Origin of the sequence: Nitratireductor sp. ZSWI3 (genome assembly GCF_024655565.1) — a bacterium.
Taxonomy (GTDB): Bacteria; Pseudomonadota; Alphaproteobacteria; order Rhizobiales; family Rhizobiaceae; genus Nitratireductor.
Genome location: NZ_JANKOF010000012.1, coordinates 1 through 57671, shown reverse-complemented (window position 1 = coordinate 57671; position 57671 = coordinate 1). Strand labels below are relative to the sequence as shown.

The 57671-nt window shown below is 58.6% G+C and carries 52 protein-coding genes (1 of these 52 running past the window's edge); 21 read left to right on the top strand and 31 right to left on the bottom strand.

The features are described from left to right. The 5 genes from NUU27_RS06525 to NUU27_RS06505 form a co-directional block, all read right to left on the bottom strand. A protein-coding gene (locus NUU27_RS06525; protein WP_257761275.1) for a dihydrodipicolinate synthase family protein crosses the window boundary here: on the bottom strand, window positions 1–21 show its start. It extends 930 nt beyond the left edge of the window; 21 of the gene's 951 nt are visible here — the first part of the coding sequence; its start codon is at window positions 19–21; its stop codon lies off the left edge, out of view. Window positions 22–113: 92 nt separating this feature from the next. Beyond that, window positions 114–1628, bottom strand: coding sequence for an FAD-dependent oxidoreductase (locus tag NUU27_RS06520; protein ID WP_257761274.1), 1515 nt, complete (start codon window positions 1626–1628; stop codon window positions 114–116). Then, window positions 1625–2737, bottom strand: a complete 1113-nt coding sequence (locus tag NUU27_RS06515) for an ABC transporter ATP-binding protein (protein ID WP_257761273.1) — start codon at window positions 2735–2737, stop codon at window positions 1625–1627. Before NUU27_RS06515 ends, NUU27_RS06520 begins: the two co-directional genes overlap by 4 nt. Window positions 2738–2741: 4 nt before the next feature. Further along, window positions 2742–3635, bottom strand: a complete 894-nt coding sequence (locus NUU27_RS06510; protein ID WP_257761272.1) for a carbohydrate ABC transporter permease — start codon at window positions 3633–3635, stop codon at window positions 2742–2744. Further along, entirely contained in the window at window positions 3625–4494 is an 870-nt protein-coding gene (locus NUU27_RS06505; protein ID WP_257761292.1) for a carbohydrate ABC transporter permease, read from the bottom strand. The genes NUU27_RS06510 and NUU27_RS06505 overlap by 11 nt, the downstream gene beginning before the upstream one ends. Window positions 4495–4890: 396 nt before the next feature. Here NUU27_RS06505 and NUU27_RS06500 point away from each other — a divergent pair, with 396 nt between their 5' ends. Beyond that, window positions 4891–5682, top strand: coding sequence for a helix-turn-helix transcriptional regulator (locus NUU27_RS06500; RefSeq protein WP_257761271.1), 792 nt, complete (start codon window positions 4891–4893; stop codon window positions 5680–5682). Window positions 5683–5758: 76 nt separating this feature from the next. Continuing rightward, window positions 5759–6934 carry an MFS transporter gene (locus NUU27_RS06495; protein WP_257761270.1) on the top strand — a complete coding sequence of 392 codons (1176 nt, stop codon included), beginning with the start codon at window positions 5759–5761 and terminating at the stop codon, window positions 6932–6934. 17 nt (window positions 6935–6951) lie between these two features. Here NUU27_RS06495 and NUU27_RS06490 read toward each other — a convergent pair whose 3' ends face one another. The 4 genes from NUU27_RS06490 to NUU27_RS06475 all read right to left on the bottom strand — a co-directional run bounded on the left by NUU27_RS06490 (window position 6952) and on the right by NUU27_RS06475 (window position 12583). Beyond that, window positions 6952–7962 carry a Gfo/Idh/MocA family protein gene (locus NUU27_RS06490; protein WP_257761269.1) on the bottom strand — a complete coding sequence of 337 codons (1011 nt, stop codon included), beginning with the start codon at window positions 7960–7962 and terminating at the stop codon, window positions 6952–6954. A 13-nt stretch (window positions 7963–7975) separates the two neighbouring features. Next, entirely contained in the window at window positions 7976–9289 is a 1314-nt protein-coding gene (gene hisD, locus NUU27_RS06485) for a histidinol dehydrogenase (protein WP_257761268.1), read from the bottom strand. Between the two features lie 81 nt (window positions 9290–9370). Continuing rightward, window positions 9371–11176 (bottom strand): thiamine pyrophosphate-binding protein, encoded by a 1806-nt coding sequence (locus NUU27_RS06480; protein ID WP_257761267.1) that lies wholly within the window; start codon window positions 11174–11176, stop codon window positions 9371–9373. 357 nt (window positions 11177–11533) lie between these two features. Next, window positions 11534–12583, bottom strand: coding sequence for a LacI family DNA-binding transcriptional regulator (locus NUU27_RS06475; protein WP_257761266.1), 1050 nt, complete (start codon window positions 12581–12583; stop codon window positions 11534–11536). Between the two features lie 139 nt (window positions 12584–12722). Here NUU27_RS06475 and NUU27_RS06470 point away from each other — a divergent pair, with 139 nt between their 5' ends. From NUU27_RS06470 to NUU27_RS06460, 3 genes are read left to right on the top strand one after another with little or no spacing between them, the layout of a single operon-like run. Further along, window positions 12723–14843, top strand: coding sequence for a hydantoinase/oxoprolinase family protein (locus tag NUU27_RS06470; RefSeq protein WP_257761265.1), 2121 nt, complete (start codon window positions 12723–12725; stop codon window positions 14841–14843). Next, the gene (locus NUU27_RS06465; protein ID WP_257761264.1) at window positions 14836–16479 is read left to right on the top strand and encodes a hydantoinase B/oxoprolinase family protein; all 1644 of its coding nucleotides are present in this window, start codon (window positions 14836–14838) and stop codon (window positions 16477–16479) included. The genes NUU27_RS06470 and NUU27_RS06465 overlap by 8 nt, the downstream gene beginning before the upstream one ends. 42 nt (window positions 16480–16521) lie before the next feature. Further along, window positions 16522–17541 carry a glycoside hydrolase family 3 N-terminal domain-containing protein gene (locus tag NUU27_RS06460; protein WP_257761263.1) on the top strand — a complete coding sequence of 340 codons (1020 nt, stop codon included), beginning with the start codon at window positions 16522–16524 and terminating at the stop codon, window positions 17539–17541. Window positions 17542–17610: 69 nt separating this feature from the next. Here the strand turns inward: NUU27_RS06460 and NUU27_RS06455 are convergent, their stop codons facing one another. The 4 genes from NUU27_RS06455 to NUU27_RS06440 all read right to left on the bottom strand — a co-directional run bounded on the left by NUU27_RS06455 (window position 17611) and on the right by NUU27_RS06440 (window position 21062). Next, window positions 17611–18096: a RidA family protein gene (locus NUU27_RS06455; protein WP_257761262.1), complete on the bottom strand. Its 486-nt coding sequence runs from the start codon at window positions 18094–18096 to the stop codon at window positions 17611–17613. Between the two features lie 13 nt (window positions 18097–18109). Then, window positions 18110–19327, bottom strand: coding sequence for an amino acid aldolase (locus NUU27_RS06450; protein ID WP_257761261.1), 1218 nt, complete (start codon window positions 19325–19327; stop codon window positions 18110–18112). 37 nt (window positions 19328–19364) lie between these two features. Continuing rightward, window positions 19365–20399: a Gfo/Idh/MocA family protein gene (locus NUU27_RS06445; protein WP_257761260.1), complete on the bottom strand. Its 1035-nt coding sequence runs from the start codon at window positions 20397–20399 to the stop codon at window positions 19365–19367. A gap of 63 nt (window positions 20400–20462) precedes the next feature. After that, on the bottom strand, window positions 20463–21062 hold the full coding sequence (locus tag NUU27_RS06440) for an HAD family phosphatase (RefSeq protein WP_257761259.1): 600 nt from the start codon (window positions 21060–21062) through the stop codon (window positions 20463–20465). 120 nt (window positions 21063–21182) lie between these two features. Here NUU27_RS06440 and NUU27_RS06435 point away from each other — a divergent pair, with 120 nt between their 5' ends. Together NUU27_RS06435 and NUU27_RS06430 are read left to right on the top strand one after the other, a co-directional pair. Next, window positions 21183–22841: a GMC family oxidoreductase gene (locus tag NUU27_RS06435; protein ID WP_257761258.1), complete on the top strand. Its 1659-nt coding sequence runs from the start codon at window positions 21183–21185 to the stop codon at window positions 22839–22841. An 85-nt stretch (window positions 22842–22926) separates the two neighbouring features. Further along, window positions 22927–24438: an aldehyde dehydrogenase (NADP(+)) gene (locus tag NUU27_RS06430; protein WP_257761257.1), complete on the top strand. Its 1512-nt coding sequence runs from the start codon at window positions 22927–22929 to the stop codon at window positions 24436–24438. Between the two features lie 198 nt (window positions 24439–24636). Here NUU27_RS06430 and NUU27_RS06425 read toward each other — a convergent pair whose 3' ends face one another. The 7 genes from NUU27_RS06425 to NUU27_RS06395 all read right to left on the bottom strand — a co-directional run bounded on the left by NUU27_RS06425 (window position 24637) and on the right by NUU27_RS06395 (window position 33126). Continuing rightward, entirely contained in the window at window positions 24637–25512 is an 876-nt protein-coding gene (locus NUU27_RS06425; protein ID WP_257761256.1) for a glycoside hydrolase family 3 N-terminal domain-containing protein, read from the bottom strand. A gap of 270 nt (window positions 25513–25782) precedes the next feature. Continuing rightward, window positions 25783–27231, bottom strand: a complete 1449-nt coding sequence (locus tag NUU27_RS06420) for an amidase (RefSeq protein WP_257761255.1) — start codon at window positions 27229–27231, stop codon at window positions 25783–25785. A gap of 38 nt (window positions 27232–27269) precedes the next feature. Further along, complete coding sequence (locus NUU27_RS06415; RefSeq protein WP_257761254.1) at window positions 27270–28658, bottom strand: aspartate aminotransferase family protein; 1389 nt, start codon at window positions 28656–28658, stop codon at window positions 27270–27272. 167 nt (window positions 28659–28825) lie between these two features. Beyond that, entirely contained in the window at window positions 28826–29956 is a 1131-nt protein-coding gene (locus tag NUU27_RS06410) for an ABC transporter ATP-binding protein (RefSeq protein WP_257761253.1), read from the bottom strand. A 175-nt stretch (window positions 29957–30131) separates the two neighbouring features. Further along, window positions 30132–31355, bottom strand: coding sequence for a sugar ABC transporter substrate-binding protein (locus NUU27_RS06405; RefSeq protein ID WP_257761252.1), 1224 nt, complete (start codon window positions 31353–31355; stop codon window positions 30132–30134). 29 nt (window positions 31356–31384) lie between these two features. Further along, window positions 31385–32227: a carbohydrate ABC transporter permease gene (locus NUU27_RS06400; RefSeq protein ID WP_257761251.1), complete on the bottom strand. Its 843-nt coding sequence runs from the start codon at window positions 32225–32227 to the stop codon at window positions 31385–31387. After that, window positions 32224–33126, bottom strand: a complete 903-nt coding sequence (locus NUU27_RS06395) for a carbohydrate ABC transporter permease (RefSeq protein WP_257761250.1) — start codon at window positions 33124–33126, stop codon at window positions 32224–32226. The genes NUU27_RS06400 and NUU27_RS06395 overlap by 4 nt, the downstream gene beginning before the upstream one ends. Before the next feature lie 217 nt (window positions 33127–33343). On the opposite strand from NUU27_RS06395, the gene NUU27_RS06390 reads away from it, so the two are divergent. From NUU27_RS06390 to NUU27_RS06380, 3 genes are all read left to right on the top strand, one after another. Further along, complete coding sequence (locus NUU27_RS06390; RefSeq protein WP_257761249.1) at window positions 33344–34864, top strand: PLP-dependent aminotransferase family protein; 1521 nt, start codon at window positions 33344–33346, stop codon at window positions 34862–34864. A gap of 361 nt (window positions 34865–35225) precedes the next feature. Next, window positions 35226–35711 carry a DUF1772 domain-containing protein gene (locus tag NUU27_RS06385; RefSeq protein WP_257761248.1) on the top strand — a complete coding sequence of 162 codons (486 nt, stop codon included), beginning with the start codon at window positions 35226–35228 and terminating at the stop codon, window positions 35709–35711. 95 nt (window positions 35712–35806) lie between these two features. Next, on the top strand, window positions 35807–36394 hold the full coding sequence (locus NUU27_RS06380; RefSeq protein ID WP_257761247.1) for a TetR/AcrR family transcriptional regulator: 588 nt from the start codon (window positions 35807–35809) through the stop codon (window positions 36392–36394). 368 nt (window positions 36395–36762) lie between these two features. Here NUU27_RS06380 and NUU27_RS06375 read toward each other — a convergent pair whose 3' ends face one another. The 4 genes from NUU27_RS06375 to NUU27_RS06360 form a co-directional block, all read right to left on the bottom strand. Then, on the bottom strand, window positions 36763–37269 hold the full coding sequence (locus tag NUU27_RS06375) for a GNAT family N-acetyltransferase (protein ID WP_257761246.1): 507 nt from the start codon (window positions 37267–37269) through the stop codon (window positions 36763–36765). A 3-nt stretch (window positions 37270–37272) separates the two neighbouring features. Continuing rightward, window positions 37273–37911 carry a hypothetical protein gene (locus NUU27_RS06370; protein ID WP_257761245.1) on the bottom strand — a complete coding sequence of 213 codons (639 nt, stop codon included), beginning with the start codon at window positions 37909–37911 and terminating at the stop codon, window positions 37273–37275. A 183-nt stretch (window positions 37912–38094) separates the two neighbouring features. Continuing rightward, window positions 38095–38697: a glutathione S-transferase C-terminal domain-containing protein gene (locus NUU27_RS06365; protein WP_257761244.1), complete on the bottom strand. Its 603-nt coding sequence runs from the start codon at window positions 38695–38697 to the stop codon at window positions 38095–38097. Window positions 38698–38807: 110 nt separating this feature from the next. Then, window positions 38808–39749: a GlxA family transcriptional regulator gene (locus NUU27_RS06360; protein WP_257761243.1), complete on the bottom strand. Its 942-nt coding sequence runs from the start codon at window positions 39747–39749 to the stop codon at window positions 38808–38810. Window positions 39750–39931: 182 nt separating this feature from the next. Here NUU27_RS06360 and NUU27_RS06355 point away from each other — a divergent pair, with 182 nt between their 5' ends. Continuing rightward, the gene (locus NUU27_RS06355) at window positions 39932–40399 is read left to right on the top strand and encodes an SRPBCC domain-containing protein (protein ID WP_257761242.1); all 468 of its coding nucleotides are present in this window, start codon (window positions 39932–39934) and stop codon (window positions 40397–40399) included. A 489-nt stretch (window positions 40400–40888) separates the two neighbouring features. Here the strand turns inward: NUU27_RS06355 and NUU27_RS06350 are convergent, their stop codons facing one another. Further along, window positions 40889–41365, bottom strand: coding sequence for an Lrp/AsnC family transcriptional regulator (locus tag NUU27_RS06350; RefSeq protein ID WP_257761241.1), 477 nt, complete (start codon window positions 41363–41365; stop codon window positions 40889–40891). Window positions 41366–41467: 102 nt separating this feature from the next. On the opposite strand from NUU27_RS06350, the gene NUU27_RS06345 reads away from it, so the two are divergent. Then, window positions 41468–42343 carry a DMT family transporter gene (locus tag NUU27_RS06345; protein ID WP_257761240.1) on the top strand — a complete coding sequence of 292 codons (876 nt, stop codon included), beginning with the start codon at window positions 41468–41470 and terminating at the stop codon, window positions 42341–42343. A gap of 354 nt (window positions 42344–42697) precedes the next feature. On the opposite strand, the gene NUU27_RS06340 is transcribed toward NUU27_RS06345, so the two are convergent. After that, window positions 42698–44125, bottom strand: coding sequence for an SMI1/KNR4 family protein (locus NUU27_RS06340; RefSeq protein ID WP_257761239.1), 1428 nt, complete (start codon window positions 44123–44125; stop codon window positions 42698–42700). A gap of 300 nt (window positions 44126–44425) precedes the next feature. Further along, entirely contained in the window at window positions 44426–44935 is a 510-nt protein-coding gene (locus NUU27_RS06335) for a hypothetical protein (RefSeq protein WP_257761291.1), read from the bottom strand. Window positions 44936–45470: 535 nt separating this feature from the next. Here NUU27_RS06335 and NUU27_RS06330 point away from each other — a divergent pair. Genes NUU27_RS06330 through NUU27_RS06290 form a run of 9 tightly spaced genes read left to right on the top strand, consistent with a single transcriptional unit; the run spans window position 45471 to window position 53001 of the window. Next, entirely contained in the window at window positions 45471–46508 is a 1038-nt protein-coding gene (locus tag NUU27_RS06330; protein ID WP_257761238.1) for a PilN domain-containing protein, read from the top strand. After that, entirely contained in the window at window positions 46505–47137 is a 633-nt protein-coding gene (gspM, locus tag NUU27_RS06325; RefSeq protein WP_257761237.1) for a type II secretion system protein GspM, read from the top strand. Before NUU27_RS06330 ends, gspM begins: the two co-directional genes overlap by 4 nt. Then, the gene (locus NUU27_RS06320) at window positions 47137–47709 is read left to right on the top strand and encodes a hypothetical protein (protein WP_257761236.1); all 573 of its coding nucleotides are present in this window, start codon (window positions 47137–47139) and stop codon (window positions 47707–47709) included. The genes gspM and NUU27_RS06320 overlap by 1 nt, the downstream gene beginning before the upstream one ends. After that, window positions 47706–48602, top strand: a complete 897-nt coding sequence (locus NUU27_RS06315; RefSeq protein WP_257761235.1) for a hypothetical protein — start codon at window positions 47706–47708, stop codon at window positions 48600–48602. Before NUU27_RS06320 ends, NUU27_RS06315 begins: the two co-directional genes overlap by 4 nt. Further along, window positions 48599–50233, top strand: coding sequence for a GspE/PulE family protein (locus tag NUU27_RS06310; RefSeq protein WP_257761234.1), 1635 nt, complete (start codon window positions 48599–48601; stop codon window positions 50231–50233). Before NUU27_RS06315 ends, NUU27_RS06310 begins: the two co-directional genes overlap by 4 nt. A 2-nt stretch (window positions 50234–50235) precedes the next feature. Further along, window positions 50236–51456 (top strand): type II secretion system F family protein, encoded by a 1221-nt coding sequence (locus tag NUU27_RS06305; protein ID WP_257761233.1) that lies wholly within the window; start codon window positions 50236–50238, stop codon window positions 51454–51456. 14 nt (window positions 51457–51470) lie between these two features. Beyond that, window positions 51471–51932 (top strand): prepilin-type N-terminal cleavage/methylation domain-containing protein, encoded by a 462-nt coding sequence (locus tag NUU27_RS06300; protein WP_257761232.1) that lies wholly within the window; start codon window positions 51471–51473, stop codon window positions 51930–51932. After that, window positions 51929–52309, top strand: a complete 381-nt coding sequence (locus NUU27_RS06295; RefSeq protein ID WP_257761231.1) for a type II secretion system protein J — start codon at window positions 51929–51931, stop codon at window positions 52307–52309. Before NUU27_RS06300 ends, NUU27_RS06295 begins: the two co-directional genes overlap by 4 nt. After that, window positions 52309–53001 carry a hypothetical protein gene (locus NUU27_RS06290; protein WP_257761230.1) on the top strand — a complete coding sequence of 231 codons (693 nt, stop codon included), beginning with the start codon at window positions 52309–52311 and terminating at the stop codon, window positions 52999–53001. The genes NUU27_RS06295 and NUU27_RS06290 overlap by 1 nt, the downstream gene beginning before the upstream one ends. A 9-nt stretch (window positions 53002–53010) precedes the next feature. On the opposite strand, the gene gspG is transcribed toward NUU27_RS06290, so the two are convergent. From gspG to NUU27_RS06270, 4 genes are all read right to left on the bottom strand, one after another. Then, the gene (gspG, locus tag NUU27_RS06285; RefSeq protein WP_257761229.1) at window positions 53011–53460 is read right to left on the bottom strand and encodes a type II secretion system major pseudopilin GspG; all 450 of its coding nucleotides are present in this window, start codon (window positions 53458–53460) and stop codon (window positions 53011–53013) included. Window positions 53461–53476: 16 nt separating this feature from the next. Beyond that, a complete protein-coding gene (locus tag NUU27_RS06280; RefSeq protein ID WP_257761228.1) occupies window positions 53477–53938 on the bottom strand; it encodes an A24 family peptidase in 462 nt (153 codons plus the stop codon). Between the two features lie 17 nt (window positions 53939–53955). After that, complete coding sequence (gene gspD, locus NUU27_RS06275) at window positions 53956–56064, bottom strand: type II secretion system secretin GspD (RefSeq protein WP_257761227.1); 2109 nt, start codon at window positions 56062–56064, stop codon at window positions 53956–53958. Window positions 56065–56869: 805 nt separating this feature from the next. After that, on the bottom strand, window positions 56870–57671 hold an 802-nt coding region (locus NUU27_RS06270), incomplete at its 5' end, for an RHS repeat-associated core domain-containing protein (protein WP_257761226.1).

Below are 57671 nucleotides of genomic sequence, written 5' to 3'. Positions count from 1 at the left end.
GGTAATTGGGGTGGTTTTCACTCCAGTTCTCCTTTGTCATGACGCTAACAGTGTTATTAGATCGTTGCAATGGAATTTTGCGGCTGTTCCGCTCAAGTCAATCCGGCCACGATCTAGCGAATTCCGAACTCGGACGCGAGAATATGATCGCCGGCCCTGAAGGCCTGCGCCGCGATTGTCAGCGACGGGTTCATTCCACTTGACGACGGGAAAAACGACGCGTCGATGACGAACAGATTGGGATGGTCAAAGGTACGACAATATGGGTCAAGCACGTCATGAGCCGGATCCGTGCCAAAACGTGCGGTCCCGCATTGGTGCGATGTGGTGCGGATGCCGAACTCCCGACTGACAACGATCGGATAGCCCTGATCGCGCATGATCTGTGACACGCGCTTGACGATTTCACGATGGGGACGCCGGTTCGTCGGCACTTTTGCAAGCTGAAGAGTCCCGTCATTCGCAATGCGCACACCGCTATCCGCGCACGGCAGGTCTTCGGTCTGAACATACCAGTCGACGCTTCGTGCGCTTATGGCATCACCGATCGAACGCGGCATCAATGGCGTCTGGCTGGCGAGTACAGCGCCGCTCACCTTGCCGATAAGCTGGGCATTTCCCATGGGGAAGGGGTAGTCGGCGTCGCCGAAGTAGAAATCGTTCAGTCCCATCGTTTTCTGGAACGTGACACCGGTCTTCTTGCGCCCGATCGCCATGACTACGGAGGAGTTGTGCGCCATGTAATTGCGTCCGACCAAACCGGAGGAGTTGGCGATTCCCCTGGGGGCGCGCTCGTCGGCGGATCTGAGCAGCAGCGCTGCCGAATTGATCGCCCCTGCCGAAAGCACATAGACATTGCCGCGTACGAAGATCTTCCCGTCTTGGGTGGAGACGATCAGGTGGTCGACCTTCCTGCCGGCTTCATCAAGGACGATGCGCTCGACCTTGCTGTGCGTCTTCAGCGTCACATTCGGGCGCTGAAGAAGTTGCTGGACCAGAATCTGTTCGACATCGTTTTTCGCCCCGAGCTTGCACGGGAACCCATCGCAGGTTGCGCAACGCACGCAAGTGCCGCCAGCGTGCCGCTCGACCGCGAGCGGCAATGAATAAGGGTGATGACCTTTCGCCCGAATCCCGTTGAACAGATTGAGAATGGTCTGCTCGTGGTCCACCGGACCGAAATCATAGCCTGCGGAATGCGGTGGCTCGGTCGGGTCCAGTCCCAGGCGGCCATGCACGCGAAACAATGATTCCGCCTCCGTATAGTAGGCTTCGAGGTCCTGGTAAGTAATCGGCCATGCCGGGGACACACCGTCCTCGAACGAAAGCTCTTCAAGATCGCGCGCACGCAACCGGGCAAGGACCCCGCCAAACATCTTGGTGGCGCCGCCGACATTGTAGTAGCTGGCAGGCCACTCGGGCTTTCCGCCGTTCAGACTCCATTTCTCATCCCGCGCAACGTAGCGCTGGTTGAGGAAGACTTCTTCAGGCGACCAGTTTTCGGGTTCTTTCGGCAAATAGCCTCCTCGCTCGAGAACCAGTACGGACACTCCAGCGCGGGCCAGGCGATACGCGGTGCAGGCGCCGCCGACACCACTTCCAACAATCACAACGTCGAACTCCGTCATCTGACATTGCCGATCCTGTTTCCGGACCTGGCGTCGAAAAGGACCGCCTTGTTCAGGTCCACGGCCAGCGCGATCTGCTCGCCGGCGGTGCCCGATCCCGGCCTCAGTCGCGCCGTGACCTCCTGACCTCCCAGGTCGAAAATCGCGAGGTCGTCCGACCCGGTCGGCTCAATGACGTCGAGCTTGACATCGAAACGGAAGGGCTCGACCTCCGGACCCGTGCGATTTGCTTCGAAAATCGTTTCGGGACGCACGCCCAGAAACACCTCGCGACCCGCATCCGCCGGGCGGCCGAGATCGGACGAGACGGGGATGTGAAGCGCCTCCGATGCGGAAGCGACACGAACGAAGGTTCCACCCTCGCTCCGCTCGAGCGACCCCGGAACGAGGTTCATCGGCGGGGAGCCAATGAACCGGGCCACATATGTGTTTTGAGGTTGATCATAGATCTCCTGCGGCGTGCCGATCTGCTGGATGCGGGCTTCCTTCATGACGACGACCTTGGTCGCCAAGGTCATCGCCTCGATCTGGTCGTGGGTGACATAGACAATGGTCACGCCCAGGATGGAGTGCAGCTTCTTGATTTCCGTGCGCATCTCGACGCGCAATTTGGCGTCAAGATTGGACAGCGGTTCGTCGAAGAGGAAAATCTTCGGATCGCGCACCAGAGCTCGACCCATTGCAACGCGTTGGCGCTGCCCACCGGAGAGTTGGCTCGGCCTACGGTCGAGCATCGATTCCAGCTTGAGCATCTTGGCGACACGCTGCACCGCCTCCTCGCGTTGTGGTTTGGGAACACCCCTGATCTTGAGGCCGAAGGAGATGTTCTCGCGAACGGTCATGCTCGGATAGAGAGCGTAGGACTGGAACACCATGGCGATGTCCCGGTCTTTGGGATCGAGATGGTTCACCAGCTCACCATCGATCAGCACTTCACCGTCGGTAAGCGTTTCAAGTCCGGCGATGATGCTCAACAGGGTGGATTTGCCACATCCCGATGGCCCGAGAAGCACAAGGAACTCTCCCGACTTCGCCTCTATGGTGACATTGTCGAGAGCGGTGTAGCCACCGAATGCCTTGTTGATGTTTTGCGCTACGAGTGAAGCCATACCACTAACCTTTTACCGAGCCCGCAACCAGACCGCGGACGAAATACCTTCCGGCCAGCACATAGATGACGAGCGTGGGCAACGCCGCCATGATCGCCGCGGCCATATGCACGTTGTAGGGACGCTCTCCGGTCGACGTGTTGACGATATTGTTGAGCGCAACCATGATCGGCGCGTTCGCCCCGTAGGTGAACGAGGCGCCGAAAAGAAAATCATTCCAGATATTGGTGAACTGCCAGATCACCGACACGATGATTATCGGCGCCGAGATCGGGAGCATGATGCTCCAGAAGATCCGGAAGAAGCCAGCGCCATCCACACGAGCCGCCTTCACCAGTTCCTGCGGGATGCTGATGTAGTAATTGCGGAAGAACATCGTTGTGAACGGTATGCCGTAAACGGTGTGAACCAGTGCCAGCCCCCAAAGGCTTCCCGACAGGTCCATCATGCCCAGCGCACGAGCCATGGGCAGAATGATCGCCTGATGAGGAATGAAGCAGCCGAACATGAAAAGACCGAATACGAGCCGGTGGCCGGTGAAGCGGTATTTGGTAAGCGCGAATCCGTTAATTGCGCCGAGCAAGGTCGAGACGGTGACGGCCGGGATGACCATCAGAAACGTGTTCTTGTAAAACCCGCGGATGCCGGGACATTCGACGCCGACGCACGCCTCCTGCCAAGCGACGCGCCAGGCCTCGAAACTCGGATCCCGAGGCAAGCTGATGATGTTGCCCGCCCGGATTTCGGGCATCGACTTCAACGACGTCGTGATCATGACGAAAAGCGGCGCGAGGAAATAGAGAACGAACAACGCCAGGGTTCCCAGGACGAGGACGCGCCCAGCAATCCGTCCAAAATTCAGACCAACACCGCTCGAGGCTGAGACGCTATTGCTCATGTCGCGCCTCCTGACGCAGTTCCGAATAGATGTAGGGGATCATCACCGCCGCGATGGTCATCAGGATCATCATCGCGCTCGCAGCGGCGAGACCCATGCGGTTTCGGCTGAAGGCGGTTTGATACATGAAGTTCGCGGGCAGGTCCGAGGAGTAGCCCGGCCCACCGCCGGTCAATGCCACGACAAGATCGAAGGACCGGACGGCCTGGTACATCAGGATCACGACCACCGTCAGGAAGACCGGGCGCAACATTGGCAGGATGATTGACCAGTAGATGCGCACAAGGCCGGCGCCATCGATACGGGCTGCCTTGACCACTTCTCCATCGATGCTGCGCAAGCCGGCCAGAAAGATGGCCATCGCGAAACCGGTGCTTTGCCAGACAGCGGCGATAACCAGGGTGAAAACGGCCATCTGCGGATCGACGATCCAATCGAACCTGGCGCCCTCGAACCCCCAGTCCACAAGGAGTTTCTCCACGCCGAGACCCGGGTTGAGAATCCACTTCCAGGCCGTACCCGTCACGATGAAGGAAATGGCCATCGGATAGAGATAGATCGAGCGGATCACGTTCTCGGCGCGGATTTTCTGGTCAAGAAATATCGCAAGCACGAGCCCGAGCGCCGTGGAAAGGCCGATGAAGAGCGGCGCGAAGATGGCCAGATTGCGCACCGCCACGTGCCACCGATCGGTCGACCAAAGCGTCACGTACTGGTCAAAGCCGATAAAGTCATGGACCGGGATCAACTTGGACGACGTCAGCGAGACCATGCCCGACCAGCCCATGAAACCATAGACCGCCACCGCGAGCACCACGAAGCTGGGCGAAAGCACGATTATGGAGATGCTGTCGCCCAGATATCTCTTGAGGCTGTACGTTCCTGCCCCGCCAGTACGAGTTTTCGATGCATCTGCAGCCAAGTTCACCCTCCCAGACGCCGCCCCTGATGATTTATTATATCGATCTAATTTACGAACCGCCCCGGTGAAAGTCAACTCTTAGATAGCGGTTCGACAAACTACTCGAGCGCTGCTCGGACGGGCAACTACAGGATCACCCCTCAACCCCATCCGGAAGACCGGCGTGCGACCAATGCTCCAACGGAACGCGACGCAATTGCATCGATATAATAACGATAGTAGATTTCCGATACCGTGCCGGTGCAGCAGGAATTCGGTTTCGCCGCGCCAGGGGACGGGGAACAGCCACGCCCGACCGATCCGGCGGCGAACAAGCGATGTGGATGTCATCGAATGGACCCGACGAGACGAGACACGATTTCGGACAATCTGCGGCAATTGGTGGTTGCGCACGGCAACATTTCCGCCGTTTGTCGAAACCTTCACATGAACCGCCAGCAGTTCAACAAGTATCTGAGCGGGCGGCACACGCCCTCGCAGTCCAACATCAACGCGATTTGCAGATACTTCGGTATTTCATCTTCTGATCTGACTGATCCGGACTTCGATCCGGCCGGGACGCATTCCCCTTCCCGTACGCAGGACAGCTTCTCTGCCGCTATCGACTCTCCCATCTTCGCGCATCTGCTGGAGGCGCATGACTCCGGATGGGTCGAGCAGTTTTGCGGCATCTATGAGAAGTATCATTTCTCATCGATCTACAAGGGCGACGTGGTGCGCTCCATTCTCAAAATCTCGCCGGCGCGCGGCGTTTGCACCTATTCCAACTACGAGATCTTCCCGAACAGGCGCGATCCGGAAAAGGTCGAGTTCCTTTTCAGGTATCACGGCATAGTCTTCGGCGTGGAACAGAGGCTGTTCCTAATCGACTTCGAAAAGATCCAGCGCAACGAGCTGACATTCTCGATATTCGCGCCGCTCATCAGGAAGCCGACGCGGTTCTTTTTCGGCGTGACGTCGGGCGTCGCCGCCAATCTCGGCCGTGCCCCCTATTGCTCGAAGGCCGTTCTGGATTTCAGAGGAGACGTCCCGGTGTCAAAATCCCTGGTGCGGCGCGCTACAGTGCTGCCCCCCGACGATCATTCCATTCCGCTTGAGGCAAGCGACTATCTGATGCCGCGCTAGCCCCGGCAGCCCTTACGAAGACATCCCACCTTTCGGCAAGTCCGCCTAAACCCGCCATGTACGGAGATCCAGCAACATGTCGCTCATTCGAGACTTTCAGTCTATCGCCAGACCCATTTCCGGATTCGTGGCGTTGGGCAGCTTTGCCGGGACACTGGGGGCGCTTTTACCGCATTTGCAGGCCGGCTTGGATATCAGCCATACCCAGCTTGGCCATGCGCTGATAGCGATGTCAGTCGGAATGGTTCCTGGCCTCGTCCTGGGGGCGCGGCTGACCAATCGTGCCGGTGCGCTTCACTCCGCCTGGGCGATCGCGAGCTTTGGCGCTGCCGTCGCAGCTTTGGGAATAGCGACGGGTATAGTTCCGCTGATCGCGTTCTTTCTGCTGGCGGGCATGACACACGGTATAGTCGACATCGCGATCAATGCCGAGGTCAGCACCATCGAGGCGAAAACCAAGCGGCAGCTCATGCAACTCGCACACACGTTTTTTGCGCTCCCCTTTGGTGTCTGCGCCCTTCTGGCGGGTATGTTGGCGAGCTTCGACCTCCCCTTCAAGGTCATTTTCCTACTCAACGGTGCCGGTATTCTTGCGTTGGGTGTCCTGACGGCCCGGACGAAGCCGTCCGGCGATCCAGTGTCCAGCACCAGCGAACAACCGTCACTGCCCGTGCGGGCCTTTATCCCGCTTACAATGCTTTTGGGCGGTGTCATCCTGCTCGCCTTTTCGGCTGAACAGACGCTCCAATCCTGGAGTGCCATCCATCTGCTCGCGAGCTATCAAGCAAGTACCTTTCAAGCCTCGCTCGGGCCGGCGACGGTCGGGTTCGGATTGGCTCTCGGCCGATTTGGCGCTCAACTTCTCAGTCAGCGCGTGCGCGAGGACGTGTTGGTCATGTCGAGCACAGTGTGCGCAGCACTCGGTATCGCCGTCTTTTCCTTATCCTGGTCGACGATGGTCGGGCTTGCCTCGCTTCTCCTGGCGACGCTCGGTTATTCGGTGCTTGCGCCTACGGTTTTCGGGGCGGCCGGGCGCGCCGCGCCGGCCCGCCTTCGCGGCAGCATCCTCGGCGCAGTCATCTTCATCGGTGCCGCCGGTATGTATGTTGTTCCTGGAATGGTCGGCTACGCAGCGGACGTATTCAGTCTTAGCACGGCTCTCGCCGCAGTCGCCGTTGTGATGTTGCTGGCTTTGCCACTTTGGATCGGCGTCAACATTCTCACCCGCAAGCTGGCGGCGGCTGCTGCCTGACCGAAAGCCAGAACCTATCAGAGAGGCGGGATCGAGACTCGAGTCTCGCCCCTGCAAGCGGCTTCGGCCGCAAGAGCGATTTCAAGGGACCGGCGGCCATCCCGCCCGCTGACCAATGGCGCGCCGCCATTCTCGATCGCAGCGACGAACATGGCGATCGTGTAGGCGTAAAGCGAATTTCGGTCAGTATCGATCAACTCCACAGCATCGCCCCGGCGAAGCGTAAGCGCTCCCCCTGGCGCCTGGGCCATTGCGCCAGTGGCGACAAGGCTGCCTTCGGTACCCATCACCTCTATGCGAGAAGGTCCGGCATGCTTTTCGACAAAGCTTTCATGCACTATTGCAAGAATGCCCGATTGCATCCGCAGTACGAACATGGCGGTGTCATCAAGCCCCGCTTGAGCCATGCCCCGCCCGGCACTTAACCCGGTCACTTCGACCGGCTCCTCGCCAAGGATGTTGCGTAACGTGTCGGCATCATGCACGCCAAGATCGAGCGCAACGCCGCCTCCTTTTTCAGGATGCGTCAATCGCCATGTCTGGAGGTGCTCAGGCAGATAACCCGCGTGAAACAGGCGTACTGAGTTGACCTTGCCAATCGCTCCAGAACCGATCAGTTCCTTGAGCTTGCGGTGCAACCCGGACCCACGCATGTGGTGATTGGTGGCAAAGACGACGCCCGCCGTATCGGCAGCGGCGATCATCGCATCGACATCGGCCAGTTCCAGGGCAAGCGGCTTCTCACACAAGACGTGCTTGCCGCCATTGGCCGCAGCGATGGCATGCGGCTTGTGAAGCTCATTCGTGGTCGAGATATAGACGCAATCGATATCATCATCGTTGACGATATCGCCGATATCCGTCGACGCCCGTTCGATCCCGCAGTCACGCGCAAAGGCCTTGCCCCGTTCTGCTTCCGAGCTCAGCACGGCAACAAGGTCCTGCCCTTCCGCCTGGAGGGCCGGAATGACCCAATCCCGTGCGATGGCGCTCGCGCCGATGATGCCCCAACGCTTTTTTTCCGTCATGATATGCTCCCGCTTATTCTGGTGAGACGGCAGACCCGTAGGGCACGTTGCGCCCGCCATAGCGGCGAACGCGCACGTTGGCCTGCTCCGCGTGACCGACAAAGCCTTCCATCATGCAAAGACGGGAGCAGTACGCTCCCATGTCTGCGCTGGCCTCGTCGGTCGTGATTTTCTGGTAGGTGCAGGTCTTGAGGAACTTCCCGACCCAAAGGCCACCGCTGTAGCGCGCGGCAAGATTGGTCGGCAGCGTGTGGTTGGTGCCGATCACCTTGTCGCCATAGGCCACGGTGGTGCGCGGACCGATGAACAACGCTCCATAGTTCTTCATATTGTCCACGAAATAGCTGTCATCGCCGGTCATGACCTGTACATGCTCGGATGCGATGCGATCTGCTTCCCGCAGAGCTTCGGCCCTATCTTCGCATACGATAATTTCGCCGAAGTCCTCCCAGGCCTGCCGAGCGACTTCCGCGGTGGGAAGCTTTTCCAGCAACAGCTCGATCTGACCCATAGTCTCCCTGCCCAGCCGCTCAGATGTCGTCAGCAGGATCGCCGGCGAGTTGGGCCCATGCTCGGCCTGACCCAGCAGATCGGTGGCGCACAGCTCCCCGTCCACCGTTTCGTCGGCGATGACAAGAACCTCCGTGGGACCTGCAAACAGGTCTATGCCCACCCGGCCGTAGAGCTGGCGCTTGGCCTCCGCAACAAAGGCGTTGCCCGGACCGACCAGCATATCGATCGGCGCAATCCTCTCGGTTCCCACGGCCATGGCGGCAACGGCCTGCACGCCGCCGAGACAGTAGATCTCGTCAGCGCCATCCAGCGCCTGGGCTGCAACGATGTAGCGTGCGGGTTCGCCCTTGAAGGGCGGCGCGCAGGTGATCACGCGGTCACATCCGGCGATCTTGGCTGTCAGGACGGACATATGGGCGCTGGCAAGAAGCGGATAATTCCCGCCGGGCACATAGCACCCGACATTCTCGATCGGGATATGCCTATGTCCCAGAATGATCCCGGGACGCTGCTCGATTTCCAAGTCCTGGAGTGTCGCCCGTTGCGCCTCGGCGAACATACGCACCTGATCGCGCGCAAACTCAATGTCCTCACGTTCCTGGGAGGTGAGCGAGTTGATACAGGCACCGATCTCTTCGGGGCCCAACCGGTAGTCATCGCGGTCAAGACCGTCGAACCGGCGCGCATATTCCCGTACGGCCGCGTCGCCGCGCTGCTCGACATCGAGGATGATCTTCGAGACCGTCTCACGCAGCTGAGCACTGGCCGCTTCCATGGCCGCTTTCCTGCGTGCAGCCTTCAAGTACCTGACCATTCGTCCGATCCTGACTGTGTATGAAGAGCTCATAGGGCGCCGAGTTCACGGCGTCCTTCTTCCTGTTGCGGCGGGGAGGCCTTATAAATGCTGCTCTCTGGCGCGCATCTCCGCGTAGGCCGCCTGTTCCTTCTTGTAGTATTCGGGTGACGGGAAATCCCACCAGCCGGGGGTGAACGGACCCGCGGCATCGCGTGAGGTCATCACCTCGACAAGGGCGGGGCCGCCGCACGACAGAGCTTTTTCGATGGAAGGCTTGAGATCGTCGTCACTGTCGACCTTCCAGCTCTCGATACCGAAATTCCTGGCGACGCCGCTCAGGTTAGCCGAATATGGCTCGCTATTGCCCTTCGCGTGATGATTGAATTCCGATCCTACGTGGCGGCCCATGAACTTGCGTTGCCCACCGCGGATCGACATGTAGCCGGAATTGTTCTGAACGAAGAACACGACGGGAATGTTGTGCATTGCCGCGACACCGATTTCGGGCAAACACATCATGAAGTCGCCATCCCCGAGGATGGAGACCACCTGCCGATCGGGACAGGCGAGCTTGGCGCCGAGAGCAGCCGGCAGCGCCCAACCCATCGGCGAATAGGATCCTGACGTTATGTGCGTGCGGGGCTCGTAAACCGGGAAGCCCTGCTTCACAGCGCCCTGCGTGTTGCCGGAACCGACCGTCACAATGCCGCTGCGGTCCAGGACTTCCCGAAGCACGGACAAAGGGCGCTGCGAGGTGAAGGGGGCTTCACGAGAGTCCCGGCGCGGCGCCAGAATTTCTTCCCATTCACCCTTGGCCCTGCGGATATCGGCGTGAAAGCTCTCACGGCGCGACCGCACCCTTGAAGACTGCAGATCGGATACCGAGTCTACCATCGCCTCAAGAACGACCCGCGCATCGCCGATAATTCCGACTTCGGTGGGATAATTCTTGCCGATCTCATGATGATCCAGGTCGATGTGGATCAGCTTTCCGGGCGGAATGGAGAAGCTGACGCCCTTGGCGTAGGACGACGCCGACCAATCCGTGAATCGACAGCCAACCGACATCACGACATCGGCACTTGCGGTGATGCTGTTTCCGCAGCTCGTGCCGGTCTGTCCCACCGCGCCTATGCATAATTCATGCTCGTCGCTGATGGCGCCCTTGCCGTTCCAGGTGTAGGAAACGGCCGCACCGATCCGCTCCGCAAAGGCCGTCAGTGCCTGCGATGCGTCGGCCGACACGGCACCGCCGCCAGCGACGATGACCGGGCGCTCGGCTGCCAGCAAGAGCTCAACCGCTTTCTCGACGGCCACCGGATCGGGATAGTTCACCCCCATCGGCATGCGCTTCGACAGGTCATGAATATTCACGTCCGCCGACTCACACTGAAGATCCATCGGCAATTCGACGTGCACGGGGCCAACACGGCCCGATAGCATTGTGTTGAACGCCCGATGCATCACGAACGGGATCTCGTCGACCCTCCCCACCTTGTATGAGCGCTTCACGACGGGCTCAATCACGCGGCAGAACGAATTCTCGTTCTGCCGCTCGATCTCCTGCATGACGCCATGGCCCTTCATGTGGGTGGCCGGGCTACCGTTGATATAGAAAGCGGCGGTAGAGTCGGTGTAGCAAGTGGCCAAGCCGATGACCGTGTTTGTCGCCCCGGGACCGACGGAGGTTGTGCAGGCCATGGGCTTGCCGCTGGCGCGATAATAGCCATCCGCCATATGCACAGCACTCTGCTCATGCATTGTTTGAATGAAGGGGATGTCTCCGCCCTTCTGCAGGAAAGCATCGACCAGCGCCCAGTTTCCGTGGCCAGGCACGCCGGCAATGTACTCGATGCCATACTGCTTGAGCGCGTGGCTGACGATTTCACCACCTGTGAGTTTCATGTTCCACCCTCCTTGGTCGGCCTGCGAACGGCAGCGTGTTCGCTTGGATATGGCCTCCAAGTAAGCGCAATTGCCTCCCTCCAACAATTTCGCAAAACCGGAAATTGCCTACGTCAGGTCGCGACAGACTGCTTCAAAGTGCGTCACCTCTCGTTCGCTCCGGACAGCAAAAAAAGCGCCGCCGAGGAAGCCTCGGCGACGCAACTGCCTGTGGGAGGATATCTGACAGCATTGACGGATCGCTTGACCCGTCGACATGCGACGGCGAACCTTGAAAAAGGTTATTATATCGATATAATAAATGCAAGCACTGTTTTTTCGAGCGAACTTGTCACAAGAAGGCCGAGAGGCTGCCGACTAAGACGATTCGCGCGCGATAAGGGTGGGCTGAACGATGATGCGCTGGCGCTGCCTGTCCGGATCGGAAATGCGCGCAAGAAGCTCTGCGGCGGCGAGCCGCCCGATATTCTGAGCGTCGATCGAAACGGTCGTGAGCGACGGCGTCCAGAGGCTGGATTCCGGAATGTTGTCGAATCCGACCACAGCGACTTCTTTGCCCGGCGTCAGTCCGCACTTTAGCATGGCGAGCATCACGCCGAACGCCATAACATCGTTGTAGCATATGATCGCACTTGGCCGATCTTCGCGCTGCAGAAGCTCAAGAGCCTCGGACATGGCAGCAGCGCGGCTGATCGCGGAGGCCCTGAGGTTGCTATCCTTGACCTCCAGATCATTGCGCTTCATGGCGGAGAGAAACCCCTCGTAGCGCTCCCGGCTGGAAGATTTCCTCGGGGGTCCCCCGATATAGGCGATGTCGCGATGCCCCTTGCCGGCCAGATGGTCGACAAGCATTCGCAAACCCAAATGATTGTCGGGACCGACATAGCTGGCGGAGATGTCCTCCAAGTATCGCATTATCAATACGACAGGGATGCCGGCCTTTTCGAGTGCTTCGAGATTTTTCGCGGAATTTTCACCGGAAGGGCAAAGAAAGGCACCGGCTACATTGTGCTCGATAAGACGTGAGATGATCCTCGATTCCTGCTCTACGCTCTCTGCCGTATCGGCGAAGATCGTCATGAACTTCTTATCGCCGCACTCATTCTCGATCCCGGATGCGAGCACGGCATAGAAGGGGTTGGAAATATCGGCGATCACCATGCCGAGCGTTCGCGTTTTCTGTGTGCGCAAATTGGCGGCGGATTGATTGTAGACATAGCCGAGCGCCTGCATCGACGCCCGAACGCGCTTGTGTGTCTGCTTGGGGATCAACTTGCTGTCGCGCACCACCAGCGATGCTGTCGACCGCGAAACGCCCGCATGTGCTGCTACGTCGTCCAGCGTGACGCTCGTCTTACCCTTACCTTTGCGGCGCTTCTTTACAGGTCTTTCTGTCTGTTCGGTCATCAGGGCCCTCTCGTAGCGATCTACTACACAAAGGTGCACTGAAAGCCAAGGAATCATTGCCATTTTGCATAGCAGAAAAACAAACGATGGACATTTCAATTAGATCGATCTAACATTCTTCAACCTTCTAGGAGCGACCATGACCATTGATACCACACAATCCTCCCCGCGCCTGGCGGCCGATATTGGAGGGACATTCACCGACGTCGTGCTCGAGATCGACGAACGCCGGGTCACCTCAAAGGTCCTCACCACGCCGCAGGCGCCCGAACAAGGCGTGCTGACGGGAATTGAAAATGTACTCAAACAAGCCGGTATGTCGCATACGGACATCAGCCTGTTCATTCATGGCACGACGCTCGCCACCAATGCGTTGATCGAAAAGAAAGGCGCGAAGACAGCCTTCATCACCACCAGAGGCTTTCGCGATACTATAGAGATCGGCAAGGAAAGCCGCTTTGACCAGTACGACATCAACCTCGTCAAACCGGAGGCCATCGTTCCGCGTGAGCTGCGCCTGACGGTGCATGAGCGCATCGCCGTGAACGGCGAGGAAGTGGTGCCGCTAGAACTCGGGGATATCAAGCAGATCGGATCCGCTCTTAGAGACCAGGGCGTCGAAAGCGTCGCCATCGGTCTGATGCACAGCTATGCCAATCCGGCGAATGAGAACGCGATCGAAGCTGCTCTCCGCAGCGAATTGCCCGATCTCTACATCTCGAAATCCTCGGAGATCTGTCCGGAAATCCGCGAGTACGAGCGCTTCGTGACGACCTGCGCGAACGCCTACGTGCAGCCAATCATCGCCAGCTACCTGACGAGGCTCCGCGAGCAACTGGACAGTTTGGGCATGGCCTGTCCCATGCTTCTGATGACATCCGGCGGCGGACTGACAACGCTGGAGGCAGCCCGGCGCATGCCGATCCGGCTGGTGGAGTCGGGCCCCGCGGGGGGGGCGATCCTTGCCGCTCACATCGGCCGCGAATCCGCCAATCCGGATCTTCTATCCTTCGACATGGGCGGCACCACCGCCAAGGTGTGTCTCATCGATGACAACCAACCCATGAAGAGCCGATCGTTCGAGGTCGCACGCACGAAACGGTTCATGAAGGGCTCAGGCATGCCAGTGCGTATCCCCGTTATAGAAATGGTGGAGATCGGCGCCGGTGGCGGATCCATCGCGAGCATCGACACCACAAGACGTATCCAGGTCGGCCCGGAAAGCGCGGCCTCGGAGCCCGGTCCGGCGTGCTATGGGCGTGGGGGGCGGAGACCCACGGTTACCGACGCAGACCTCACGCTGGGCAAGATCGACGCCCGGCTTTTCGCAGGAGGGTCGATCTCACTCGATCCCGGGAAGGCTGCTGAAGCCATAGCATCGAGTATTTCGGAGCAGCTTGGAGTCGACGCCGCGACGGGCGCGCTCGGCATATGCGAGATCGTCGAGGAGAATATGGCGAACGCGGCTCGCGTGCATGCAATTGAGCGCGGGCGTGACATCACCGCCCGCGCCATGATCGCATTTGGCGGGGCGGCGCCGCTTCATGCAGCCCGGTTGGCTGAAAAGCTCAATGTCGGCAAGGTTATAATACCTCCGAGTGCCGGGGTCGGGTCGGCGGTGGGATTTCTCCGCGCTCCGATTTCCTACGAAGTCGTCCGCAGTTTGATGCAAAAGCTCTCGCGTTTCGACGCTGAACTCGTGAACGGGCAATTCGCCGACATGATCGCCGAGGCGACCGCGATCGTTTGCAGCGCGGCACCGAAAAGCGATCTAATAATCCAGCGATCTGCCCATGTGCGCTACTCCGGCCAGGGCCATGAGATCGAGGTGGACCTGCCGAACCGGGATCTCTGTACGGATGATGCGAAACTGATAAAACGTGGCTTCGAAACGCGATATCGCCAGCTTTACGGCCGCGTCATCCCGCATGCGGATGTGGAGATCTTGAGTTGGACCTCGACAGTGACGGCCGCGGGCCCGAACGAGCCCCACAAGATCCGGATCGAGGTCCCTCCCGCCGATGCCCCAATGGAGAAGATCAACACCGCAAGGCTCTTCGACGCCCGGTTGAACACCTTCGTGGACGCACCGATTTTTTGGCGGTTCGCCATGCCGGCCAATCGCACGGTGAGCGGCCCGGCGATCATCGCCGAAAACGAGACGTCGACGATCGTGACATCCAGCTTCAACGCTCATGTCGACACGGCCGGCTGTATCGTGCTCCAAGTCCGCGAGACTGCAGGAGACAACAATGCCTGATCAGACCAGCCCGCTCGTCGAAATCCAAACTCACATCATGTGGAACCGATTGATTTCGCTTGTGGAGGAGCAGGCACAGACCCTCGTGCGCGCAGCATTCAGCCCGATCGTGCGAGAGAGCGGTGACCTCTCGGCAGGCGTGTTCGACGTCAGGGGGCGGATGCTGGCGCAGGCCGTCACCGGGACACCGGGGCACGTCAATTCCATGGCGGAATCAGTGAAGTTCTTCATCGAAGAGTTTCCACCTTCCGAGATGAAACCGGGCGATGTGTATCTCACCAACGATCCCTGGAAGGGGACTGGCCACCTGCACGACATGGTGGTGGTCACACCGGCTTTCTACAAGGAGAAGCTGGTGGCGCTGTTCGCCTGCACCAGCCACCTGATCGACATCGGTGGAATCGGCTTCGGGCCGGACGGCAACGACGTGATCGAGGAAGGGCTCTATCTGCCGTTTCTCAAACTTGCCGATGCGGGAGAGTTGAATCAAACGCTTCTCTCGATCCTGCGCGGCAACTCCCGCTACCCCGTCGAGGCCGAGGGCGACGTGCTTTCGCTGGCAGCCTGCAACGACGTAGGCGCCAGGCGGCTCTTCGACATGATGGACGAGTTCAACCTCGACACACTCGACGCGTTGGGGGAACACATTATCTCGACCTCGCGCGAGGCGGTTCTGTCCGAAATCCGGAATCTGCGAAAGGGGACGTTCAAGGCCGAGATGCGGATCGACGGCTACGACAAGCCCATCGACCTCATGGCCGCACTGACCATATCGGATAGCGGCATCGATATCGATTTTGCCGGGACGTCGGGACCATCGGTCAAGGGGATCAATGTTCCCCTTACATACACTCAGGCCTATGCAACTTATGGCGTGCGAGTGCTCATCGCGCCCGAGGTGCCGAACAACGCTGGTTCTTTGGACGTCATCAGGGTCAGTGCGCCGAAGGATTGCATCCTGCACGCGCAACGCCCAGCTCCCGTATCGTCCCGCCATGTCGTGGGACAGATGCTACCTGACGTGGTGTTCGGTTGTCTCTCGCAGGTGCCGGAGCTTCACGCTCCCGCAGAAGGGACTTCCTGTCTGTGGAACCTTATACTCGAAAACCGCGCCACACAGATCAATGGCGCGATGGAGGGATATACGCGGTTCTCGATACTCGCTGTGCAGACTGGTGGCGCCGGTGCGCGGCAAACCTTGGATGGCCTTTCCGCCACGGCCTTCCCGAGCGGAGTCTCGGGCGTGTCCGTCGAAATCATTGAGTCCATCTCTCCTCTGCTTTTCCAACGCAAGGAGCTTCGCGAAGGCAGTTGCGGGGCTGGAAAATTTCGCGGCGGTCTGGGCCAGATCATTGAAATCCGGAATCGCGAACATATCGAGTTCCAGATCTACGCCGCACTGGATCGAATCGAGCATGCCCCCCGGGGCCGCATGGGCGGCGAGAACGGAGCAACAGGCTTCATTGGTCTCGGGTCGGGCCAGGTGATGAATGGCAAGGGCCGGCAAGTCGTACCGGCAGGCGACACCCTGATCATCCACACACCGGGCGGCGCCGGCTATGGATCCCCCGCCGAAAGATCGGCTGCGGCAATTGAAGCCGATCGGCGGGGGGGATTGGTCCCCACTCGCGACTGACATTCGTTCCAAACCGCGCAACTCTGAAACCGGGAAGAAATCATGACCACCCTCAGGCAAGACGCTTATGCCGTGATGCTGCCAGCCTTCGACACGCTCGAGCTTTCCCCACCGGTCCGGGGCTTCCTCAAAAGCGGCGGTTGCTCAATCTTGCTTGGAGAATCGCGCGAGGAGTACGTTAACCGCTCGATGAGCGCCGATCGCATCGCCCGCGAAACCGGTAGGGACTTCAAGAATGTCACCGACACGGCGCGTGACCTGGCCGGTCAGGACATTCTGGTTGCCATCGATCAGGAAATGGGCGGCATATGCCGGCTCCACAAGCTTGTGCCGCAGTTCCCAGCCTCCACGGATATTTCCAGTACGCCGGCCTCGCAGATCGAAGCGATCACCCGAGAGATCGCCGAGTGTGCGCGCTCGATCGGCATCAATCTTTTTTTGTCTCCGGTTCTCGACATGATCACGGGCACGAATCCGTGGCTTGAAAACCGCACATGGTCGACGGATCCGGCCAAGGTCGGGACATTGTCCGCCGCTTACATCCGTGGTGCTCAAGCCGGTGGGGTCGCCTGCACCGCCAAACATTTCCCCGGCTTTCACAACGTCACCGGAGACCCGGCCATCACGGCCGACGTCGTCGCGCCGGACGCGGCCGGGGCTTACGAGGCCGGGTTCGGTCCTTTTGTCGACGCCGTTGAGGCTGGCGTCGAAGTCATCATGGTCGGCCCGGCACCGGTCGAAGCCTTCGACCCAGGAGAACCGGCATCGGTGTCCCCGCGAATCATGAACATGCTGCGGAGAGATATCGGCTTCAGCGGACTGATCCTCGCGGACGACCTGGATAGCGCGGCAACCATGCAGAACGGCCGACGCAGCGTGCCACAAGTAGCTGTCGACGCGCTCGCCAACGGCTCACAGTTTTTATTGCTCGCGGCCCACAACGACATGAGCGAAATCGCCGACGCCATTCTGAAAGCCGTAGACGACCAGATCATCGCCGAGGCACACCTCCGGGGGGCAGCGCATAGAATTCGTGCATTGGTTGGCAAGTACAGCGCCTAGAGGTCTTTGCGGGCAGGATCGGCAGGCCGGATTCTTTCATCGCGTTCCGGTTCCCGTCCAGTACTGACCTCACCGATGCAAGGCGACGGTGAGTTCGACCTCGACGGGAACGTCACGCGGCAGTTCGGCAACGCCGATTGCCGAACGGGCGTGTCGTCCCTGCTCGCCAAAAATCTCGCCCAGCAATTGTGAGGCGCCGTCGATTACCTTGGGCTGCATATTGAATCCGGCCGCAGAGGCAACGAATCCGGTCAGTTTCAGGAAGCGCGCAATACGTTCAAGATCGCCCAGTTCAAGCCGCAATTGCGCAATGGCGTTCAGAACGCAAAGCCGTGCGGCCGCCTGCCCGTCTTCGAGGGAGGTTTCGGCGCCCAGCTTACCGCGAAATTGCACCTCGCCGCCAATCCACGGAATCTGCCCGGAGACATGCGCAATATCCTCATGCACGAGTACGGGCACGTAGATGAATTGCGGCGGCGTGACGGGCGGCAGCTCGAGTCCCAGTTCCGAAATTCGACGCTCGATCGCCGCGCCTGTCAGTCCATGACCGGACATATTTCTGCGTTCCCTAAAACCAGGTTTGATGTCGCTGGAGGATGTTGAAGTCGTCGTCCACTTCAAGAACGTGGCGCCATTTGTCGAACAGCGTGCAAGGGTGCGAGATGCCCAGCCTCATCAGGTCGCCCACAGCCAGCTGACTGTCTGCAGGCACGCGTACATATCCATGCTGATCATGCAGGGCGAAAATCTCGTGTCTTGACGCGTCGAGCCCAGCGATCTGCCTCCCGTCAGCGTGGAATCCGCCAAGGACGGTGGGGAAACCGGCATCATACGGGCAGTGCCTTTTTCCGGCGTTCAGGATGACGATGCCTTCTTCAGGACGCGAGAGCACCTGTGCCCAGACCTCGAGCGCCGGTTCAAGGCGACCGGCCGCGCGCGCGGCCTCCGAACGGTGGAGCATCAACTGATGTGCTTCCTCGTATATGCCGTGATCGTGAAACAGATAACAGCCACTCCGGATTACCATCCGCTTATCGCGTTTGAGGGCGGCCTTCTTGAAACGATCGACGACGATGTCGTGAAACTTGGTCCCACCGGCGCTGAGGATGACCTCGCCTTCGGCTATCAGATTCCTCTCGTCCGCCAAGCGCGCGATCTCGCAGAGGAAATCCGCGAATGCAGCGACGCGCTGCACGACATCTTCGTCTGTAGGCTTGAGCACACCCTCATAGCCCTCCACTCCCAGAAGGCTGACAGCAGAGCCCGCCGCAGACAGAGCGTCGAATACGGCGGATGCATCCTCGAGCGAACGCACACCGCAGCGACCACCGCGCAAGCCGCCCTCGATCAGGATCGGCACCGGCCTCGACAGACCGGCTACGTAGGCTGCGTCCACGAGCTGTCGCACACCAGCGACCGAGTCGACCAGGGAGATGATTTCGAGATCGTCAGACCCCGCAAGAAGGTTGGCCAGCTTCAGTGTATCGGCATGGCCGACAACCTGGTTGGCAAGCAGTATTCGACTTATCCCGGCGTCAATCGCTACCTGCGCCTGACGTAGATCGGCCACCGTAATCGCCCAGCTGCCCGCCTGCATCTGCCGCTCGAACATCGCCGGTATCATGGGCGTCTTGCCATGTGGCGCGATCTCGACGCCTAGCGCGGCACAATAGGCCGAGATCCATTTCTGGTTGTGCTCTAGACAGCTGCGCCGCATCAAGGCAACGGGAAACACCTGTGACGGCGAGAGCAACGACACTCTTGCATCGGACACCATCTGCTTCATTGTCCGGTTCCTCGTAAACGTCGCTGACCTTGCCAGTCTAGCGGGCGTATTTCGCTGAGGCGGAGATCTCGACCGTTCGGCCGGTGGCGAGCGCTTCCCTTGCCGCGAGGACCAGCCGAAGGGAATCCGCACCGTCGCGCCCCGATGCCGACGGCACGCCCTTTCCACGCACGGCGTTCACGAAATCGCTCACCGTGCGATGATAGGGAATCGCGTGATTGAAATTGATCTCGCGCTTTCCATGCTTCGTGGTGACATAAACCTTGCCCTGCGGCTTCTGCCATAAGATCTGCTCACCGGAGATGGAGCCCTCGGTGCCGTGAATCTCCACTGCCGTACCACCGTATGGCACCAGGAAACTGTCGTGGCAGATGACCAGGACCTTTCCCGGGAATTCCCAGACAGTCGTTGTATTGTCCAGAACGCCCTCGGGCGTATCCGCGCCCGTCGTCAACCCAATGCCGCTGACACGCACGGGATCATGCCCGAAATAGTATCTGAGCGTATCCAGATCGTGCACAGTCAGGTCGAGCAGCACGCCTGCTCCCAGCGAGGGATCATTCAACCGCCAGCGCGCCAGATTGTCGGGAAGATCGACCGTGAAGCTGAACCGAGCAGACGTCACATCGCCGATCTCGCCGCTGTCGATGATCGCCTTGATCGTCCGGTGCGTTTCCATATTGCGCAGGTGATGGTTTGTGGCCAAGACGACGCCCGCGCCGACTGTCGCCGCAACCATCGCCTCGGCATCTTCGTACGTCATCGCTAGAGGCTTTTCGCACAGGATATGCTTGCCGGCCTTGGCGGCCGCCATTACTTCGGCACAGTGCCTGTTGTTTGTCGTTGAAATGTAAACCGCGTCGAGCTCGGGATCCGACAGGAATGCGTCAAGTTCCGTATAGTAGCGCGCGATCCCGAGATCCGCCTTGAACGCTTCGCCACGCTCCTCGCTCGAGGTGAAAACCGAGACGACACGACAGTCGGGATGCTGACTGATCGCCTCGTGCATCCATTCGCGTGCGATGTTGCTTGCGCCGATCAGACCCCAATTCAGACTTGGCTTCTCGCTCATACGTTACTCCCAGCTTGGCTTCTTCCAACGCACTCACGATGTCACGTCTCAACGAGCTGGCGATTACAGCGCGATACCCAGCGCCGCCAGTTCCCGGCGTGTATGAGTTGCCGAGCGGTGGTGAATGGCGTTCCATCCCCTGCCACGCGCAACTTCAATATTCGCAACGTTGTCATCGATGAAAACGGTCTGATCTGGGATCAGGTCGAAGGTCCGCTCGTGGAGCGCGTAGACTTCAGGATCGGGCTTTATCAACCCGACCTTTCCCGAAACGGTGGCGCCATCAAATCGCAGGAGGTCGGGAAACCGGGCCGCGACCTCGTCGAACGTTTCGTCGTTCCAGTTCGACAACGCGGTAACGCGATAATTCGACGCCAATGCATCCGTCAACAATTCGAATCCGCCATCGACGGGCCCTGCTACCATGTCGTGCCAGGACGCTCGATAGGCTCTGATCTCGTCGGCCCATTCCGGATGGCGGGCGATAGCCTCTGATTCCGCTGACGCCCAGCTGCGTCCCTTGTCCTGCTCGGCGTTCCACGAGGGAGAGCAGACGTTCTCCAGGAAAAACGTTCGCCGAACCGGATCCGGTATGAGCCTGGAAAACAAGTAGGTGGGATTCCAGTCAATCAGAACCCCGCCGATATCGAACACCATATGCATCTTTTGGCTCCTGAGCGACGCACGACGCCGACTTGGAAATAGCTTTACGAATGCATTGTATCGATATAATAAGGATTGTACGCCGTCAACACGGAAGCTTGCTGAAGGAGGCTCGCGAGTATGACCTTCCACACGCTCATACACTCATCTGCAAAGGCGATGTCGGAGGTCGCGCAAGCTCCGAGAACTGCCGATTACGTGATCGTTGGCGGCGGCTCCTCCGGTTGCGTCCTGGCCAACCGGCTGAGCGCAGAACGGAATTGCGAGGTTGTGATGCTGGAAGCGGGAGGCCCGGATTCCTCTCCTCTCATCCACCTTCCGGCCGGATATTCCAAACTTGTGGGGCCCAGAGTGAGTTGGGAGTATCGGACAGTCCCGCAGAAGCATGTAAACAACCGCGAACTGCACTACCCCCAAGGCATGACGCTGGGCGGCGGCAGTTCCATCAATGCGATGGTCTACATTCGCGGCAATCGCCATGATTACGATCAGTGGGAAAGGCTGGGAAATGCCGGCTGGGGTTATGCAGACTGCCTGAAATATTTCCGCAAGGCTGAGAATAACCAGCGGATTTCCGATCGGTTCCATGGCAATGACGGTCCGTTGATGGTGTCCGATCAGGTCTCGCCATTGCCTCTGACTGAGCACTTTATTGAAGCAGCCCGGCAGGCCGGCCATCCTCTCAACGATGACTTCAACGGCGAGCGGCAGCATGGCGTCGGCTATTATCAGGTCACGCAGCGCCACCGGAGACGCGGCAGTTCCGCAGTTTCGTATGTGCATCCCGTCCACGATCGGAGAAACCTGAAAGTCGTGACTCGGGCCAGGGTTCAACGCATTGTCATAGAAGGCGGGAAAGCGGTGGCTGTCGACGTCTCGATTGCCGGTAGCCGGCAAGTGACGCGCATACGCGCCGAACGCGAGGTAATAGTCGCAAGCGGCGCCATCGGATCACCGAAATTGCTGATGCTGTCGGGCATCGGACCGGCGGACGAATTGAAGGCCATCGGTGTAGACCCGGTACACGACCTCAAGGGCGTCGGGAAGAATCTTCAGGACCACCTCGATGTCTATGCTGTCGCCACCTTGAAGCAACCGATGAGCTATGACGGCGAGGATCGTCTTCTGCCCATGCTGAAGCATGGCCTGCGGTACCTTCTCACCAAGACCGGGCCGGTCACGTCCAACGTCTGCGAGGGCGGCGCATTCGTGTCGTCGGTCAATGATACAGAATGGCCGGACAATCAGATGCATTTTCTGCCGGCCTATGTCGTCGATCACGGCCGCATGAAGATCGAAGGTCACGGAATGACGCTCAACACGGCGTATCTACGGCCCGAGGCGCGCGGTACGGTTACCCTACGCTCTGCCGATCCCCTGGATGCGCCATTGATCGACCCGAATTTTCTTGGCGTTGAAGAGGACCTCAATCGCTCGATCAATTGTTTCAAGATGGCGCGTGAAATCTTTGCGCAACCTGCGCTCTCCGGTCTGATCAAGCAGGAGTACTTGCCGGGCAACGGGTGCAGAACTGATGATGAGATCGCAGATTATGTCCGAGAATGGAGCAAGACCGACTATCATCCGGTGGGCACATGTAAAATGGGTAGCGACGAGACAGCAGTTGTCGATACGCAGTTGCGTGTTCGTGGCTTAGATGGACTGCGTGTTGTTGACTCATCAATCATGCCGACGCTGGTTAGCGGCAACACGAATGCGCCCTCGATCATGATCGGTGAGAAGGGCGCAGCTACCATTCTGGCCAGAAAGCTCGTTTAGCTGCACATCCAGCAAGAAACCTGACGTGAGCTCTTGCGCCGGGAAGCCAGCCCAGTTTCTAGATTTTCAATGAATCCTCAAGGAGATGTTCTTGATTTTTGGGAAGCACCTCATATCCGGGAAATGGGTCGCCGGCAGAAAGCATTTCCGAAATAATCCAGTCAAAGGAGAAACGCACTCCTTTTCAATGGCGACACCAGAACACATCGACAAAGCAGCGAGCGCAGCTGAGGAAGCTTTCTTGTACTATGGATACTCGGATCGTGAGGGCCGAGCTATCTTCTTGGAACAAATTGCTGACGAGATTGATGCCCGAGGCGAGGAGATCATTCAGGTGGGATCGGCGGAAACCGGTCTGCCAGCCGCGCGGCTAGAGGGCGAGCGAGGCCGGACAACCGCACAGCTAAAGCTCTTTGCTGCCCACATAAGGATGGGTGACTACCTCGACCGCCGCCATGATGAAGCTCTACCAAACCGCTCCCCATTTCCTCGTCCAGACTTGCGTACAATCCAACGTCCAGTCGGCCCAGTTGCCGTTTTCGGCGCTTCGAACTTTCCGCTAGCGTTCTCTACAGCAGGCAGCGATACGGCATCTGCATTGGCTGCTGGGTGCCCGGTGGTTGTCAAAGGTCATCCTGCGCACCCCGGGACCGGAGAACTTGTGGCACAGGCAATCGATTGCGCTGTAAAGAAGCTGAGACTACATCCAGGCACGTTCTCGTTTGTCCAGGACAACACACACGAAGCTGCGCACGCGCTTGTCATGCATCCTCTGATCAAGGCAGTTGGCTTCACGGGATCATTAGCAGGCGGGCGGGCTCTGTTTGATCTGTGTGCATCCCGTCCAAACCCTATACCTTTCTTCGGAGAACTAGGTTCGGTGAATCCGATGTTCGTGCTTCCGAGTGCGTCGGAAAATAGAGCCACCGAGATTGCGGAAGGCTGGTCATCATCACTGACTATGGGAGCCGGTCAATTCTGTACCAAACCCGGCATCGTAATCATGATTGAGGGCAGAGGCGCCGACAAGTTCGCCGCTACAGCAAAAGCGTCCTTGGAATCGACTGATGCACAAACCATGTTGACAGAGGGGATAGCCGAAGCATTCCATTCAGGATGCGACAGGATTGCGAACAGCACCGGTGTCCGTGAAGTTATCACGTCGACGCGAGAACGACGCCATGCGACACCGTGCTTTTGTGAAGTGACCGGATCGGATTGGCTGGGAAATCAACAACTAGCGGAGGAGGTTTTTGGCCCGCTAGGAATACTCGTGCGCGTCGATCATATGAAGCAGATGGTCGAACTGGCGAGACGCTTGAATGGCCAACTCACTGCAGCCATTCATCTTGATGACGCCGACCACGCCATTGCAAGTCGGCTTATCCCGATCCTCGAACGCAAAGCAGGCCGTATTCTGGTCAATGGCTTCCCGACCGGCGTGGAGGTTTGCGACGCTATGGTGCATAGTGGCCCCTATCCAGCATCGACAAATTTTGGGGCCACTTCTGTTGGTACTCTAGCAATCCGCAGGTTCCTGCGTCCCGTTTGCTATCAGAACGTACCCGAACAACTTCTGGACATTGACCTTAGATGATTCCAGCCACCCGATAATCGGGACGATGAAGAGCCCATTATTGTGGTTGCTCACCGGGCTTTCCGCTCATTAATGAGCTCGTAGGAGCTGACTCAATGCACGCATGATTTGGCTCGTTCGAGTACCGTTGCCGGATGTGGCACATCAAACCCCGTCGAACCAACTTGAACTGATGCGGTGGATGCCCATTCCATCCATTCACTGGTGATACGCTCCATATTGCAAACTTAGCGCCCGCACCGCGTCAGCCGCCGCGGCAAGCTTTTCCCGCGCCAATTCGCCACTCATAACAGCCTCGGTGATAGTTGACGCAAGATGCTCCAAAAGCTCATCACCGTGGATTATCAATAACTGCCCACCGGCATTCAACGCATCCACTGCGCACCTTCCAATGCTGCGAGTTTTGAGCAGTGTGGCAGAATCCAGATCGTCTGACACTGTCACCCCATCAAAACCGAAGTCCTCGCGCAACATGTCATAAACTGCAGGCGAGACGCAGGCAGGGCGCTGCTCATCAAATGCATCCAGGAAGGCAGGTCCGACCATCACCATACCGACGCCTGCCGAAATTGCCTTGCGGAAAGGTTCAAATCCCGCTTCGAACATGCTGCGAGCATCCGTTATTCGAGCATCCTCGTGGATAGCCGGATCCCGAGCAATCTGGTGATGTCCTGGAAAATGTTTGGCAACAGCGACAACGCCAGCAGCCTGCACACCGCGTATATAGGCTGCTGAAAGTGCGCCGACCAAATCTTTGTTTGACGACCACGTTCGTCCATCAAGCCATGGCGTCGGTCCGGTGACGATGTCGAGCGTTGGCGAAAGCAGGCAGTTCACGCCGAGATTCTTAGCCGCAATGGCCATTTGAAACGACACTCGCTCAATCTGTTCTGGCGACGAACTTCGTAGCTCCTCTTTATCCGGGAATTCAGGAACCAGGGAATGTAGCCGGTTGGTACCGCCCAGTTCGTGATCAACGGCAATCAGTATGTCCCCACCGGCTAGACCCGTGAGCTGTGCGTGAAGCTTCGTGAAATCAGCCACCCTTTCGGATTGTCTGCGCTGCTCCGACATAACGGTACTCACATACTCCTCTCGCGTTACCCCAAGCAGAAGGCTGCGCCCACCGTTCTGAAAAAAATTCCGAATGGCCGAAGTCGGCTCGATTGTCTCGATCGACGGAAGCAGAACAGCGAAAGCGTCTTGCATGACCGAACATGACATGACTGGATCCCTTGAGTTGAACCTTTAAGAATGAGAGCCGCGACGCGGAGGAGCAGCCGCAGCAAACAGGGCACCGCTTGCAAACGGTGCCAAGCGTGGCCTGCAAACCAGTTGCCTGTACTATGCCGCTAGGTGCCGACTTGCGCAGATGTCGTAGGTATGAGCCCAGGGTTGGGCCGCTTCGAAGGCGGCAGCCGCCGCCAGCACGTCGCAATCGGCAAACCGGCGGCCGGCGATCTGCAGGCCGACGGGCAGATTGTCATGTGCCAGGCCTGCCGGCACGGAAACCGCCGGATGGCCGGTGTAGTTCTGGATATAGGTGCAGCACCAGCCGATCAGTGGATCGACCTCGATCCCGTCGATCTGGCGCGGCCCCATCGTATTCCCGTCACCGGTGTTGTCGACCGGCAGGCAGGCGAGCGTCGGCGTCACCAGCAGATCGTATTTCGCCATCGTCGATTGGATCGCGTCATAGACCTGGCTTGTGGCGTGATGATCGTTGAGCCAGTCCTGGGCGCTCTGCTTGCGCGCTTCTTCGATCCAGAAGTGAAGTTCCGGCGGCAGGTTGTCCCGGTCCTTGCCGGCCAGATCGACGCCCATTGCCCTGAAACCATCCATAGCCTGCAGCACATTGTGCGCGGACATCCGGCACCAGATGTCGCTCAGTTCCTTCTGGGATACCGGAATGCCGGGATCGATGAGTTCGACATGCGCTCCGAGCGCCTCGAAGGTCCGCACCGACCGGTCGATGACCTCGCGCACGGCCTGCTCGATGGGGAAAATCCCGTAATCCGGGCTGTAGGCAATCTTCATGCCCTTGATGCCACGCTTCAGCGAACCAATGAAATCGACCTTTTCATCAAGGCTGTTGGGATCGCGCGGATCGTAGCCCGAGGTGACCTGGATGGCGATGGCCGCGTCCTCGACGGTGCGGGTGATCGGCCCTTCATAGATATAGGGTGAGGTCGTGGCAAAAGCGTTCGGGCGCGCCACATTCGGAACCCGGCCGAAGGACGCCTTGTAGCCGACGACACCGCACCAGGAGGCTGGAATGCGGATCGAGCCGCCACCATCCGTGCCTTCAGCAAGCGGAACAAGCCCGTCTGCCACCAGCGCCGCCGAGCCACCGGACGACCCGCCGGCATTCTTGGCGAGGTTGAACGGGTTCTTCGTCGCGCCGAACAGGTAATTGTCGGTCGTGCCACGAAAGCCGAGCGCGGGACTGTTGCCCTTGCCGACCATGATGGCGCCGGCGGCCTCGGTGCGGGCGACGAAATTCGACGTGCTGTCGGCAATGTGATCCTTGAAGGCCTTCAGTCCACCGAAGGTGGTCGGCCAGCCGGGCTTGAAATTGAACAGATCCTTCATGGCGATGGGCACGCCGTGCAGCAGCCCCAGCGCATCGCCCCGCTTGACCGCCGCCTCGGCCTGCTCCGCCCGCCGGCGTGCATCCTCGAAGCCGAAGACCACCATGGCATTGATACTGGGGTTGCGTTCCTCGACCGCGGCAATGACGGACTCCGTCAACTCCACGGGCGACAGCGCGCCGGAAGCGACCGAGGCTGCCATCTGACTTGCGCTGAGTTTCGAATATTCGGAATGCTTGATCACAGTTTCAGCTCTTTCTCACGGGAGACTTTTTCGATTGCGTTGACGAGGGCGCGCGCGCATTCGGCGAGCTGCTCTTGCGTCGTGACGAGGGGTGGGGCAAACTCGATGGCCGTGCCGATGGCACCGGCCAGAACGCCCTGATCGAGCATGGCGGCGGCGATGGCCGGCACCGTGTCGTCGGCAAACGGAGCACCTGTTTCCCGGTCGCGGCAGAAATCCACCGCCTGCCAGAACCCCAGCCCGCGCACTTGGCCGACGATTAGCAGATCGCCCACCGCCTCGCGCAACATGGCGGCGAAATCGTCGCCGAGCCGCCGCGCCCGCTCGACAAGTCCGTCACGCTCCTTGATTTCGATGACCTTGGAAGCCGCCGCACAGGCCACTGCGTGGCCGGCGAAGGTGTGCACATGGCGGAATATGGGCAGCGCATCGGCGATCTCGTCGCGTGTCATGACCGCGCCGATCGGCGCGAAGCCGGCGCTCATAGCCTTGGCCATGGTCATGATGTCAGGCTCGATCCCGAAATACTCGCAGGCAAACCAGTGCCCGGTGCGCCCGAATCCGGAGATGACCTCGTCGGCGACCAGAAGCACGCCGTAGCGCGAGCAGACCTCGCGTACCCGCTGCCAGTAGCTGCGGCTCGGAACCTGCGCGCCGTTGGCCTGCATGATCGGCTCGCCGATGAATGCCGCGACCAGATCCGGCCCCTCGTGCAGAATCTGGCGCTCCAGATGCGCGACGCAGATGTCTTCGTACTCGTCCTCGCCCAGCCCATAGGGATTGCGAAGGCGCATCGGATTGGCAACGAAGCTGTGGCCGGGCGCGCGCGGGTCGGGAATATCACGGATACCGAGCCAATCGGTGACCGAGAGCGCACCCAGCGTCGAGCCGTGATAGGCGTTCCAGCGGGAGATCACCTTATAGGCGCGCGGCTTGCGCCCGCTCTCGCGCTGATACTGTCTGGCGAGCTTCAACGCCGTTTCGGTGGCCTCGGAGCCGCCGCTGACGAAGACGGTGCGGTTCAGCCGGCCCGGCGCCAGTTGCGCAAGCTTCTCAGACAGCCGCACAGCGGGCTCGCTCAAAAACCGGCCGGATCCCGAATACTGCATCACCTCGGCCTGCCGCGCCATCGCCGCGCCGATCTCGGCATTGCCGTAGCCAAGCGAATTCGCCCGCGTCGTGGCGCTCAGCATATCGAGGATCGTACGGCCTTTGTGATCGCTGACCCGTGCGCCGCTGCCGGCGGTCAGAATGCGCGGCCCCTCGGCCTCGAGTTCCGCCCTCGGAACAAGCGAGAAGACCGTATGGTCGAGCGCTGCCCGGTCGAGACCGCCCCCCTCCCCGACCACGCCGCTGCTGGCCTGATTGCTGTCATGCATCGTCATTTGAATATCGTCACTGTGTTTCCGATGAGCCGACTGTATGAAAAATTGGCTCTTACAAAAGGTCCAGATTTCACGAAAAAATAAGAACCAGTTTTTCGTACCCGAACGAATGCGCTGTTCGCTCTGCGCCGGCGAAGGCGCCTGCACGTTCAAGCAACGAGGAACTCTCAGATGTCGCCGGCGGCGGCGAGCCTTGCCAGATCGACCCGGCGCCGGAAGGCACGCCCCTTGCCGTCGAACAGATGGCAGTCTTCCGCGTTGATGCCGACGGTCAGGGCCTGCCCGATCCGAACCGGAGCCGTTCCCTTGTGAACGGCGCAGAATGGCTCCTGCATGCCGGACATGCCGGCATAGGAAACCGTCTGGGCACCGAGGTGCTCGACCACGTCCGCCGTGAGACGCAGGTTCAGGTCGCTCTTGTCCGGTGTCATGTGCTCGGGCCGGATGCCAAGGGTCAGCGCGTGCCCGGGCTTGGTGCCTCTCCGCCGGTCCACAGGCACGTTGATCGTGCCTTTCGCTTCCGGCAGAGCGACCTCGATGCCGGCGTCATCGACCTTTTCGCAACGCACCTTGATCAGATTCATCTTCGGATTGCCGATGAAGCTTGCGACAAACAGGTTTTGCGGCAGGTGGTAGAGCTCGAGCGGCGTGCCGACCTGCGAGATTTCGCCGCCGTCGAGCACGACGATCCGATCCGCCATGGTCATGGCTTCCACCTGATCGTGCGTCACGTAGATCATCGTCGCACCGAGTTCGGCATGCAGCTTGACCAGTTCGACCCGCATTTCCGCGCGCAGCGATGCATCCAGGTTGGACAACGGCTCATCGAACAGGAAAACACTCGGTTCACGAACGATTGCCCGGCCGATCGCCACGCGTTGCCGCTGACCTCCGGACATGTCCCCCGGGCGGAAGTGGAGCCGGGAATCGAGCTTCAGGATCGAGGCTGCCGTGCGCACGCGCTGTTCTACCTCGGCCTGTGGGCGCCGCTCGACGCGCAGCGGAAAGGCGATGTTCTCGAAAACGCTCATATGCGGGTAGAGCGCGTAAGACTGGAACACCATGGCGATGCCACGCTTGACCGGCGGCAGGGTGTTGACCACCACGTCATCGATGCGCACCTCGCCGCCGCTGATCTCCTCGAGCCCGGCGATCATGCGCAGCAATGTCGACTTGCCGCAGCCGGATGGCCCGACGAACACGACGAACTCCCCATGATCGACGTCAAGCGACACACCGCGGATGATCTCCGCTGCCCCGAAGCTTTTCTTCACGTCCTTCAGATTGAGCTGACCCACACAAGCCCCCATCACGCGACCGCGTCCCGCCCCTGCCATGGCGGGAAAGCGATCCGGCTTTCTTTGCTTCAAAAAAGGATTGCGAAAGCCGGCATTTCTCCAGCCGGCCTTGCGCAATGCGTTCCGTGACCCGGAAAGGCGCTGGGCTCCGCCAGGCGGGCCCGGCCGATGCTTGCTATTTCACCTCTTCGAGGCGCCGGGCCGCTTCGGCAATGGCGTCGGCGGGCTTCACCTCGCCCAGCAACACGCCCTGCACGGCCTCGATGATCGCATCCTCGAGCGCCACATAATCGGTGACGAAGGGCTCCGGACCGCCGGTCTCGACCGCATCCAGGAAAGCCCCCCAGGAGGGATCCTCCTTGCGCAGGTCGGCAACTCCGGCAACGTTGCGCAAAGGCGTCAGGCCGGCCGACTTCTCGAACTCGAACTGGTTGTCCGGGCTGGTGAGGAACCTGGCGAGATCGCCGGCAGCATCCTCCATGCCGCTGCCCTTGAAAACGGCAAGAGAGTCCGTGATCAGCAGCGTGCTCGGCCGCCCCCTTGGGCCGACCGGAATCGGCGCGACATCCCAGTTGACGTCGGTGATCTCGGCGCGCGCCCAGGGGCCGGTGATCATCATCGCGATCTTGGCCTCGTTGAACAGGGGATGCAGCTTGTCGCGGTCATAGGCGATCGGACCGGGTTCGGAGACTTCGGCCATCTTGCCGTAGAACGTCAGGGCTTCGACATTGTTCGGCGAGTTGAAGACGATCTCGCCGTCGGCGTCGATCACCTCGCCGCCATTCGTATACACGTAGTTCATGAACTGATGCATGGTGTTGTTGAAGGAAGCGGCCGACAGGCCGAAACCGTCCGCGTCGGTCTTCTCCTTCACCGTGCTGGCGAAAGTATACATCTCGTCCCAGGTCTTGGGCGGCGTTTCAGGATCCAGCCCGGCCGCGGCGAACAGATCCTTGTTCCAGAAGAGCGCCTTGGTCGAGAACGCGCGCGGCGCTCCCCAGACCTGGCCGTTGGCGGTGACCGTGGCGAGGATCGGAGCAGCATAGCTCGCCTTTTCCTCGTCGCTCATAGCGATCGGCACGATCAGGTCGTTTTGCGCAAGCTGCTTCAGCGTCCGCGATCCCATATAGGCGAGTGCGGGCGGCTTGCCTGCCGCGGCAAGCGTCTTGCTCTTTTCCTGGCACTGGCCCCAGGGCACATATTCGAGTTCCACCGAGTAGGAGGGGTTCGCCGCCTCCCACTTGCCGATGTGTCGTTCGGCCGCTTCGCCGCCCCATTCGTAATCGCCGCAGACGATCATGTGCAGTGTCGCGGTCTCGGCCCGCGTTGTTGTGGTCTGGACGAAGGAGAATGCTACCCCCAGCGCCATCAGCACGGTCATTGTCGTCAAATACTTCACGGTTTCCTCCCTTTGTTTCTGTCTGAAATTCATTCCTTCACGGCACCTGCGGTGAGGCCGGCGACGATGTAGCGCTGAAGAACGACGTAGATGACGAGCACCGGCAGGATGCCGACCAGGCTTGCCGCCATCAGCTCGTTCCAGATCACTCTCTGGCGGCCGAAGAACTGGTAGATACCGACTGGCAGCGGGCTCAGCTCGTTGACCGAATTGAAGGTCAGCGCGAATAGGAACTGTTGTGCATAGGCGGTGATGAAGGTGGCGATCGCCGCCACGACAATCCCCGGCATGGCGATCGGCACGATCACCCGGCGCAGAATGTAGAGACGGCTGGCGCCATCGACCCAGGCAGCCTCCTCCAGCTCGCGTGGGATCCGCATGAGATAGGACCGCAGCAGCCAGATCCCGGTAGGAATGGTGAAGGCCGCGCCTGGAACGATCATCGCCATGTAGGTGTTCAGGATGCGGAGCGTCACCATCAGCTTGAACAGCGGAATGATGAGAACGGCGCCGCCGACCATGTTGACGGCCAGGAAAGCACCGAGAAAGGCATCGCGGCCGCGGAATTCGAACCGCGCGAAAGCCCAGGCGGCAGGGATGATGGCCGCCAGTGCCAGCACCGTGACCGAGGTGGCGATGAAAAGGCTGTTCAGGATGTAGCGCCACAGAAGCGGCACGTTCTTCCACATCGTTACATAGGCGTCGAAGCCCATGTCCGGCGTGACGAAGCGATAGGGGATCGAGAAGATCGCATTGAGCGGCCGCAGCGAGACGAGCAGCGCCTCCAGGAACGGTGCCAGGATGAAGATCAGGAGCAGCAGGTGGGCCAGATAGATCAACCCGTATTCGTACCAGCGGAAGCGATGGATCATCGCTCGCCTCCCGCGCGGATCGCCCTTCTGGCCAGACGCGCCAGCAGATAGAAATAGACGCCTGAAAAGAGCGACAGGAAGATCACGATCATCACCGCGCGCGCCGCACCCTCGCCATATCGGTTGCGGCTGATGGCCGTCTTGAACGTGTCGATGATCATGGTGGTGGTGGCGTCGCGCGGACCACCCTCCGTCAGGATCCAGATGATGTCGAAGGAGTTGAAGGTCCAGATCGCCGAAAGCAGCGTCATCGTGGCGATCGACGGCATGATCAGGGGTAGTGTGACACGCCGGAACCGATAGAAGCGGCCCGCCCCGTCACACCAGGCCGCCTCATGCAGGTCGGCAGGGATGGATTGCATGGCCGCCAGCAGATAGAGCGCGACCATCGGCGTGCCGATCCACACATCGGTGACGATGGTGGCGAGAAACGCCGCATCCTTGAAGGCAAGGAACTCGAAGGGCCCCGACAACAGTCCGAACCGCTGTCCCAGGCCGGAAATCATGCCGAACTGCCCATTGTAGAGCCAGCTCCACATGAAGACGCCGATCGCGATCGGCACGATCCATGGCGGCATGACCAGAACGCGGATCACGTTGCGACCGGGAACCGAGGCGTTGAGCAGGGTGGCCGCAGCCGTGCCGATCGCGATCTTCAGCCCCACCGAAGTGGTCATCCAGACGAATGTGCGGGCAATGACGGAGGGGAAACTGCCGTTGAAGATCTTCGCGTAGTTGGCGAAGCCGACATAATTTTCCGTCGGTTTCAGCGCTGCGTCGGTGAACGACAGACGAACCGTTTCGACCAGAGGCCAGCCGACGATCGCCAGCGTCACCACCAGTGCCGGCATCAGCAACAGATAGGGGAAACAGGCCTGGTGCCCTCCCAACGCGCGCATCAGACGGCTCCCGCAGCACCGGCTGCGACAGGAGGTTGCGCACGCCCCCGCACCCTAGCGGCGGGCCGGCCCGCCATTGTCCGCGCAAGCCCCCCACTCTCTGCCCGCCGAGATGACTGCCCATTTGCCCTCATGCCAAGCCCGCTCTCCCTTGCGGCATTGCATATCCAGGCGAGAACGCTAATTTCGATCTGGTTTCATATTAAGGACCACTATATTGAAAAAATCAGGAACCAGTCAGAATGACTATGAAGCGGTTCTGGCGACCATCGTGCTGGAAGATGCGGGCGACGCCCCGAAATATCTGCAGCTCTACCGGCAGCTCAGGGACCTGATTTCGAACAACGCGTTACAGGCTGGCATGCGCCTGCCTTCGACGCGGGCGCTGGCTGCCGATTTCGGCATTGCGCGCAACACCGTGGTCCAGGTCTACGAGCAGCTCGAGACCGAAGGCTATATCGAAACCGCCCATGGCAAACTGGCACGCGTCGCCAACTTGCCGACGCTACGCCAAAAGGACAAGGTGGCCGGACTTCCCGACATGGCCGGATTCGTCTCCCATCGCGGCCGCCAGCTCATCGAGCTTGATCATCGATCGGGCGAAGCCGAGCATCACCGGTTTCAGCCGGGCATGCCTGACATCGGTGAGTTCCCGTTCTCGATCTGGCGACGATTGGTCACCCGGCACCTGAAACCTGGCAAGCGCGACCTGTTCGGATATTACAGCTACAGCGGACATGCTCCGCTGCGCGAGGCAATCGCATCTTATGTCGAGACATCGCGCGGCGTGAAATGCTCCGCGCAGCAGGTGATGATCACCAGCGGAGCGCAAAGTGCCATGAACCTGCTTGCCATTCTGCTGACAAATCCCGGTGATACTGTGCTGATGGAGGAGCCAGGTTACACTGGCGTCCAGGGAGCAATCCTTGCCGCGAGGGCCAAGCTTGAGCCGCTCCATGTCGATGAGCATGGCTGGCGGATACCGCAGGTGGGTGAGGCAAGCCCGCGGCTGATCTACGTCACCCCGTCCTGCCAGTTCCCGATGGGTGCAACCATGCGCATGGAACAACGCCTGCAATTGCTGGACTATGCGCAGGAGGTTGGCGCCTGGGTCATTGAGGACGATTTCGACAGTGAGTACCGTTTCTGCTCGCAGCCCATTCCTGCGATGCAAGGCGCTGACCGGAACGGGCGCACAATCTATGTAGGAACCTTTTCCAAAACACTGTTCCCCTCGCTGCGTATCGGATTCATCGTCTTTCCCGGTGAGGTTGGCGCTGATTTGGCAAAGGCCGGCTTCCTGTTGGGTAATACGCCGCCTCTATTCCTGCAGGCGGCTCTCGCTGATTTCATTACGGAGGGGCACTTCGCCAAGCATCTCAGGCGAATGAAACGCATCTATGACGGGCGGCGATCTCAGTTTATGAAGCTGGCAGGACCCATGCTGGAGGAATGGCTGGAACCGCTCGATTCCGGCTCCGGTTTGCAGACAGTCTGGAAGTTTCGTCCGGTGATTGAGGATATTGTTGTTACTGCGGCCTGCGAGAGAGTGGGATTGAATGTCACACCGCTTTCCGTCCACTACCGGCACGGGGCCGGGATGAGTGGTCTGATTTTGGGGTACGCGCTGATGAGCGACTCCCAGATGGGAGCGAGTCTCGGACTGCTGCAGAAGTCCATCCGGGCTATTTTGTCGAGTACCGGAAAATCACCAATCCATCTCGGTTCGGATTTCTAACAGTTAAACGTCCGCCCCCTCTAAACAAGTTATGACCAGGGGCCGGGAGCGTTTTCCCAGCACTGCTGGCGGGATACGAAATCGCCTTCCCAATTCAGAACTAAAATGGGTGTAGGCAGCCATACGAACGCGCTCGGTTCGTTTACATTCGCGGCTGCCTTTATGATTTGTCACTCCAAGCCCCAGGACCAATCAGCAGGCTTCTGGCTGCGAAAGCGGCGGTTAATCACCGTATGCATGACAATATGTATCTTCGGGCTGTAGTATCCGTGATCATTCCCTCTGCTCTTCATTTACAAAGGTTGTTTGGTGTTTCCACGCCCATATATATACATCGTACATATAGCAATGAGGACTGGACATGGTTAAGGCATTTCACATCTTCGCGCTCCTTCTGGTCGCCGTCGCGATGGCTCTATCCCTCGCTCATGCTCTCGAACTGCCGGGTAAGATGCGGCTTTCGAAGGAAACCTACCTTTCGGTCCAGGAGATTTACTATCCGGGTTTCACTTACGGAGGGTTCAGCGAGATTGGCGGTATCCTCGCGCTTGCAGTTCTCCTCTTTCTCCTGCCGTTTGTGGGTGCACGGTTTTGGTGGGTGGCCGTGTCACTGGCGCTGCTGTCGATGTCGCATCTGACCTACTGGCTGTTCACCCATCCGGTAAACGGCTTTTGGCTAAAGGACATGAACCTGTCCGGCTTGGGAGGCGTGTTCTTCTCGACCTTCGGAGCCGCTGATGCGGCCGACTGGACGAGATTGAGGGACATCTGGGAGTATTCGCATGTAGCACGCGCGTGTTTTGCCATGCTCAGTTTCATCGCAGCCGCAACAGCGCTATCGTTTTGAATCGATCAGACGCTATGACGCGATCTCGATCTGAGCCGGGTAAGACCTCCACACAATCAGCTGAGCGCAGAACCCGTTCGTTGAACAGGCAGCGTGTGATCGAAGCCACCATTGCTATGGTCGATCGTGACGGTGCCGACGCATTCTCACTCCGCGCTCTTGCCAGCGAACTGGGCGTTACTCCAATGGCCCTATACAATCACGTGGCCAGCAAACGGGACCTACTGGTTTCAGCAGCGGACCGCATTCTCGCCAGCGCAAAATTCGATCATGGCGAAACGAATTGGCGGTTGCAAATAGAAGGCTGCTTCAGAGCGCTGCGCGAGGTTTGCATCCGACATCCGGGCACCGCCCGCCTGATGGAGATCGAAGGCATTGCGCCCAGCGCCGTGTTCGGCCCAATGGAAGTGACGCTTGATGCGCTTTCCAAGGTCGGCCTGAATCCGACGGATGCGATGCGTGCATATTTCACGTTGGTGAGTTTCACCCTCGCCCAGGTATCTTATCAGACTCGCGGTCCGTTCTCGCATCTGGATCCGGCTGAAGCTATTCGGAAACAGAACCTCTCGGCAAGTCTGGTAGAGCTGGTCCGTGAAGCGCTTCCAGCTTCGTCATCATGGGATTTCGATCGCGCCTTTGAGTATGGTCTTTCCCTGATACTCGATGGGATCGAGAAAAGCTGATTGACCGCGAACGCTGACGATAAAAAGCACAGGCCTCAAGAGGGAATATGAGCTCGGCAACGGCAAAAGGGACCGCACCCATAAGGGTAAAAACCTGAACGGCAATTCCGATGAGGAGGGAAGTTCACAAATTGATCGAAAGCCAATGTATGTGCCCGCTGTGCGGCGATGAGAATATGAACAACCTGGAAAGCTGTCTCGCGTGGTTTGCAGGGTCCGACCACTGGGATCAAGCCCGCGCGTGAGTAGACGAGGCTCGTGGAATGGGATGAGCTCCGATACGATAGCCCAGTGATCGATGCGTGACTTTAGGCATTATTCTTAGCCCGTCATTGGCTTTGCTGCGGCATCGCCGCAGTTAAGCCGGCTCATGTTACATCAGATCTCCAGTACCGTTTTGTCGAATGCGATACGATACGCAAGCCGGCGGATGCGGCGAGACGCTCCGCGCCAATATTGCCGGGGGCCGTTTCGGCGACGAAGTTCACGATCCCGTGCTTATCGCGCGCCCAAGGCAAAAACGCGCGCATGATCTCGGTTGCAGCGCCAACACGCCAAAATTTCGGAACGAGCTCAATACCGAGTTCGCCGGCGCCCGTTGGCAAACCGCGCATTCGCAAGCCGACATTACCCACATATGCGTGGGCGTCGTGACGCAGGGCGATCACGAGTTGGAAATTCTCCCGCGGCTCCTCTGAGCGCCATGCGAGAATGTGACTGAAAACCGACGTGGCGTGTTCTCTTCCGCGCTCGTGTTCCAGGTGGAATTGCGCGAACTGAGGATCCAGATGGCACGCGACGAATGCTTCGCGGTCTTGTTCAGTGAACTCGCGCACGAGGAAGCGCTTCGTTTTGAAGAGGACTATGGCTGACATGGCTCAATCCGCCTGTTCATCGGGTAAGTTGGTAGGCTCGGGCGTTAGACCGATTACATTTCGATGCATGCAGATGAGTTCTGTTGCTGCCTGGCGAAACCTGGCCGGGTCAGAGAGAAGCTTCTCCACCCTGGAGACGGATGGTAGCACGCGCTCATCTCGCACTGATTGGAACAGGAGCGCTGCACCGCTCGTATGGCCCGATAGCCCCATCGCCATTGCAGCATCGTATGCACCCCAGCCGCCCCGTGCGTGTTGTGGCAGCTTGCGCTCCGCATCGGAAAGGACGGTGGCGGCAGCCTCAATGGTTGGGAACGTCTGCTGCAGTCGAAATGCCTCATCAGCAGCCGTTCGGACCAACCGTGTCGCTTCAGGCAAGAATTGAGCGTCTGACACGTATTCGACGAACGTTTCGCTATGCTGGAAGTGATCGAAGCTTAGATTCGGCTGATCGGTCCATAGCCAGTGTGCGGCGACATCCAGCCCGGCGCCCCTGGCCCAGGCGCTTGGTTGAAATGCCACAACCGTGACCCACCAGCCATGATCCCACAACCACGTGCGTGATCGGCCCTTCCGACGAAAGCCGAGCGGAGTGAGGATCTTGCTGGCGATCTCACCGATCAGCTTGTTGTGTGAGTTCACCAACGTCTGAGCCTTTCACATATAGCGGCATCGCGCTCACCCGATCGCCTAACAATGCGCCCCCCGGCAAGAGCGCACCAAACAGGTTGAAGAATGAAACGCCTTCGCTCGCTAGGGCGCAGGCCGTTGCCGGGCCGCGAGTTCGCGACAGAGCGGCATGACACTTGTTTGAGAAGAACAGGGTCACGCGGCACTGCGCAGCGGCTCCAATGCCTCGGCCTCGAGGGCAGCTTTCACCGAGGCGCGACGCTCGGCTTGTTCTATAAATTCCTCGAATTTATCTTGGGTTTCAAGTCCAACCATCGCGGCCCAGCGGAGCATGACGTAGAGAAAGGCATCAGCACCCGTGAAACGTTCACCAAAAAGGTAGTCTCCTTCGAGTTGTGAGCTAATCCAGCCAAACCGTGGCACTACCGTCTCGCGTATGCGGGCTTGCTCGGCTTCGTCTTCCACAAAAAACAGCGGGATGAACGGCTTGTGGATCTCCGTCGAAATGAACGCGAGCATCTGCAGATGTCTGGTCCGCCCCATCTTTCCTTCGGGAAGGAGCGCGGCCGACTGACTGGCGATCCAATCGAGGATCGCGGCGTTTTCGGTCAGCAACATGCCGTCGTCGAGGACCAGCGCCGGTACATAGCCTTTCGGGTTGATCTGCGTGTAGTCGGCGCCATCCTCGAGCGCGTGGCTGAAGATATCGACCTTGTGAGGGCGGAAATCCAACTTTGCTTCTCTGAGCAGGATATATGTGGCCTGGGAGCAGCTGGCCGGGGCGTAGTAAAAGTCCATGACTTATTTCCCTTGTTTGCTGATTGTTGTGGTTCTTCACGTCACAACAGTTGCAAATCCGGCAGGGTCAAGTCAGAGGCGGATTCATCACTTTCGGGGCAAAACGGCCATCAGGCAAGTATCCCACGAATACGGTTGCGCTGGCGGTATTGAGCCGGGGTCACTCCGGCACGGCGTTTGAACAGCCTGCGAAAGAAGGTTGGGTCTTCATAACCCACAGCTGCGGCGATTTCGTCGATACCCATATCATCGGTCTCGAGCATCTGCTTGGCCTCCTCGACCCTGAGTGCCTGAACGTACTCTACCGGCGTATATCCTGTCGCCGCGGAGAACCGACGCTTGAAACTACGCTCCGACAAGCCGGAGCGATCGACCATAACAGTCACTGGTGCCGGGGTGTCATAGTGATCGACGAGCCATTCCTGGATCTTGGATATGACGGCGTCACTATGTTGGCGCGGCCGTGCCATGGATGCGAAAGGCAACTGCCCGTAGCCCCTGTCGCCGAGCAGAAACAGGCGTGCTACTCGGGCAGCTTCTTCCGGACCGCAGAAACGCCCGATCAAATACAGCGCGAGGTCCTGCCAGGAGGACGCGCCGCCCGTGGTGATGAGCTGGCCGTTGCGCCCACTATCGCATAGGATTCGGTCGGGCCGAAACTTAATGGTCGGATAGCGGTCGCGGAACAGGTCGGCCATGGTCCAGTGGGAGGCCGCCTCTGCGCCATCCAACAGGCCCGCTTCGGCCAAGAGCACAGCCCCGCTACACGTTGAGCAAATGAGCGAGCCATGTTCGACGTGGCGGCGTACCCATGCGATTTCCCTTGGCCACCGCCGTTCGAGCATATCATCCTGGCTCAAGTGGATATCGCAGATAATGATGACGTCAGCACAGGCCCCGTTCAAGCCGCCGTCGGGTGTGACCTGCAAGCCGGTGCTGGACCGGTACGTCCCGCTGCGGTGCGCCACCAGTGTCGGGTGAATCGGGCGGGACAGCGCCTTGTCGTTTGTCCCCGTGTCAGCGAGGACTTCGTGCAGGCCGAAAGCGGCCATCGTCCCGCTTTCCGGAAGGCTCAGGATCGAAACACGGAGCGGTTCTGTGGGGCGGGGGCGTATTGGCATATGCCAAATCTGGCACGAACGCCCCGAAACTGTCGAGTCTGACACTAACCTTCGAAGCTGATTTAGCCCAATCTCACGCCACTTCAGAAACAAGGTCACGAAAGGACACTGACATGAGCATCGTAGAGGGCTCTGTGGACCTGACAAAGGAGTTCGACCAGCCGGTTGCAGACGTCTTCTTGGCCTGGTCGCGTGAAGACGCGCAGCGGGCATGGGGTGATCCCGGAGAGGGCTGGGAGATGACCTTCGATCAGTTCCGCTTCACCATCGGCGAAACCGACGTCTGTCGCTTCGGCCCCAAAGGCGGCCCGCAATACGTTAACGAAAACCGCTACCTGCAGATCGAGCCCGAACAGCGGATTGTCTACGCAACCTCCCTCAAGAGTGCCGACCGGCTGACCTTCGCCGGCACGGTCGTCATTACCTTCGAGGCGACGAATGACGGGACGCGGATGAGGCTGATTGAACAGGGCCTCTATTTCGATGGGCTGGATGATCTGGCGGGTCACCGCTCCGGTTGGGAGGGGATGCTGAGTGCCCTGGCCAGATACCTTCGCGCTCGCCCTCTGAAAACCTCCTGAGAAAGCAATTCGCGACAGCGCTGCCAAAGCCGCAGCTGAAGCCTCCGATCAGGGCTGATACGACAGACGGGCGGCAGAGCGCTTATCAATCGAACTCAAAAACATGGACTGTTGATTTCCATTGAGAACTGGTTGGCTCAGGCCTGACCGGTGATTGCGTTTCCGACTATCCCATTTCTGAGGCCATGGCGTCTATAGGGTGCAGCCGACCAAAGTATATGCGGGAACCGGACCAATCCACAGAAATATTTTGTTGGTATTTCTGTTGGTTTCGATCGCCGCAGTTTAAGAAACACCCATCTGAAAAACAATAGAAATTTTCTATTCTTAGATTCCGCCCCTGCCCGTCCGCTCTTGAATAGATGCACAAGGAAGGGGGCACTGGGCGGATCGCCGATTTGGCGCTCGCAAACAGATCGTCGGACTTTCGATTTCGAGCCGGAGGGCGGTGACCGATGCAATCTTTTCGAAGATGCCAAGCAGATTGACCTATCTTGTGAACGCCTTCATTGGCGGCAATCTGCGCGCAACGGGAGACGACTGGACTATCGACGTATTCGTCATCGAATAGGGGATGAGCTTGTCAATTAGCCGCTCCAATGCCTCAACCGTTTCGACATGCGCACGGGCGATGAAGCAGTCTTCCCCGGTGACGCGGTCGCACTCGACGATCTCCGGAATGTCCCGCAGTATTTCAGTCACCTTCTGAAGCTGGCCAGGGATCGGCCGGATACGGAGCCAAGCGGCAAGCGGCAGGCCCAGCGCCTTCGGATTGATCCTGGCGGCATAGCCTTCGATCACGCCCGCTTCTTCCAGTCGCCTGATTCTTTCCGAAACGCTCGGCGACGATAGACCGACGAGCCTTGCCAATTCCGCAATACTGGTCCGCGCATCTGTTGCGAGCGATTCGAGCAGTTTCAGGTCGGTTTCATCGACACCTCCATTTTCGTATCGAAGGCGCTTCATCCCGGTACCCTCTGTTTTGCAAATTAGTCGCCATCATCTGGCTTCCGACATCCATTCATAAATTACTTAAAGGCTCTCATAATAAACGCAAGGAGGCAATGCATGCGATCATCGAGCCTTGCGCTGAACAGAGCCGCCGAAACCGTTCCCCCGCACGCCTGGTTTGGGGTCAGCGCCGTATTCCACTATCTTGGGCCATCCTTCGCCGTTCTGCTTTTCCCGGCCGTGGGCGTGCTCGGCGTCGCGTGGTTCAGGATCGCTTCGGCAGCACTCATCTTCGCCCCGTTCACAAAGCCGTTGAGAACCATTCGCGAGGCCGATGCGAAAACGCGATGGCTGCTGGCGGGACTCGGTGTCTGCCTCGCGGTGATGAATACCGCCTTTTACCTCGCTCTCGACCGCCTCCCCATGAGTCTGGTGGCGGCGATGGAGTTCGTGGGCACGATCGGCATTGCGCTCTATGGGGTACGCACGAGACGCAACGTTCTCGCGCTGGCTCTGGCCGTGCTCGGCGTCTTCATCCTGCTCGATCTGAAATGGTCGACGGACCTCCTGGAGCTGTTCTGGGCGTCGCTGAACGCCGCGCTTTTCGTCGCTTATATCGTGCTTGGGCACAAAGCCGCCAAAGGTGGTGCCAGCGGCGGCGTTGAGCGGCTCGGAGCGGCCATGGCGATCGCCTTCGTCATTCTCATGCCCATAGGCCTCGGCGAGGCGATCAGAGCGTTTGGCGCGATCGAACTGGTGCTGGCTGGTATAGCGGTGGGCGTCTGCTCTTCGGTCATCCCCTACATCGCCGACCAACTAGCCATGTCCCGCTTGCCGCGCGCCACCTTCGCGCTGTTTCTGGCGATCCTGCCGGCGACTGCGACAATCATGGCGACGATTGTGCTGGCCCAGATTCCGACGCCACAAGACCTGTTCGGTGTGGCGCTGGTCATGATCGGCGTCGCAATACACACGCCTGTAAAGCCATCATAGCCGGAGTGGAGCGTCTTCGCCTTCCGGCGTTCCTGCTCGCTCGTTTGCACCGAACAAACGGCGGCTTTGAGGAGAACCTACGAAGGGGCTTAATGACTATGATGGGGTCGGCTCCTGCCAGTTCGCCGATCGCGGTTCGCGAATGGCGCGAACGGGGTGGTTTGCCGCAAGTCGGCTTGTGGAATAGGATTCCGGGAAACTGCCATAATGAGCTCGTATCCTGAATGGAATTATCTTGCGAGAGACCATGGACCTGCAGACGTTAAACCCGAAAGTCTTCGCGATGTGGGAACTCCGTAAGGCGGGAGGTCCTGTCTATTTCTAAGAGAGCTCCGAGGAAGAAGGCCGCTATGGCTAGCGTTCCCTTATGCGCCAATCTTCAACGGCGATATCAAGGCCATGCTCGGGATCCCAGGTCGCGTCGGTGCGGAGATGGAAGCGCCCGTTCTCCTCGATATGAATCTGCAGCGTCTTCCCCAGCAAGCGCCAGATATCCGCAGGGAGCGTGATCTCCGGATAGCTGTCGGCCCACTCCCGCTTTTCGTCTTCGGTCATCGCCTCGAATTCGTGATGGCGGCGCTTGGTGTAAAGCTGGAACACATACACCTCGAATGCCGCCTTGAAATCGGAGCAGTCGACGACTTCCTTGATGAAGGCGATGCGCGCCGCGTCCAGCGCATCTTCGTTTCCATCGACATGCCAAACGGCGGGGCGCTCGCTCCACGCCGGTATCATCTTCTTCTTCAGCTTCCATTTGTAGGTTGCGTCGAAAGCGAATGTTCCAACGCCCTTGATCCGCACCTCATCGATGACGGCATTGTGTCGTCGCAGCAGCGTCCAGTTGCCTCCGTCCTCATGCAGGAGAAAAACTTCCGACAGGGCGTGATCGTCACCGACGCGGCTTTGCACGGTCAGCACCCGAAAGCCGTTGTCGCGCTTCTCGAAGCGAAGCGGAAAGCCGAAGGCTTCCGGTTCGCGGAACCTGATGTCACGGCGGTTGAGCGGGCGTGGAAACAGGCCCGCAGGGTCCTTCTCCGGTCGTGCAAATGCCTCGGCCTTGCGTGCGAAGGCTTCTGCATTCGCCACGCCTTGCGCATAGCACCGATACTGAAATTCGACGTTGCGCCCCCCGTCGAACACGAATGAAGCGGGCGCTTCGAAGAATGTATTCAACAAGCTGACCGGGTTACCGGCGAGCGTCGGCTCGATGGGCGGGTCGACCTGGTACGCCGCCAGGAGCCGGTCGAAAAGCGCATCATTGTTCTTGTCAGCGATCTGCGTCAGCTCCGTCTCCGCGCCAAGTTGCGCCAGAAAGCCCGAAAGGTCGTCGGCCAAACGGACGGGCGGGCGCGTGTCGTGGGTATCGAAATGGCCAATCGTGTGGACGGCCCAGATCGATCCACGATCGTCATCGCCAAGAGCGACCAGCAGACGCATCGTCACATACGGATTGCCGCCCTTGATCTGTGCAAAGGGAAAATAGTCTGCACTAGTGCCCGGCAACGTGTCGCCCTCACGCCCCTTGACGAAATTCCTGTAGTTGGACGCAGCGAACACGGCGTTGTCGGCGGCAGTGAACTCAAGAGCCGACAGATAGTCACCGTCTGCAACAAGAATAAAGCCTTGACGGTCCCTGATGTCGAGCCAGCCGACATTGGACAGGTACCAGCGAAAATCCTCGGGGAAGCCGATCCCGGTCAGCGCTTCGAGTTCTTCGATCGTTTCAGTTTCGTATTGGAACGGTGCATAGGGATTTTTTTCGTAGGGCAGGCGCGAGATCACATTCTGAATTGATGGCATGACCGGTGACCCTGACCTCCTAAGGTGATGTCGTCTACTTGCCCCAGAGCCGGGGAACGGCTCGACGCCGGAAACTGAGCATGCGAGCCTTGTGAAAGAAGCAGCGAAGTCGCGAACTGCGCTGGCAGCACCCATAAGTCGGTGAGCTTGAACGTCGGCTTTCAGTTAAACTGCATGCACGAATGAATGTCCACAATCAGGTTGGAAGCCGTCACGACATTTCCGGCCGGATCCGGGTGGGAAGCGGAAGAGCCGCTTTCAGTCAAAACAGTCCCCAAAGTATCAAAGATTGGTTCTGCGGGCGAAATGTTCGTAAGTGACTTTCCAAGGGTCGCTCTCGGAAGACCTTTCCTCGCCGATCCAATGGAAGCTGTCCGCGGTGATCTCAGTGAAACGCCATTGAGCCTTCAGGCCACGCGAGTCCTCGCCGATCTGGACAATGTCCTTACCTTCGGCCCGTCCAATCTGGCGCGAGTAATCCTGGTTGAGCGGGTCACTCCAGATGATATGCCAGCCATCAATGCCGGGATCAAAAATGCGCAAAGTTGTACCATACATGGTAGATGGCGTAGGGCGCTTGGGCCTGATCCAGATATCCTGAATGGCGCGACCTTCCAGCACCCAGTCGAAATGGATTTCTCCAGTCGATTCCTCGGTTGTGCCGTCTTCGAGATGGCGGATGGTGTCCATTTCCCAGCTTCCGATTAGCCACCCATACAGGTCCATGTCTTTCGCCCGGTCGGCTGGCGGAGCTTTGGACTCAAGAGCAGCGAGAAACGGAGATATCGTCATGGTCAACGGCCCTTCATCCTTCGGCATCGTGGGAAGAAATTAGCACAATCTTCCTGACAGCCGTCCGTCAGCAGAGGCTCAGTCTTCCTCACCGTCAGTTCCTGGTTCAGAAGCCCCTCAAGGCATGAGCGTCGTGCCGATTTTTTGAGCCACGACATGGTACGGCGACTACTCGATCGGAACAAACGTCTCCCATGGGGTCGAATCCTAAATAGCAGCTTATCGAAGTTCTTCGACAAAACCAGACAGTCGGGTTGCGCCCCGGATCAGGCACAAGTAGTTTTGGAAAAATACGGTGCTAGAAATCTTGCGCCACCAGCACATCACTCTCTGCAGCTCGCTCGTATGGATTGTGAGCGTCGCGAAGGAGTGTTAACGGACAATCAGTTGTGCATAGCGTTCGGATATGCACCCGTTCACGTCCCCTCGCAATAAAGCCTGGAGTATATTTCTCAAGCAAGCGGCATTGGATGTCGTCGGGGGTGCTGTCAAGTCACCAGAATTCTAACTCGTTGTTTCCGGGGATGGGTCGCCAATGCCACTTGGCGCGGATGTCCGAGATTTCCTGCATTGGTGGCGACAGGAGCTGCACCAGCTCCTGCCGTCATGGATTTGCGCACGGATTGCATCTCCGCGTTTGCCAGATTGGGTATTCCATGTCTCACGGGACGATATTCGTGTCGATCGACCAGGCGGCGAAGAAATCCTGTCCTTTTCGACTGATGACATGGAATCCCTTGCTGCAGACATTGAAGCATTGTTGCCCGTCCCAAGGTGTCAGGTCGAGATCCGCCTTACGCCGGGACGCTATCTTGAAAGGAAACTAGCGCCGTTCCGGTTGCCCAGGCAGCGCGCACGGGACATGGCCAGGCTCGACATCGCTTCTTCAACGCCGCTTGATGCAGGCGCAGTCGCCATCTTCTTCCCAGCCGACACGACCGATGACCGCGACAGTCGCTGCTTTGTTGTAAAAAAGCAGACGTTGCAGCCTCTCCTTTCAGAAATAGCGCAACGATCGATGCAGGTTGCAGCCCTGAAGGTCATCACCAATGATCGCGAGATTCCCCTTGATCCTGCCGACCTTCGCACTCTGATCGGGTCACAGAAGTCCTGGTCCGGCAGGGCGCTGTTCGCCGCATCCATCATGATGATCGTGGGAGGAATGATCACTTATGCCCATGCGGGATGGCGCTTCAACGATGCGCTGCACCGAATTGACAGTACAATCGAGCAACTTGAAGCAGACGCAAAGGAGGTGCGAGCACTTTCGGACCGAACCAGAAACCGAATTCGGCAGATCGAGGGCGTACGGGAGCAAAAACGGCAGGCGATGCCGATCGTCGTCCTTTGGGAGGAGCTCACACGCCTGTTGCCTGACAGTGTTTGGCTCACTGATCTTACGGTCAGCGAAAACAGGTTGACCTTGACCGGTTATTCGGCGTCCGCCGCCAGTCTACTACCGGTCCTTGAAGTTTCCCCGCATTTTCGGAATCCGACGTTCACCGCGCCCGTCGTCAAAGTGCCAGGAGCGGAAGGTGAGCGCTTTACCATCGAGACGGAGATCGTCCGTTGAGCGAGAACCGGGCCTCAGCGATTGATCCCTTGTCGTGGATCATAAACCTGCCTGCCCTCCCCCGGCGCATTCTGGCAACCTTGTTGCTCTTCGGCACGCTCGCTTTAATCGTCGGGTTGACGTGGTCAGCGATTGCCACCATTGGCGAATACCGTTCACAGCTCGAAGATCGACGCCTTGCTGCAGGTCGTCTGCAGGCCGTTGCAGCCGTGAAGCCGTTGCTCCAACACGGCGCCTCCCAGTCGCAATCTGTCAATGAGAACGACTTTTTCCCGGGCGAGACGGAGGCCGTCGTGCGCGCTGCGATACAGACGCGCTTAAATGAGATCGCATCAGCAAGGGGTGCAACAATCCTCTCGGTCAGCAACGTCCCGTTACGGCGGATCGATGAAACAGCGTACATCGGAGTGCGTGCTGATTTGACCGGTACGGTTGATGCGGTTCACAACACGATCTTCGAGATCGAGACAACAAAGCCCGCATTCATCATCCGCGAGGCTTCGATCTGGACAAGTGGAAATGCGCAAACTGCCACCCCTCTGACGCCGCCCGAACTCTCGGCACAGCTTCGGATTTACGTGCCACTGCGACCCGATCTGCTTCCTTCGCGAGAGGCGATCGAACAGTGATGCGACCTGGAACCTGGATCTTCGTCGTCGCAGCAATCCTTGTCTCCGGATTGCTCAATCTGTATTGGCTGCAGGTCCCGCTCGACCTTTCCCCGATACAACCTGATCGCAAGATCGACACGGCGGCCTTCGGCGCCCCCTCTCTGAACCATTCGGCTACCGAAGAAAGCGAACTGCTGAGTTCATTTTCGGAAGCGCTGCTTCGGCCACTGTTTCACGCGACACGCCGACCGTTCGAGGCGCCTCCGGAAACAGTGGAGTCCAGCCCAGACGCTTTTGAGTTACAAGGCACGATCAGCGAGGCGGAAACATTTGCTGATGTGCAGGAGCACCCGGAGCAAGTTGCATCTGCTGACATCAAGCTGTCCGGCGTCAGCCTTTCCAACGGTGGAAAACGCGCACTCCTTTCAACTTCCACCAGTGAGGACATCCGGTGGCTTTCCGAGGGCGATGACATCGCCGACTGGATTATCATATCGATCACCAGTGATGATGTGACGCTGGCAAAGGGCGAACAACGAGCAACGCTCAAGCTGTATCCACCGTCAGGCTCGGGAACTGGAACGGAATGAGCGCCCCATCGACCACTGAAGCTGATCCGCATCGCGAAGGCTTCGCGCTGGTCGCCGTCATGGGCTTCCTGCTGGTCGCGGCTGCCTTTATCACCCCCTTTGCGATCACAGCTCGGACTCAGCACCTGATTACGTTGAACCTTGATCAACAGCTCAGGCTGGATGGCTGGGCGGAGGCGATCGGCCAGATTGTCGCCCAAAGCATCGCGCGGAGCCCAGATGACCTTCGCATTCCATCCGACTCCACACCGGTTCTTTGTGAGATCGGCGAATACAAGGTGCAGGTTCGACGGCAGGATCAAAAGGGGCTGATCGACCTCAACGCTGCCGGGTCCGACCTGATCAGCCTTGGCTTCCAGTCCCTTGGCTTCGAAAAGCAGCTCAGTCTCCTGCTTGCTCAGGCAGTGATCCTGCATCGCAGCTATGAGATACCGTCTGCAGAGGCAGCAGCAAAACTGCCGGTTTCGGCAGGTATGAAACACGCCTCGCTGGAGTCGGTTGCCGAGCTTTATGATCTGGATGCTCTGAATGAGACCGAAATCGCCGATCTACACCTGGTGTTCACGGTACATTCAAAGCGGGGAGAGGTTTCCGGGCCGGATGCCCCTAAGAGACTGGCAAGCTTCTTGGATAATATGGACGCGCACCGCCCATCGGTCACGACCGCAGTCGAAACCTTCAGTCTCGAGGTAAGCGTAAGCAGCAACAAGACATCGATCAGTGGATACTCCGGTTTCATTTTTCAGCCGTCCAGCCTCCCGAACCAGGTGCCTACACGCCTCGAACCCTTGCTTGCGCCGATCGTAAAGGGAGCCAATTTGGCTATACCGGAGACGTGCTCGCCTGGCTTGCATGCTGCCGTTTCAGATCTTCTCAGGGAGATCGCTCTGTGAGCGCCTCCCGTGAAACCGGCTCAACAGCAGAATTCCTCCAGCATCTTGTGGATGAGCGCGTGCTTTCACGCGAAGGAGCAGAACGTGCGGTTCAGGCCCAGACTTCCACCAACCATCCGATAGACGTTATCCTGACTGAGCTTGGCCTGCTGAGAGAGGACGAACTGGTCGCTCGGATGGCAGAATATCTCGAGCGACCAAAACTAGCCCGTCTTCCTGCTCTCAACCTCGAACTCGTCGGCTCGGCAGGTTTACATCTGCTGGACCGGTACGCTGTGGTTCCACTTTGGGTGGAGGATGAGGCTTTGCATTTGTGCGTCTGCGACCCATTCGTACACGAAGGGATCGATGCACTCGCGTTCCATTTCGATCGCTCACCCATCCTCCATATCGCTGCGCGCAGCACGATCGCGGCCCATCTAAAAGACGCCCGAGCCAGCTACGAGGGAGAAAAAGAAGAGGGCCCTGCTTCGGAGCCTTTTGCCGAGACAGACGACATCGAACGACTGCGCGACATCGCACGTGAAGCCCCTGTCGTGCGCCTCGTCTCCAAGATCATTAGTGAAGCGGCCGATCGCGGTGCGACAGATATCCATATCGAGCCGCAGGAGGACCATGTCCGCATACGCATCCGTCTGGATGGGATTCTCCTGCCCATCGAAACAGCTCCGCGGGCAATGCTTGCCGGACTTGTCACCCGCATCAAGATCATGGCTCAGCTCAATATCGCCGAGCGGCGCCTTCCACAGGATGGCCGCATGCGCGTCGCCGTCCGGGGGCAGAACATAGATCTGCGCGTTTCTGTGGTGCCGAGTGCGCATGGAGAGTCGATCGTCCTCCGATTGCTCGATCGCTCACGCGTGAAACTGGAACTCGCCTCCCTTGGCTTCGACCATGATACACGCCAACGCCTTACAAGCATGGTGCATTCGGCAAATGGGATCATGCTCATCACCGGCCCCACCGGTAGCGGGAAGACAACCAGCCTTTACGCATTGCTCAAGGAACGCAACGCGGAAGACACGAAAATCTTCACCGTGGAAGATCCGATCGAGTACAAACTGCCCGGAGTGACCCAGCTTCAGGTGGAACCGGCCATTGATCTCAATTTCGCGACCGCGCTCCGCTCCGTACTTAGACAAGACCCAGATGTGATCCTGGTCGGCGAAATTCGTGACCGCGAGACGGCAGAGATTGCAATTCGCGCAGCTCTTACCGGCCATCTTGTCCTATCCACACTCCATACCAACAACGCTGCCAGTGCTTTCACGCGGCTTCGCGATATCGGCATAGACAGCTATCTGCTTGGTGCAACGATAAGGGGGGTGCTCAGCCAGCGCTTGCTGCGTCAGCAATGCCAGCACTGCCATGGTTCGGGCGCAGCACAGACTGGAACCTGCATAAAGTGCGATGGAAAGGGATATTCCGGACGAACGGTCGCCTATGAACTGCTGAGTGTTTCCAAGCGCATCTCCGACCTTGTCAACGGGGGTGCACATGAAGACACGATCCAAGAGGTGGCAGCGGAGGAGGGAATGATTGCCTTGAGAGAGCATGCTCGCTCTCTCGTCCAGATGGAGGTCACCACTGAGGAAGAGATCACACGCGTCATCGATCTCGGCGGAAGTTGACGATGCCTGTCTTTTCCTACCGCGCCTATCGACCGGGCGGAACCGTCGAAGCAGGTCGGATTGAAGCGGAGAACCTTCAAGATGCATCGCAACAGCTTCTGCGGGTTCACAAGCGGCCATTTTCTCTTGAAGAGATTGGCGCAAGGAGCACAGTACTGGGCCGGCTACGAACACCGCGAGAGATCAGCGGCCAGCGCTCGCTCAACCTTGGTAAGCTCTTCTCCGAGCTGTCAGTCCTCCTCGACGCAGGTTTCACGCCAGTAGCAGCGCTGCGCATTGCTGCCTCAGCAGAGTCTTCACCTGGGGCTCGGGCAAAACTTTCGGCCATCGCAGATGAACTGGCAAACGGGCGGTCCTTCTCGCAAGCGTTCGCAGGTCTTGTGCAGCTTCCCGCCGAGGTTCGCCCGATGTTGGCGAGCGGGGAAAGCAGCGGCAAAATCGCCGAAGTGATTTCAGGATTAGCGGAGTCATACCGCTATCGCGCAGAGCAGCGTTCGGCGATGCTCGAGGCTCTCGCCTACCCGGCCTTCCTGGTGCTCGTGATCATGGGTGCGGTGCTCTTCATCACGCTTTTCCTGATACCGGCGATCGAACCTCTCTTTGAGACGGACCGAGCGAGCATGCCGACAACGCTTATGGTGTTCTCGCTTCTCGGACGGCTGCTCAATGAGCGATGGATGGTCATCTTGACAGTCGTGGTGGCTGCAGGCGCTGGTTTCCTTGCGGCCGCACGATCTCCGGCTGGACGTCGCATCAGTTGGAATTGCTTATTGCACGTGCCGGTGGTCGGGCGCCTGATCCGCGAAACAGCAATCGTTCGATATCTTCAGGTGCTTTCACTGCTGATGGGGAACAGCGTGCCGATGATCGATGCCTTGAAGTTGGCAGCCGAAACCTGTTCGGTTCCAAACCTGCAGCAACGCCTGAGCGGGATTCGTGAAGACGTCGCCAAGGGAAAACGATTGAACGAAGCCTGCAAACAAGCAGGGGTGTTCGGCGGTTCGACCATCACTTTGATCGAGATCGGCGAGGAAGCCAACAACCTGCCCGCCGTCTTGCGGAAGGCCTCCTCGCTCCTCGACACTCAACTGAAACGCTCGGTTGGCCGGCTGGTCACCTTTCTGACGCCGGCGATCACTATTTTCATGGGCCTTATGGTGGGTGGGCTCGTCGTCTCCGTCATGACAGCCCTTCTCAGCATCAACGAAGTTGCCTTGAACTAAGGCGGGAAGCGACGATGGCAAAGCCGAACCGTGCGATCGAAGGGTTTACCCTGGTTGAGATGCTGGTCGCCCTTGCCGTTCTGGCTCTGGTCATCGGTGTTTCGGTTCCAGCGCTGCGTGGGAACCGATCGTCTGGCAGCACGGAAGCGGTGGCTCGCGAAATACAGATGCTCTTGTGGCGGGCTCGGGTGAATGCAATCGCGCAAGGCGGCAATTCAACAGTGCTGATCGACATACCGCACGGAGAGGTGCGGTACGCGGTTGTCGATCGAACGATCAGCATACCAGATACAATGACCGCGACGCTACTTACCGGCAGAGAACTGGTCGCAGCTGACGGAGAAGCGGCGCTGGTTTTCTTTCCCGACGGAGCTTCGAGCGGCGCCGAGCTTCGGATCACCGATGAACGCGGCAAAAGATCTTCGGTCCTCGTTCCCTGGCTAACCGGTATTCCAACCCTGCTGAGGGAGCAATGATCTCATCCCCGTGCAAAAACGACGGGTTTACGACGATCGAAGTGCTCGTTGCATTTGCAGTCTTGTCGCTTGGATTGCTTCTCGCCACACAGACGATCACCCAAGCCAGTTGGAGCCTGCGTCGCGTCAGCGAGCGCACAGACGAAACCATGCTCCTGAAAAAGATCTTGTCGGAGGAAGTTCCGCCGCTGTTGAAGGCCAATGCAAATCGTGAGGCTGGTATTGACCGCCCCGGATGGACCGTCGTCGTCCGGCCGCTGCTTGATGATCGCATGGATGGGCTGGCGAAGGTGGTGGTCCGCATTCGCTCAGATGGAGGAAATCGACCTGATCGTGTTTTTGCGACCGTCTTACCTTGGCCGGAGCACGTCGAATAGTGGTGCGGTTCATAACCCCCTTCTCTCCGGAATCGGAGAAAGTAGCCCCCGCTTCAACCGGCCGTGACGGATTTTCGCTGGTCGATATGCTAGTCGCGCTGCTCCTGCTGGCGACGATAGCCGGACTGACGATGTCGTTTTACAATCAGCTCCGCACCCTCAAGAGAATTGAGAGCGTCGCCGCGGATCAGATGGAAATGGACGCGCTCTCCAGCTTTCTCGAAGAGACAATCAGAAAGGCAATGCCGTTGCCGCTTCTTCAGAGCGCCGAAGCGGACCAGCATTTCCTGATTGGTACGCCGACAAGCATTCTCCTCGTAGGGCTTTCCCGGCAGGGCACGCGGGCGATCGGGCTGCGCGAGCTGACGTTTGTTCTCCGGGGTGATCGGCAGAACATGATTCTCGTTCAAGAATCGCGACCGCGCCGGTTGGCAGAAGCCAGCAGAAATTCCTTTGCCAGCTCGATCAACCTGACAGACGGCGTTCGGTCGATCCGCTTTGAGTACATGGCATATGACCCGGTCACTTATGATCCGGTGTGGAGTGACACTTGGACATCCGCACGCACGCTTCCTGAAGCGGTTCGCTTCCAGATGCTCGTGGAACGCAACGGCGAAACGATAGCCGTCACCGGTTATACCGATCTGCTTTTGTCACAAGGTTGGTCCTTGCCCGCAACGGCGCAGCGATAACGCGTTGCGTCAATCACTCACCAGATCGGCATCGATCCCTTCGCCGCCGGTTTTTTTGTCACGACCAAGCGAGCGGACTGCAAAAGCCGCTCCGGTGTTTTCGTAAACGTAGGATGTTCCCCAGGGGTCCTGGAGCCCATCAGCCCCTTTCAGATACGGGCCGTTCCAGCGGTTGGCGGATGATGGCGCAACGGCAAGGGCTCCAAGCCCTTCTTCGGTCGCTGGATAGTTGCCGTTGTCGAGATAGTAGAGCTCCAAGGCGCTTGCGATGTTGCGGATTTGCGCCCGCGCCGTATCGACGCGCGCCGAGTCCAAATAGCGGAGAATTTGCGGTGTAGCGAGCGTCGCAATCAAAGCGATGATCGCCAGGACCACCAGCAGTTCGACGAGTGTGAATCCATCTTCCTTGCCGGAAGCACGCCGCGGCCGAGCAGGCTTCGTCTTTTCCTTGAACATCATCTGGAGCTCCCCCGAACTAGATCAGCACGCGTTGTTCGCCAAGCCACGTCAGAAACAATCCTGCCCCGAGGAAGGGGCCGAAAGGTCGACGAATCTCTGCAGCATCATCAGCTCGAAGCAAGCGCGAGCCACCCGCAAAGAGAAGAGCAAAAGCACTGGCGAAGAACATGAACAAGGGTAGGTTTAGCGGATTGAGCCAGATGGCGCAGGCACCCGCCATTTTCACATCCCCCAAACCGAGGCCAATTTGCCCACTCACACGCGCGTGCAGGTAGCGAACCACCCAAAGCAGAACCAACACTGCAATGCCTGCCGCGATCTGCAACAGGAGACCGTTCGGCAAGAAAATCGACTGATAGATCACCCCCAAGCTCGCAAGTGCCAGATTGAGGGCATCCGGTATGGTGAGGCTGCGAAAATCGATCCAGGCGATCATCGCCAGAATACTCGCCAGCGCCAAGCCGATCAGAATGATCATGATCAATGCCCGCCGCGCTAATGAATAAGCCGCTTCACGTCTTGCTCCAATCTGTTGCGCCCTCCGCGTCTCCTAGCGATCGGGGACTCGAATTGAAGACGTTCACGGAATTCGGCCGTGACACTGCGCGCTTCCTGAATGTTGCGCACCACGCGTGGGCGGATGAAGATGATCAGTTCCGTGCGGTTGATGGCGTCGGTCTTGTTTTTGAACGCATTGCCGATCAACGGAATGTCGCCCAGGATGGGAACCTGTCCTCTCGACAGGCTATTCTTTTCCTGGATCAGGCCACCCAGTGCAATGCTCTCGCCGTCATTCACCAGCACCCGCGTCGAGATTTTGCGTTGCTGAATGGTTGGAGAATCGATTCCTGATGTGGTCGTCTTGACGACGCTGCTCGCCTCCTGCTCGATATCAAGCATCACGCGGCCGGAACTGTTCACCCGTGGCGTCACGCTCAAGATCACACCGGTGTCCTTCATCTCCACCGAGTTGACGATCGGCGCGCCGGGCGCGTCTGTCCCGACCGATTGTTGCGTGACAATCGGCACCTGATCTCCAACCTGTAGCACGGCCTTCTGGTTGTTGAGCGCCATCAGCGTCGGTGCCGAAACAACGTTGACATCCGTCACGCTGGACAGTGCGTTCAGCGTCACCTTCACGTCGTTGGTCGCATAGCTCCAGGCAAAGCCGGGAAAGGCAGCCCCCACGAAACCGCTCGCCACATCCGATAACGAGACCGAAAAGTTTCCGTTCTCAAAAAACCAACGCAGGCCGAATTTCAACTCGTCCGTCAGCGTGACCTCGGCGATCACGGCCTCGAGCAAGACCTGGGTCGGCAGGACGTCGAGTTGGTGCAGGATTCCCTCAACCCGCTGATATTCACGCGCGGTCGTCTGAACGAGAAGTGCGTTGTTCTCGACATCTGCCGTCACCATGACATTCGACGCTGCGGAGGCAAACGCGGTTGCTGCCGACGCCTGCTCGCTCCCCATACGTTCCGCAAGGCCGATGTCGAACGAGTTGTCGGCAGCCACCAATGTCGGCGACAGATCCGGCGATACGCTCGGCCGGGATGCCGATCTCCCCGATGCTGTTCCACCGGCCAAAACCGAACGCAGCACTTCGGCGAGTTCCTTCGCTGGCCGGTTCTGAATCTCGTAAACGAAAAGCTGATCGTCATTCGTGTGGGCGATCCTGTCCAGCTTTTCGATCCAGGAAGCCGCTCGGGACAAATAAGTGGGCCGGGATGCGATGACGAGAACGGCATTGAGCCGCTTGTTCGGAATGAAACGCACCGATTTGCCGGAACTGCCGCCCTCGACACCGAAGATCGTGTTCAGTTCCTGCGCGACCGATCCTGGATCGGAGGTTTTCAGCGGATGGATCGCCACCGACATGCCGCGCATCCAGTCCACGTCGAAGACCGAGATGGCCTCGCGCATGGCGGCAAGATCCGCGGAGTTGCCGGCAATCATGATGTAGTTGCGCTCGGAATCGGTGCGCAGAATAGAGCCCTGCCGACTTATGGGTTCCAGGATCGTACGGATCTCGTCGGCCGCGACATGCTGAAGCTCGATCACCTGAACCTTGACACCCGGCCCTGACGGCGAGACGGAAGGAACGCTGACCGCCGGCGTGGCTGACAGGGCTTCGCTCAACGGGACGATCTGATACACCCCGCCGCGGTTGACGATGGTGGCGTTGTTGACCGCCAAAGCCGCCTCGAGAATGCCCGTAAGCGCCTCGCGAGAGACCGGTGCCGACGTTTGTAGCGTGACCGTACCCGTCACACGCGGATCAAGGACATAGTTGACGCCGAGTATATCCCCGAGCACCGCCTTGGCAGCCTCTGCAATCGGTGCATTCACCAAATTTAGCTCAAAACCCTGGCCACCGCCGGCCATCGCCTTGGCGGCGATCCCTGGCGCCGCACCGGACACGAAACTGCCGGAGCCGATATGGCTTGCGCCGGCAAAGCCGCTCATTCCCTGATAGGATGTGGTCAGGCTGCGCGAGGCAACACGCTCGCCCCGAAGCGGCGAACGTTTGGCATGCAGTCCGTCGACGAGATCGGAGAATGCATCCTTGGTAGGGGACGAGTTACAGCCGGCCAACGCCAGCATCGCTATCCCTGCCCCGAACAACCAAATCCGCATCGTCCCGCCACCCTGTGTTGCAGAAGAACGATAAAGGGTTGCGGTCTGGCAGACACGTCAAAGGGGAAGATGCGCTGCGCAATTCACAGATATTCTATCGGGCAAGACGACATTATCTTTTGCAGCCCAATGACATGCACGCTGAATGCATCTCATTCATTTGGGCAAAGGCTACTTTGCAACATGTCATCTCCGCTGGGCCGCCGACAGTGTCCGTCATGTGGCGCACCGAGGCACGAATATCATCGTGCAGCAACTGCTTCGCCCCCCCGACGATCCCAATGTCCATATGTTGGTAGTGCGCGTAGGTCGGCGGTGCCCGACGGGCTCGTGTCCAATTCGACGTCCGGCGTCAAATTGACGTTGACGTCGTAGTCAAAAAAAACTCTGCGCGCCCAGCTTCAGCGACGCATGTGGCCGCGCACCGCATCCCTACATCGAAGAGGCGAACCTCACGACAAGCCGCGTACGGCTCATCAAGTTTCCGCCAAAGAGAAGGTCTATTTCTTCAAAGAAAAAATAACCTTCTCAATCAATGACCATAGAAAATAGTACTGAATTATAAGGAAAGATAAAAGTATTGAAATTCCATAATTTTCCTTCATATATGTAATTGAAACCATAACTAGAATAATGTATATGAATGAAATAAAAAATATTTCCGCTCTTGAGAATATTATACCTATATCTATAATTTCTTTTGAGTAATAAATTCTAAATATAATAGCATTTGTCAATACGATTGAAAGTAAAGCCACATAAGAGGCGCCATTCATGGCTGATTATCTCCTTTATTATCTATTTCAGATCGCGATTGTTCGTTGTTTTCGCCACCTTTATTTTCGTCATTTTTTTCATCTTTATCTATTTTATCCTTGCTTTTTAGAGATTTCCTCTCCGCCCTTTCATCCTTCTTTTTATCCCCGGGCTTCTCTTCAGGAACCTTTCCGAAAATGGATCTCAAATCTATCGTAAGAGTTCTCCCAAACCCTACATACATTCCTGGCCCTACTCCGACATTTCCAACAATATACCTGCCCGTTTTCCCGTAAGATGCATCAATAATTCCCATCTCATCAAGAAATTCTACGGGCGATCCCCATTCCACGCCGGTACCAAGAGGAAGGTCTCCGTCAAACTCCAAAGACATTTCTTTAGGACTATTTGCTGGCCCTGAATAAAAACCATACTTTGCGCTAACATTTGCCGCGACACCGATACCGCTAGCTACTCCTAATGATAAACCATATTCACCTGTTTCATCACTGGAATAAAATCCTAATTCGATTTCGGCGACGCCAACTAACCCCAACGACATTTCAAAGCCACTGAACTCGTAATCATGCCCGCTCGGATCGCTTTTATTGATTGGATCGTTTTGGGCATAGGCGTATCGGTTGGTGCCGACGCCGGGCAGGGTCGGGTCCCAGTCGTCCGGCGAGATGAAGCGGCCGAAGACCGGGTCCATGTAGCGCGCGTTGAGATAGATGAGCCCCGTCTCCGCGTCATACCGCTCGCCGATATAGCCCTTCTGCGTCTGGAAGCCCGTGTTCAGCCGCTCGCCATAGGCCGCA

Excerpts from the sequence above, each read along its gene's own strand:
- NUU27_RS06440 (WP_257761259.1), bottom strand. The coding sequence starts at position 21,062 with ATGCATATGGTGTTCGATATCGGCGGGGTTCTGATTGACTGGAATCCC.
- NUU27_RS06375 (WP_257761246.1), bottom strand. The coding sequence starts at position 37,269 with ATGTCAGCCATAGTCCTCTTCAAAACGAAGCGCTTCCTCGTGCGCGAG.
- NUU27_RS06420 (WP_257761255.1), bottom strand. The coding sequence starts at position 27,231 with ATGGCAGCCTCGGTCGCTTCCGGCGCGCTGTCGCCCGTGGAGTTGACG.
- NUU27_RS06335 (WP_257761291.1), bottom strand. The coding sequence starts at position 44,935 with ATGACGATATCTCCGTTTCTCGCTGCTCTTGAGTCCAAAGCTCCGCCA.
- NUU27_RS06480 (WP_257761267.1), bottom strand. The coding sequence starts at position 11,176 with ATGAAACTCACAGGTGGTGAAATCGTCAGCCACGCGCTCAAGCAGTAT.
- NUU27_RS06300 (WP_257761232.1), top strand. The coding sequence starts at position 51,471 with ATGGCAAAGCCGAACCGTGCGATCGAAGGGTTTACCCTGGTTGAGATG.
- NUU27_RS06520 (WP_257761274.1), bottom strand. The coding sequence starts at position 1,628 with ATGACGGAGTTCGACGTTGTGATTGTTGGAAGTGGTGTCGGCGGCGCC.
- NUU27_RS06460 (WP_257761263.1), top strand. The coding sequence starts at position 16,522 with ATGACCACCCTCAGGCAAGACGCTTATGCCGTGATGCTGCCAGCCTTC.
- NUU27_RS06415 (WP_257761254.1), bottom strand. The coding sequence starts at position 28,658 with ATGACGATGCATGACAGCAATCAGGCCAGCAGCGGCGTGGTCGGGGAG.
- NUU27_RS06425 (WP_257761256.1), bottom strand. The coding sequence starts at position 25,512 with ATGTCGGAGCAGCGCAGACAATCCGAAAGGGTGGCTGATTTCACGAAG.
- NUU27_RS06515 (WP_257761273.1), bottom strand. The coding sequence starts at position 2,737 with ATGGCTTCACTCGTAGCGCAAAACATCAACAAGGCATTCGGTGGCTAC.
- NUU27_RS06495 (WP_257761270.1), top strand. The coding sequence starts at position 5,759 with ATGTCGCTCATTCGAGACTTTCAGTCTATCGCCAGACCCATTTCCGGA.
- NUU27_RS06320 (WP_257761236.1), top strand. The coding sequence starts at position 47,137 with ATGCGACCTGGAACCTGGATCTTCGTCGTCGCAGCAATCCTTGTCTCC.
- NUU27_RS06500 (WP_257761271.1), top strand. The coding sequence starts at position 4,891 with ATGGACCCGACGAGACGAGACACGATTTCGGACAATCTGCGGCAATTG.
- NUU27_RS06295 (WP_257761231.1), top strand. The coding sequence starts at position 51,929 with ATGATCTCATCCCCGTGCAAAAACGACGGGTTTACGACGATCGAAGTG.
- NUU27_RS06450 (WP_257761261.1), bottom strand. The coding sequence starts at position 19,327 with ATGAAGCAGATGGTGTCCGATGCAAGAGTGTCGTTGCTCTCGCCGTCA.
- gspD (WP_257761227.1), bottom strand. The coding sequence starts at position 56,064 with ATGCTGGCGTTGGCCGGCTGTAACTCGTCCCCTACCAAGGATGCATTC.
- NUU27_RS06400 (WP_257761251.1), bottom strand. The coding sequence starts at position 32,227 with ATGATCCATCGCTTCCGCTGGTACGAATACGGGTTGATCTATCTGGCC.
- NUU27_RS06350 (WP_257761241.1), bottom strand. The coding sequence starts at position 41,365 with ATGAAGCGCCTTCGATACGAAAATGGAGGTGTCGATGAAACCGACCTG.
- NUU27_RS06455 (WP_257761262.1), bottom strand. The coding sequence starts at position 18,096 with ATGTCCGGTCATGGACTGACAGGCGCGGCGATCGAGCGTCGAATTTCG.
- NUU27_RS06360 (WP_257761243.1), bottom strand. The coding sequence starts at position 39,749 with ATGGCCGCTTTCGGCCTGCACGAAGTCCTCGCTGACACGGGGACAAAC.
- NUU27_RS06475 (WP_257761266.1), bottom strand. The coding sequence starts at position 12,583 with ATGACCGAACAGACAGAAAGACCTGTAAAGAAGCGCCGCAAAGGTAAG.
- NUU27_RS06490 (WP_257761269.1), bottom strand. The coding sequence starts at position 7,962 with ATGACGGAAAAAAAGCGTTGGGGCATCATCGGCGCGAGCGCCATCGCA.
- NUU27_RS06430 (WP_257761257.1), top strand. The coding sequence starts at position 22,927 with ATGTTCTTGATTTTTGGGAAGCACCTCATATCCGGGAAATGGGTCGCC.
- NUU27_RS06315 (WP_257761235.1), top strand. The coding sequence starts at position 47,706 with ATGAGCGCCCCATCGACCACTGAAGCTGATCCGCATCGCGAAGGCTTC.
- NUU27_RS06365 (WP_257761244.1), bottom strand. The coding sequence starts at position 38,697 with ATGGACTTTTACTACGCCCCGGCCAGCTGCTCCCAGGCCACATATATC.
- NUU27_RS06510 (WP_257761272.1), bottom strand. The coding sequence starts at position 3,635 with ATGAGCAATAGCGTCTCAGCCTCGAGCGGTGTTGGTCTGAATTTTGGA.
- NUU27_RS06435 (WP_257761258.1), top strand. The coding sequence starts at position 21,183 with ATGACCTTCCACACGCTCATACACTCATCTGCAAAGGCGATGTCGGAG.
- NUU27_RS06465 (WP_257761264.1), top strand. The coding sequence starts at position 14,836 with ATGCCTGATCAGACCAGCCCGCTCGTCGAAATCCAAACTCACATCATG.
- NUU27_RS06280 (WP_257761228.1), bottom strand. The coding sequence starts at position 53,938 with ATGATCATTCTGATCGGCTTGGCGCTGGCGAGTATTCTGGCGATGATC.
- NUU27_RS06355 (WP_257761242.1), top strand. The coding sequence starts at position 39,932 with ATGAGCATCGTAGAGGGCTCTGTGGACCTGACAAAGGAGTTCGACCAG.
- NUU27_RS06345 (WP_257761240.1), top strand. The coding sequence starts at position 41,468 with ATGCGATCATCGAGCCTTGCGCTGAACAGAGCCGCCGAAACCGTTCCC.
- NUU27_RS06385 (WP_257761248.1), top strand. The coding sequence starts at position 35,226 with ATGGTTAAGGCATTTCACATCTTCGCGCTCCTTCTGGTCGCCGTCGCG.
- hisD (WP_257761268.1), bottom strand. The coding sequence starts at position 9,289 with ATGGTCAGGTACTTGAAGGCTGCACGCAGGAAAGCGGCCATGGAAGCG.
- NUU27_RS06445 (WP_257761260.1), bottom strand. The coding sequence starts at position 20,399 with ATGAGCGAGAAGCCAAGTCTGAATTGGGGTCTGATCGGCGCAAGCAAC.
- NUU27_RS06395 (WP_257761250.1), bottom strand. The coding sequence starts at position 33,126 with ATGCGCGCGTTGGGAGGGCACCAGGCCTGTTTCCCCTATCTGTTGCTG.
- NUU27_RS06470 (WP_257761265.1), top strand. The coding sequence starts at position 12,723 with ATGACCATTGATACCACACAATCCTCCCCGCGCCTGGCGGCCGATATT.
- gspG (WP_257761229.1), bottom strand. The coding sequence starts at position 53,460 with ATGATGTTCAAGGAAAAGACGAAGCCTGCTCGGCCGCGGCGTGCTTCC.
- NUU27_RS06330 (WP_257761238.1), top strand. The coding sequence starts at position 45,471 with ATGCCACTTGGCGCGGATGTCCGAGATTTCCTGCATTGGTGGCGACAG.
- NUU27_RS06305 (WP_257761233.1), top strand. The coding sequence starts at position 50,236 with ATGCCTGTCTTTTCCTACCGCGCCTATCGACCGGGCGGAACCGTCGAA.